Genomic DNA, 55518 nt, shown 5'->3' on the forward strand with positions numbered 1-55518 from the left:
GAATCAATCCCCCACATTTTTACTAGTTATTTGTTTCTTAATTCACATTAGTACCTATTCTACACCTGTAGATTATGCACCCAAACCAGTTATCTAAAATCAGTATTTTCGGAAAAATCAAGCTGCATCCCTATCCGTTTCAGCATTTATGAATTATTATAGTGGTATGACACAATAAAGGAGAGAATAATGACTACTATACAAAAGATAAATCAAATCGGAGTACCAGTTAAAGACATTAATAGAGCAGTAAAGTTTTACAAGGCTCTTGATCTTCCCTTACTTTTTTCAACAGATACAATGGCATTTTTCGATTGTAATGGAACAAGAATTCTACTCAGTTTACCTGAAAAAGAAGAGTTTGCTCATCCAAGTTCTGTCCTTTACTTTCAAGTAGAAAACATAAAGGAAACCTATGAAAAATTTACAAATGAGGGAATATCCTTTGTCGACGTACCACATATTGTGGCAAAGATGAGTGGAATGGAAACTTGGATGACTTTCTTTAAAGATACAGAAGGCAATACGCATGCATTTATTAGTGAAGTGGAAGCTAAATAAATTTTCTTCAATGGGTACCTTATGATTTGATGGTATCCATTATTCTTTTATAAAAAAGTTTTTTATTAGCTAAACTGTCCCTTTTGTGACATAGAGCAGTCCTCTCCTTGTTTAAGGAAAGGATGCAAAACTTTGTTGAATATATAAATTACTTCCAAGTTTCATCTAGTTTATCTGAATAGAAATTTATAGCTCTTTTATAACTTAGTAATTCAGTGTCATTTGTCGTATTAATTAAACACTTTAGTATCAGCTCCATCGCTTTACTATGTTCTTTTAAATTGTATAAGGTCATGGAATAAAATACTTGAATTGCATGATTATCTGGGAATAATTCCATTCCTTTTAAGAATACATCTTTTGAATTTTCATATTCTCCTAAAGCTCTATATGTACTCCCTAATCCCAATATTGCACCTTCCATATCCTCAGAAGGTAATCCTATTTTTATAGCATTTTCGTAATATGGCACTGCCTTTTCTTCTTCTCCCAATATATCAAAGCTCCAGGCATATTGATAATTATATATAGCATCCTCTGGGAAATCCCTTACCAATTCACCAATCAGTTCGTTAGATTCTTTGAGCTTTCCATTTTTCCGTAGATCTATAGCTTTATTAAGTTTGATATTCATTACATACAACTCCAATGTTTTTTCCTCTACGTCTTTTATCCTAACGCAGTTCTATTAGTAATTCTATTTGAATCAGAAAATTCCTTCCTTCGGCTACACCATTTGTTCTATGAAGAAAAATAAACTAAAATAGAGTATTCAACAAGAAAAATCATTCTAAGGAGTACTTGAAATGACCTTTATTGAAAGAGAAAAATGGATATTGCTTGATGGTAATTCTAGTATTAAGAGAACTAGGTCTCAAATAGATCCACTTCCCACCTTTAAGAAGGATTAATGAGAAGAAATATTGATCTAATTTATGTGGGTTAGAAGAATGTACTACGGATGTGTTTAGACCTGGAAAAGGAAAAAATATCATTACATTCGTTTATGATATAGAAAATCTACTAAAATTCGGAAAATAGAACTTTTTCCTAATGGAATGTTATTTATATTTAACTAAACAAAATTTCAAGTTATATACAACAAAAATTTTAACTTGCATAGAAACTTTTACACCAATAATCATATAGTTTAAGAGCAGATTTTATTTTTTTAAAATGATGTAGATCGTGCTCCATTAATCCTTTTAAGTACTCATAAAGTGTTAGTTTAGATTGATTAATCTGTAATTCAATTAACCAATTATCATCAGATATGTTGCTTAATTGATTGATTAACTCGTATCGAATATGTATGCATTTTTTAAAGGTACTCTCTATATCTTCGGTTCTAGCAATTAATGCAGATTGAGAGTTTAAATCATCAGCTTTAGGACCTTTGGGCAAATCTTTAGCTGATAATAAATATGGAATTCTGTATTGTAAAACAAATTCATCCTAAGCATAAAAGTGACCTATGATTTCTATAACAGACCATTTTCCTTCTCCAATTGGTTTTCTAAGCAAATTTTCATTAAAATTTGCTAATTTTTGTATAAATCTATAAATTTCTGTTGATGCTCTAAAATTCCTAATTTCTGTTTTAGCAATTGTACCACCCATATATTTATTCGCATTTATTTGCGAGAACCTCGAATAAATATTTCAAAGTCCCAAAATCTTCTTTTGGTAACATTTCATAAAAGAATGCTATTCAAAATAAGGCTCGATTATTGAATAACCGATAAAAATCCTTCTTGAACTTGCCCCTTTAGATGAATATCAACCTTGTTTAATAAATCAATGTTTCTTTAAGAAGTTTAGCATTTCATTGAAAGCTTGTTGGGATGATTTCTCATTAAATTTTATAGAGTATGGGTCGCTAAATCCGTGATGTCCAAAATATTTATGTACTTCTATATTCTTTTTATCTAAATTTAAAATTAACTCATCCACATTAAATGATTGCTCCTCTTGAGGAAAGAATAAAATTATAGGACATATTAGTGGTACTATTTTCGTGAAATTCCTTATTCTCGAACCATAGTACCCCACAACCCCATCAAGACAATCTTCCTCGCTGCACTACCAAGCAATCGTTGCCCCTACACTAAATCCAATAATATATATTTTTTGATATTTATTTTTAACACCTGCTAATAAATTCTTTATTTTATCTGCAGCATCGGAGAATCCTACAGTCTCCATAAAATTGTGATAGGCAATTTTCTCCTCAGAATAATTAAATGGTTGTTCCCGTTCTAATAAGTTTGGGCAGATTATATCAAAATCCTGATTTGATAAAATATCACAAAAATTCTTTATATGTTGATTAATGCCATAGATTTCATGTATGACAATAATTAAATTATCTGATTTTCTCAGTATTTGAAGCATCTTTATTCCTCCTCAAAGGTAATCTACAATTATATAACCAATAGAGATTAAATCATTTCTTATTCAACTATCCTCCCTCAATAAATAAACACTTATCTCTTAATGCGCAGCTATTCTCACTATTACTATATAACTGGGTTATTAAGGTTCTCGGAAACCATACAGAGCAACAAATGTTACAAATAGACTAGTTAATATCATTGAAATACTAAAAAGAAATAATAAAATTCTATACTTATTCCTTTCTGCGAAAATAGCAAACAAGAAACCTATAATATTGTATAGATTTAGTAAAATAATAAAGGGATATCCCTTAGTTCCAAAAGATAAAGCGGTAAGAAGCTTTTCATCATTTTGTAACAACGAAATAAACAGAAGTAATCCTAATAATGTGGAAATTACAGACAAAATCGAAAAGAATTTTCTCATTTTCCTCCTCCAAATATTTTCTCTTTATGACTAAAAGTAAATTTTTTACATAGGTTATATTTAGTATATCATACTGCCATTATTTCCAAAGACACTATGTTTGCTTCTATTTGATCTAACTCTGCGGTAAGTTCTTCCGCCAGTGGTTTTTAATGAAAAAATGATTGAAAGTCTGAGTTTTTCTTTTGTTGTAAATATAATTAGAATATATGCCAGTAAGATATTCAAACTCAACAGTTAACTATCTCTATCCCTCACATAAGTCTCGTCAAATGGTCTTTCTTAAATTTGTTCAAAAGTTTTGATGTGTTTTTCTAAATAAACATTCATTGGTTCCATTTTTAATTTAAATTTATCAAAGGCTCTGTCATCTGTTGATCAAACATCATTCTTCTTGCAGATTTAAGCAATTGCAGGGAGTGAATTAGCCAAATTGGTGAATTTATCAGCCAAAACTAGAAGCTTATCAGCCAAACTTCATTTTTATCAGCCAAAGCTAAGGGCTTATCAGCCAAACTTCATTTTTATCAGCCAAAGCTAGGGGCTTATCAGCCAAACTTCATTTTTATCAGCCAAAGCTAGGGGCTTATCAGCCAAACTTCATTTTTATCAGCCAAAGCTAGGGGCTTATCAGCCAAACTTCATTTTTATCAGCCAAAACTAGGAACTTATCAGCCAAACTTCATTTTTATCAGCCAAAGCTAGGGGCTTATCAGCCAAACTTCATTTTTATCAGCCAAAGCTAGGGGCTTATCAGCCAAACTACATATATCCTTAAACTTATTTCTTCCACACCTCGTTATTACTATATAAATCTCACTTCAGCTTTAGTGTTTACATAGTTTTACGCTAATAATCTATGTTGCCATTTACTAGTAAACACCATTAAAAGGAGATGATATAAGTATGTTTACTATTAGAGAAATGAATAGATCAGATATAGCTTCCATCCGGAAAATTGCTGTTGTCACTTGGAAAAATACATATAGTGAAATCATTCTAGAAGAAATACAAGCGAAAGTTTTAAATGATGCCTATTCAGATGTTGAAATGGAGAAACGTCTTAACTCTTCTTTAACGCTTGTTGCAGAAAATAACGATAAAATTACAGGATATGCATTTTTTCAGGAGAGTACTCTTTCGTTAATGGTTTATAAAGGAAATCCTAATTTATCATTTTATGAAAAGGAAGGATTTAGAGTTATCAAGGAAAATGCTGGAGATTTCTATGGCATTCAATGATTTTTACTGTAATGACGAAAGTTTTAAAAAATCATAGTGCTTAGTAGGTTAAGAGGAGAAAATTCCCGAGTATTCCTAAACTTTGGGCAAGACTTTCTAGTATTTTCACATATTTTCTTTCGTTTTTGCTTTAGATAAAAAAAATAATGCTACAACTGCCAAAATAGTTATAGAATTATACGCATCACCTGATTTAAAAAGCTAGTATTAGCTATCCAGAAAATGGTAATAAACCCCATCTTCATTTGATTATATTGTATAATACAATTACTACGACAAATGAATGGAGTGCTTTAAATGACTAAAAATGGATGGTTGTCGCTACTTATGGTAGGTATTTGTATTATATTATCCTTATTTCTCAGCACCAAAAACGCAGGAATTTTCTTCTTGCTATTCCCTATTTTATCTCTTTCGGGCATTGTCTTTGCTGTTTTTTCGAAAAAATGGAGCAATATTATTCTTGGAGTGCTTTTAAATGGGGCAGCAGGTGTGTTTTTTACATTATTAGCATTCGCAGTAGGATTTGGTGAGGCTTAAAATCCACATCTCATGTTGGCTCCAATATTCTTTGGTTCGATGGAGCAAAAATCATTATCGTGCATTTAATGGGATATGCATGATAATGTTTTTTTGCAATAATTTCCCCTCCTTTCTTATTTAACTGGAAACCCCCTTCCAAAAAACTTCCCACAAAGCTTCTAGCTTATCATCTACTCTTTTTTCCGAATGAAAATAAACTATTTCTACCATAATAGCCATGATGATCCCTGTGAATGCTAGGTTAAAAGTGTTTGTATCTTTTACATGAATTTGGCTATGTTTGATCCATTTGCTGCTTTTTTGGCCAATTAGTTCTTCTTGAAATTGCTCTGCTTCAAAAACCTCTCTTTGGATGACATCATATAAATGTAAGGGTGGGAAAAATCCCATTCTTAGCCAAAACTTCAACATTTCATTTTCTTGGAACAATTCTTTTGTGTATAGTAAATATTCGTAAAGAAAAGTTTCGGGATTATGACTGTCTTTTTTTTCAAAAAAATACGCTTTGCGTTTTATCTCTTCTGCTTTTGCTTCCCTTAATACTTCAAGAAATAATTCATCTTTCCCTTTAAAATGAGAATAAATAGAAGCTTTCTTTATCCCAGCTTCCTCAGCAATTTCTGAAAGAGAGGCTCCTTCAAAGCCATTTTGCAAAAAGAACTTAATTGCCGCTTTTTTTATTTCTTCTTTTTTCATCGGACTCTCTCCTTTACGAGATTAGTTTTAAACCTACAGCTGCAACAAGTATCATCGATATAAATAAAATTCTTTTGCCATCCTTTGGTTCTCCATATACAAACATCCCTAATAGAGCAGAACCAACTGTACCAATTCCTGTCCATACACCATATGCCGTTCCCATTGATATAGTTTTCATTGCATAAGATAACAAGGCAAAGCTGCACATAAACCCAATGATTAAATAAAGGAACGCATCCCACTTTTTCATCGTTAATCTTTTAATATTTATAACGCCAATTATCTCACAACAACCTGCTGCAATTAAAGCTAACCATGCCATCTATTCAAGCCTCCTCTTGATTTGCTGCTTCATCTGTTACTATTTTCAAACCAATTACCCCAATTAGTAATACAAGCATCAATATTATTTTTGCTATGTTAATTGGTTCATTAAATAAAACTATTTCTGCGATCACTGTTCCAGCAGTTCCCAATCCTGTAAATACAGCGTAAACTGTTCCAATTGGCAAATATCTTGTCGTATATATCATTAGATAAAAACTAATAGCAATTGCGAAAATGGTTCCACTCCATTCCCAAAGATTTGATGCATGTTTTAAGCCTGAAACCCATGCCACCTCGACGATTCCAGCACTAAAAACCATCATCCAATATTTATTCAAATTAATTACCTCCCCTATATAACTACCAACCGTTCGGTAGTTTATTTTGTCACACAATAGCATCCACGTCAAGAAAGAAACTTGTCTTTAGGGAAGATTTTGTTGAATGATAAATTGCGAAAGTGGATTAACATAAAAGGAAGATCATTGGAAGATAACGCTAAAATGGGTTTTAGATTATATCTCAATCATAAATTCAAGTGGAAAGATCTATTTGTTATTCCAAACAAAAAAGAGAAATTATGTGTGCTAATTTCTCTTTGCAGGTTTTCGTTTTTAGTATGACGTCATTATCTTATCTAATTCACTTACTAATAATTTTTTCATTGCAGATAGTTCTTCAGCATTTGGTTTCACATTCTCAGCATACATTTGGTCTCTAGGTGTCCACCATACTGGGTGAGTTGGATTAGGTTCTTGTTCGCTCCTTGGGAATATGTGCCAGTGCATGTGAGAATCACCATTTCCTAAAAGCTCATAATTTAATTTGATAGGCTTAAATGCTTTATATACTGCTTCTGATACCCTACTCATTTCGACAAGAAACTTTTCTTTAAAATCACTATCCAACTCATGCAACTCATTTTTATGTTCTTTACAAAGGAATAATGTATAGCCCTTAAAATATTGATGATCACCAATAACGATATAACCTGTTTCCAGTTCTTTGACGAAATACTTATTGGTTCCTTTTTTAATCATTTCTATCCGATTGCATATTAAACAATCTTCCACTAAAGTTACCTCCGTTAATTTACAAATATTCAATAGTTATCTAAGAATTGATGAGAAAACTTATTTCTAATTGGAATAATTGCTTTCTCTTCCAGTGAATATAAATTTTATTTAGCTACGCCCTTTTTTAATGGTATATAATAAGGTACCTACCAGCATTCCTAAAGCTGCTCCTGCTCCGTAGCTGCCTATTGCTATAAATACATGCCCTGAAATCATTGCAAATGTACCTAATAAAGAACCAGCTAATAATCCAAAAATCATTCCATATATTAAATAGTTTTCCAATTTGGGATGTTTATTCCCTTTGTTAGTAGGCATATTTGTCCCCTTTGTCAATCGGCATTTTCTTCTGGAATTGAGGTATCTGGCTATTTTTTTGTATTTATTAGGAAGTATGAGCTCCCGCCCGTCATAATGCCTCCTACAACAGTGAGTGCTGTACCAATCATTACCCAATTTGCGGATAGAAAAGCAGATACGTAAATTCCTGTCATAAGTAGTAGTATGCCAACGATTATCAAGATTGCAACTTTATTCATTTTATCCCCCTATCAGCTAACTTAGTTTCGTTGTTTGAATACCGTTCAAACGTTATTTATATATATTTATACATACGTTTATGGGAGCATTTAGTTTCACTAAGTTTGGATAAATTTTTATTAAATAGGAATGTTTCCTTCCCTTAAATTTCTATTTAAAGTATCATAATCCTTCTTTTTAAAAGAAACAGCTATACTAGCCACTCTCCTCGAGTTCGGAAAGAGCATTAATTGTTGATGAAACTTTATTCCTAGTGCTCCTATTATTTGGTATACCAAATTCAATAGGAAAAAACAGTCGGAATCTACGCCATCTTTTAAGTGGTTTTTAATATTTATCACAACTAAGTTGTCTATGAGTTCAAATCTCGGTTTCCTTGGAGAAATATTATTAAGTTTGCAGAGCTTCTTTATTGCTAAATTAAAAATATCTGTTTGTTCTTCATTTTCTATCATAAGATATTCTCCTTATGTTAATTGACAATATGAAAGATTTTACTACCTATAACCTTCTTGCAGCTTAACACTGTAATACCGCATAGCTTTAGGAACCCCTTCTAGTTCAAATATCCCTTTTAATACTAATCGGATTAATCGATATTCGAAGTAAATATCTCCGATCCTTTGATTGAGATTTCCAATAATCTCTCCTATTAGCCGCGCAGATTTTATAAAATCTGCATTATTCTGTTCTTTATGTAATAATTTAGCTGTTTTTATTATATAATTATCGTAATAGTCTTCGCCAACACTATCAATTTTCTTATCCGCCCAGATTCTTAAATTTTTATTCTGTTGGGATATCTTCTTCCACTCATTGATGTACTTTAATCGTGCACTCTTTGTAAGTGGCTGTTTCCAGTTATTTTTTTGATAAATGACTTGTAACTCCTCAGATGTAAACTCGCCAGTATGTATTGCATGGTCCTCTGCATCCGATTTGGAAGCTATCTCTTTATTGTATTCCAAGGGGTTAATTAAGAAAATATCATTCGTTTTATGTTGTAATAAAGAAAGAACAAAGCGTTGTGCCGTTTGTTCATTAGCATTTTCACCTGCCCAAATGATGATATGCGCCTGTTCTTTGATATTCTTTACTTCTAAAATTGTTTTATGGAATTTTCTCTTATAGCTAAATAAATACTCATCATCATAATTAATATGGTTTATTAACCATTTATGCCTAAGTGCGAATCCTATTTCCTCCTCTATCTTCCATAATGGTCCAAAGGAAAAATCATCTGAAAAATAGATAACCTTTTCCTCTTCTTGCACTCCCATTTCTTTAAGTGCCATTCTTAAACTGCCAGCAGCAGATTCACCAAAAACAATATGTACGACCTTATAATCACTTTTATTTTCAATCTTTGGTTGAATTGTTTTAGCTTGTAAATAATTTTGATAAGTTCTTCTTAAACTTTTCGCAAGTTCCTCATCTGGCTGTTCTTCCACACTTATTTGTAGCAGAATAAGAAATAACAATGACCTTACTTCTTCTTCACTTGCATTCTCTACGTATTCTTTTAATTTATGAATCATAATTTTTCACCCTTTTGACTTGTTAAAAAATTTTGTATTTTCAGTTACTTCTATTTCTAGCTTCCCTTTTTCATCAACAGATAAGATATTAATTTTAGCTTCTCCATAATACCCCTTTTCAAAATAACCAATGATATACTCTGTTTGTTGATTCCCTTCATTGTCTTCATAGATTAGTTTTAATGCTGCTTCTTCAAAGTTATCGGAAGAATTATCTTTTACACTCACCTGAAATTCTTCTTTTTCTCCTGCCCTAATGGTTGGAATTTCAATATCCTTTTTAATATTTTCATAGGTCAAATACAAACCGGATATATCCTTGTTTGCTTGATTTTCGATTTCTATATCAAAACCCTCTCGTGGCAGAAAAAGAACGAGAATTCCGATTACTCCTAGTATAAAAACAGTTGGAACTATTATCCTTTTCATTTATTGGATCCTTTCATTTGGCATCTTTAAACGAGGAACTCATTCCTCGGCATCATTTTGAGTCTGTTTGAATGTACTTTCTATGAAACTTTGTTCATCCTCTGCAGTCATAATGCCAGTTGCTTCCCCAACGTTTCCACCTTGATATTTCCAAAAATAATTATGATCTTTATCAACCGTGCTAAAGTCTCCAACCTTCCATTTTTCCAGAATCCCTAAGAGGTTATCTTTATTGGAAAAACTACTGTTTTTTACAATTTCATAAAGCCGATTTACTCTATCATTTGTCATTTGCACTGCGCCCCACTTATCGGATGCGTACACTTTTTGGTGTGTCATTTTATGCAGAGTTGATATTGCCCGATCTTCGTTCCAATAAGAATAATCAATGCTCTCCTTCCCTGTTTCATCAAGAATCTCTCCTTCTTTAGTTTCTGCCACAAAGGAATCATTATTTGTTTTTACTATAAAATGCTTATATATAACAAGAGATCCCCCCATAATTGCTAGTAATACAACAACTCCGATTGAATAATTCACCCATTTACTACGTTTCTTTTTTCGCTTTTCTGATTCCACTACTTTGACCACCCCCATTGATTCATCAACCTATACTTTTACCTAACAACCTCTTTAGTTTCTATCCGAAATAGACTTTATTATTATCTTTCTATATCAATAATAACATAATATTCCAACTATTGAATTATTTATAAACAAAAGATACATCTAGCTAGAGATAATCATATATTTATCATGTCACTATGCAAAGGAGGAAAAAGGGATGATACTTGCTTAATGTAGCTTATTAAAATCAATGGAAAATTATCAAAATGTACACTATGAGGATCTATTTATTTAACTTTGACTGCAAACTAGGGGTGCATGGACGTTGCAGAAAAACTAGAGGTAACTGTCATTCCCCCACTTGAGCTTACTTTCCTTTCAATTTCTATTGTTTCGTTGCATGATTATTTCAATTTGTCACAAACAAAAATGTAAAAACAATTTGACATATATTAAACTCATGATAAAATTAATATGTAAAATGCTTTTTACATTTTAATAAAGGAGATGGAATGATGAATTGGATAGTTGCTTTATTACTTATTATTTTAGCGATATGTATTCTATTAATTGTAACGAATCTTGTGTCATTACCAAAATTAGGAGATGAAAGAGCAAATTACATTAAAATGAGAGCACAATCATACACCTTTGTAGTTGTAATCGGGATTTTATTGTTAGAGATTATGGAGTCTATCTATGTAACAACTTGGACGAACAGCCATTATGAGGGGATGAAACCATTTAGTTTTCTTGTTACAATTTCAGTTATATATTTAATTTCATTATTATTATCTAAGAGGAAATATGGTGGATAAATGAAAAATCGTATTAGAGAATTAAGAAAATCGGCAAAATTATCTCAAGAAGAATTAGCAAAACTATGTAATGTGACAAGACAAACGATAAATGCAATTGAAAATGATAAATATGATCCCACTTTACAATTAGCATTTAGCTTAGCCGTTGCATTGGCTACAACGGTAGACGACCTTTTTATATACGACACTGTTATAAAATAATGAGGCAGTTAAAAAGAATAAAAACCCAATTCGGGTTTTTATTCTTCTTATGAAAGAAGATAAGTAGAAGTTATGCGCAGACTGATTAAATGTCTTTATTTTCTTCTAAAAAAATTGATAATAACCTTTTACGCAAAGAGATTTTCAACATTATTATATAATTTAAATACCATCACTCGTTCACCTGTGCGAGAGCTTAAGTCTGTATGAAAGCTTTTTACTTCCTCTCCCGTAATGGTTAATATACATTTTTTTAGTTCTTCAACACCTGATTCCACTAATTCGGAGCGTGTTTTCTTAATGGTTAATAGTCCTTCTTTTGTTTCACACACCGTATATTCCGCTGGGGTTAGAATGCCCTGCAAATTCACTATGATCATGTCGCGTAATATATCTGTTTTAACAGATAAGGATCCCCGACCAAGGAAATCCTTTTCCCATTGTGTTATTGCTTTACTTATTTCCGCTTCACAAGCACCTTTTGTTAATTTCATTTTATTATGCATCCCCTATTAAACAGATAAAAACTAATTTTTCTATATTTGCCATCTAAGATGATTTAACACTTGAACATCCTTTATTATTAAAATTAATACAAATCGATTAAAACCTCTTATATAGAAATGAATATATACCATTCTGATTTGCAACACCATCAGCATTAGCATATTTCAACATTTTTAAGCTGTTTTATTTGTATTTATTTCCACAACAGAAGACTTTCCATCTTGATTATTAATCAGTAAACCTCGCACTTTTACCGTTGGTGGCACTAATGGATGATGACAAATCATCTTAACACAATTTTTGATATTGTCACCAGTATTTTGTTTTCCATTTAGCCATTCATTAATCGTTTCACCAGTAAATTCAGGCATGCTATTTTGAAACAGATAATCCAATGTCTGTATTCTTGACTTAAATTGTCCATCTATCGAAATAAAACGATCGGCCTCACTGCTTGTTCCGACAACAAAAATTTCTTCTACTTTTTCCTGAAAGACAGCAATAATAATTGACCTCATTATATCTCCAAAAGGATTGGAGATAACAGGACCAAAGCATTTTATAGTTAACATGTTTTCAGGCTGTATATTGGTTTCCTCTTTTATAATTGATTCCAATCCATCTCTAACATCCATCAAAAATAATACTTTTTTTGTCTTATCTAAAATCATCTCGAACCCTCCTTTACCAATTCTCCCAATCGCCTTCTGGGCTGACACTTGCTAAGCGAACCCAGCCATTTTGGACTTTTTCTTGAAACGCAGCATTAGTTTGCAATAATCGCTCTACATAATTTTTTGGTGCCTGAATTATAATCAGTAAGCGAAGTGGTGAATGAAATGCAGCTTCATCTGATTGCATAACAGATTGCCACGGTAAGCCCGTTAATAAGTCACTCGCATTCCCCTGCATAACACCAAGACCTGCTGTTACGGTTTGTGTTGCCTTATTGCCACTTCCATAATAATGTGGAGCTACTGTTGATGCGTAATATTCTAGATTTATCCATTGAGTAACCGTTCCTGGACCTGAAATAATATTATCTAAGATTTCTCCGCTTTCATCCTTCTGCCAATTATAGTTATGAAGAAAGACTCTTCCTTCCAAGTCACAGCCATTTGTTAAATCACGTTGACCAATTATAAAAGCTGCATTCCCAGCTAAGCCCCATTCGGGACGGATCACACTCCAATCCTCTGCCAAGCAATAGGCCTCAGACTGAGAATTTTTGCGTTGGGATGGGAAATGCGGTATTTTAGCTAAACGCTCTGTATTTGCCTGTTTGCTTACTTTTGGCAAAATGGCTTTAATCCGACGAAAAGCCTCTTGTGCTGATTTGGAAAGCTCTGGAACATAAATCCAGTCTAATTCATCAACGGTTGTATTATGCTCAGCAGCTGCGAAAACCGTTTCCTTAGGAATGTCTATTCCTTCTAAAGACAATGCTCTTCTTACTTCAGGCAGGTTGCACAAAGTTGCTAAGACTCGCGCGTTGAATCCACCTGAAGCCCCGCCACAGGCACCACAATCAAGAGAAGATGCATAAGGATTATTAGTACTGTGGCTTCCATGTCCACATATAACAACTAACGGGCTGAAATTCTCTGTTATCCCCATCATTTTTAATGCTTGGCGGGCATAATTAACTTTCTCTTCCTCGGTAAACCCAATTGGTATCCCGTTCTCTGTTTGATGAACATGATTAAGAACCAGTTTTGTATTTGGTTTACGCAGCCAATTTTTGCGTAGATTATGAATGAAGCGATCGGCACTTTTTGGGACAAAACTGCGTGCTGCCATTTGGAGACTTAGCCAAGGACCACTTAATTCTGGTAATAGTAAGTTTGCAAGTAAATTCTGTTTCATCGATTTGAAAGTATCGCTAAAGGAATGAACGGTCTGCTGACGTTGTTGAAAGGCTTTAAGTTCATTCTCATCCGTACTCTCCATGATTTTATGCAATGGCTTTTGCATAATTGGCAAGGATGGGTGACTGTGTTCGCTTCCTAATTTATTCGTAGCTATCGGTACTCCAAAGAAACCAGCCATTCCTATTGTTTCAAATGGTCCCTCTTTTTCAAGCTGACGGCGAAATGGCTCGGAGCGAACATCTATACAGAATACAAATTGTGCTAATGTTGTTGCCTTATCGTTTGTACTGAATTGTTTCGCACTAATTTTTTGACTTAATTGTTCAGCATGTGTTTGCTCCCAAGCTTCCAGCCAGAGTTTTCTGCAAAGCTTCTCATCAAATTTTGCTGCAAATAACAAGTATTCTTGTTGTTGTGCACTAGACAACTGAGACCATTCCTCTAATGACAGACTCCCCCAATGAATCAAAGCTGCTAAAAGACCATCTATGGACTGATTATTTTCGTAGCTTTTCGGAATAAAAGGGAGCTGCGGATTGATAAGCACCCATTCTAAGGAAATTCTTACTGCTAAATATTCGGTTAGCAGGTTATTTTCCTCACTCGATTGTTTAGAACGCCAGAGCATCATTCCTGCCCATCCAGGCAAAGATATTAAATGTGCTTCAAGATATTTCTGTTTTTCTGGTTCAGGAATAGAAAGAGCATTTAATCCTTTATTCAAGGCTATTTCTGCCTCTTCTGGCCACTTTTTTAAACTTTCACGTTGTTTTTTTGTAAGGGCAGGATCATAACAAATCAGCCGGCGCCAAGAACGATAAAAACCTTCCTCTCGATGTGGCATTGTCCAGGCAGCCTGCGACTCATCAAGATATAATTTACACCACTTAATAACATGGTAATCGAGTATATTGATTAATCTTTCCTTATCTTTACTTTGTAGATGTGAACTGATTGGCTGCACAGACGAATAATGGGCAAAATCTGTATGATGCTTCCTATATTCTTCTGCTTTTTTCTTTAATTCATAAGATGTGAGCAAGCTGGATGGAATGGGTTCCAAATTTAATGCCGCATGGCAAAAACGCTCTGCCACATCTTGTGGGATATTAAAGGGATTTGATGCAAGCCATTGTTTAAGACCTTGTTTAACAAATACCTCTTTAATCTCTCCCTTTTTTTTCGCTGAAAGGATCATAGAGGCACTAGGATAAATATCAACATCACGAGTCTGTTTTAACCAATCTGCCACTTGATCAAAGGTTTGTTTTTCAAGTCCCATCCACGGATGACGGGCTGCGAACGTAGAAATTGGCCAAAGCGGCGCAATTACTTTGCTGGCAGCTTCAATGTAACTACTAATATCGCTTTCTACAAAATTATCTGGTATATTTTTTTTATTTGAACTAGCTTTTGTTAATACAGATGTAATACTCATCACACATTACCTCCTTTTATGGTAATTGTTGTTTTAGATAGCTCGGATGACTTTCTACTGCTTTTGGCTTTGCTTCTCCTAATCGCACTAACCAAAGATATAGGACAGTAAAGAAGATGGACGAACGATTTCTAGCAGCGATCGCCCCTATTACAGTGCCAACTAATAAAAGACAACCAACGATAAGAACAACAGCTAATGGCGGCTGCGAACCTTGGAAAACAGCAGTCTGTAATATGTCATAGAAAAAATGATGAATAAAAGAATAAATAGCAGCGGTTCCTCCTACAAAAATTAAACCAGCAATCCGGCCAATGCTCCCTTCTCCAAAAGCAACAAGCTGTCGCCAAGAAATAGAAATAGACCAAACTAAAATTAACGCACTAATTATTTGATAGCCTTCTCTTGGTGCTTGAAGCCAAAAAACTAGCCCCACAGCAAAACTTAAAATCCACCCTGCGATCGTCCATAAAAAAGCGGGCTGTGTTTTTCTGTAACTAGACTCTTCCTTTCGTCGCACTGCTGAACCCGACTGTAAAAATAGCGTCGCTTTGAATAAACCATGTAGAATAAGGTGGATAATGGCAGCAACATAGGCACCTAAGGCACACTGAATGAGCATGAAACCCATTTGTCCAATCGTCGAGCCAACTAACTGACGTTTATAGTCAACTTGTACTAAACTAATTCCTGTACCAACCAAGACAGATATCCCGGCAAATATTAGTAATAAAATAGTGGAAGCTAAATCGCCATTAAATAGTGGAGAAAAACGAGTAAGCATGATTCCACCTGCATTGACAATTCCTGCATGCATTATCGCTGAAACAGGTGTTGGTGCCACAACAGACTCTACTAACCATCTTTGGAAAGGCCATTGGGCTGCTGGAATGATAACCGCTAGGACAATCAATAAATTAATTCCAGTTCTTTCCCATGCCGAAATTCCAGCTAGATTTTCAATCGATAGTGCGGTTGATAATTGCCAAGAATCAGTACTGTGAGATAACCAAACTGCTGCCAATAACAAGGACACCCAACCGATTAAAAAATGATAACCAGATAATTTAGAAGCCTCAGTAGCTACTTTCCAGCCATTATTTAATCTTATAAGTAAGGTTAATCCTGCTAGCGTTACTCCCCAGAATAGAACCAACCATCGCAGATCTCCACTTAGCCAAGCAATGGAAGCGGCAGTTGTGGTAAAAGTGAAAAGGGTAAAATACTTACGATAAGATCGATCTCCCATTAAATAGCGGATTGAAAAACGTTGAACAATTAAACCAATGACAAGAACAAAAAAAGTCATCAGCCAAGCCAAGGAATCCATATGAAAAGGACCTGCATTTTCTGCTCCATTCGGATTCGCAAGCGCGATTAAAGCGAACAAAGGCGGTAAAGACACAATCCAGATATGAATCCTTACATAGCTTAATGGCACTTTTTGATGCAAAAATAATAGTCCACTCAGCATCGAAACAATAATCATCATAAAAAACACTAACAGTAATGATGGCATACTGTGCAAAAGAAACATTTTAAAAACTCCTTTAACTAACTTACTTCAAAAAACCTTTCATTTTTCCAATAAAAAAGCCGACAATCTTTTAAATTCACCATGATCTGCAAATCATGAGAACTCAAAAAATTGTCGGCTTCTCTTCAACTAATTACATCGAATTGTTTGAAGAGCTACCTCTATTTGGTTTTATATTTTCATTTAATTAATAAAAGACATTCGTACAATAATTTAGGATACTTATTTATCAAATCACTTTTCCTTACTTTATTAAGTTACTTTTTCATTCAGTCAATATCATTATTAAAAGAATGCTAAAGTCTTAATTTTTAAGCGAAAATTAATTTATAACTAAGTATGAAACTAACTATAAGATATGTCAAATTTTTATATTTGTCAATAAGAAAGCCTAATCTGCGAAGAAAAATCAAATTAATTCATGGGAAAGGAGAGAAGGTAATTCATCCGATCATGCTAAAACTTGATTCACGTTCGGATACGACTTCTTTTTTATCTTCTACCAACTAAATAACACTTAACACTTTCATTCATTAGTAAATTGGTACATAATTAGTATAGTCTATCATACTCGAAGGGATCGGTATCATGCTCCGAATCGAACTTATTTGTAACGAAATCAAACGTTTAATGGCTGATTATTATAAATGTGAAGATGCACAACTTAAAAAGCAAATACATAGTGATATTAAACTTTTAAGCAACGTTCTCTACCTTAGTGATCTGCCAGACGAATATCACGAAGCAGAACAGGAAAAGAGAGAAACTATTTAGCCGATGCTTCCACATCTGAAACTCACTTTATACTGCTGGAAATAAACAAAGAAGCATCTTGATTCATAAAAATACGATTACCTTGATAAAATGTTTTCCTTTTTGATGAACGAAAACCTACTTCCGACAATATTTCATTTAATTCTTCCTCTGTAAAACCGTTATGCACTTTTGGATGGTTTATTTTATCATTTTTTTCAAAGTCGATGATAATTAATTTGCCATCCTGATTTAAAATTTGGAATAACGCTTGTAAAATCTTCTTAGTATTTGGGATATGAAGAAGAACTAATGACATTAAAATAACGTCTGCCTTATGTTTCGGAGTGTCTTGCGTAAAATCAGAATATAGGATATCTGCATTCATAATTCCTCTATTAGCTATTTTTGCTTGGGCAACCTCCAGCATCTGTTCGGATGAATCTACTAACAAAATCGAAGCTACCAAATCCGATAATTCTAAACTAACGAGACCAGTTCCGCTCCCATAGTCCATTAAAGATAGAGATGTACTGTTTTCAAGTTCTCTTCTTACTTCCTTCACAATCACATTAGCTAATTCTCTTCTATCTTCTGTATCATATCTTTTGGCCAGCTGTTCAAAAACATTCGTTTCCATTTTCCAGTCTCCCTACTTTATCGATTATTCATTATATCAATATAACAAAGTATTATTTGAGGTTGCACTTTTTATATAATTCCCAATAGCATAATCGTTATTTATTACCACAATATATTCCTTCCACCTATAATCCACCATAGCGTCTTTTTCGTTTACAGAAATCTTCCAACGCATATAGAAATTCCTTCTCCGAAAAATCTGGCCATAATACATCAGTAAACCAAAATTCTGTGTACGCCAGCTGCCATAGGAGGAAATTACTTATTCGCTTTTCTCCACCTGTTCGAATAAGGAGGTCTGGTTCCTTCATACCAGCTGTATATAGATAGTCTGAAAACTTCTGTTCATCCAATTCCTGTAGCGAAAATTCATCATTGTTAATATCCAAAAATATCTCTTTCATCGCATGTAAAATCTCTTGTCTGCTTCCATAGTTAAGCGCAAAATTCAGCAAAAGTCCGTCATTACCACGCGTACGTTCGATTGCGTCCTCAACAGCTTCACGGGTATGAGCTGGAAGCTTTTCGATATCTCCTATTAATTCTATGCGAACATTACTAGCTATCAGATCTGGTAGATATATAGATAGAAACTCTTTAGGAAGCCTCAATATGAACTCAACCTCTGTCTTTGGTCGTTTCCAATTTTCTGTAGAAAATGTATATAGCGTAAGAACCTTTACCTTCCATTTAACGGCGGTCTTTACAATTTTCACTACAGTTGATATCCCTTCTTTATGACCAGCAATTCTAGGCATTCCTCTTTTCTTTGCCCAGCGTCCGTTTCCATCCATAATGATGGCAACATGTTCCGGTATCGTTTCGTTCAGAAAAAGGTCGGATACTGCTGCTTGTTTCTTGCTGAAAAAAGGTAGTTTCATTCCTTTCCCTCCTTCCGAAATGTTTTTAATTTCTCTATGTTAGAAAATACGTCACAATACTTTTCAAATAGCCTTTGCAATTTTACTTATTCATTTTCTTGGCTCTTACGATATTCTAAAATATCTCCTGGTTGACATTCTAGAGCTTTGCATATCCCCTCTAGTGTTGAAAGTCGAATAGCCTTTGCTTTTCCATTTTTTAAAATAGATAGATTCGCCATTGTGATTCCAACCTTCTCTGAAAGTTCAGTTACACTCATTTTCCTTTTTGCTAACATCACATCAATATTAATTACAATTGCCATTTCATTCACCTCAGACTGTTAACTCATTTTCTGATTTTATATCAATCGCTTGTTGTAAAAGCTTTTGAAGAACAGCTGCAAAAACCGCAATTACAATGGAAGCAAAAATCGGAATCATTCCAAATAGGATAAGACCTGGAGCATCGTCTGTCTGAGCTAAGAGAAAAATAAAAGGCGTCATTAGAACGTATAAGATACTAATGCTGATTGCATCTTTCTTTATATGGCTTAATGCCTTAACAGACATCTCAGAGAATGCTTCATTCCTATCAATATTCCCCAAAAGTCTAAAAGCCTGATAAAGTGCCATATAAAATGGGATTGCAGATAGATAGATTCCCAATACAAGCGGATATAGTATATGTGCATAATCTGGATTTACTGGGTTTTTAGCCAAGCCATACATTCCCCATAATCCTAAAGCAAGAACTGGAATTCCAATAAGAACAACAGCAACCCTTAAAAAAAGGGTAGTTCCTCTTTTCATAAAAAAACACCTCTTCTATTTATTATCTTATTGAAATTTACCACATGTTTTATCGTTTTACAATAAATTTTTATTCATTTTTATACTTTTTTTATTGATAAACAGGTTGAACATATATTTATAAAGGTATATATACTCCTAAATACGATTCGGTTCTTTTTAATAAAATTGTTCCTATCAAAAAAAACAGTCCAATCAATTACTAAATGGACTGCAATGTAGTTTGCTAAATTTTTTATTCGGTTATATAACTTTACCTAATTTCAATCCAATACCGCTGAACAATCTCCTTCCCATCTGTGGAAATTACTTCATTCTCTAACACTCCCCCAACTTTTTGAATCGTTTTAGCAGAAGCGGTATTTTCTTTATCGCAGGTTACTAGCACTTTATTTAAACCAAGCTTTTTTGCTTCTAGTAAACTAAGTCGCAGTTGTTCTGTCGCATACCCTTTCCTTCGTTTGGCTGGATGGATACTATAGCCAACATGCCCACTCTCCATCAATAGTTCTGGTGTTAATCGATGGCGGATATTAATAAGTCCCATTAATTCCCCATTCTTTATGCTTAAAAATTGAGTGGCAGGAACCCGATTAGGTGGGAGGTTTTCACCTTTTTCCTGGCTGTTTACTTTATTAAGCCATTCATGAAAATCTGTATAATTTTGCAAAGAGCTTCCACCATATGGCTGTTCTTCTATTTGTAAAAAAGCTGATCTATATTCCATTAATTGTTTGCTATATTTCTTTGATGGTCTTACTAATTCCATTAAAATCCCCCGCCTCCATGCTATTTCCTTTTACTGATTGAGAAGAATCAGATTTCTTAGTCACTGTTATCAGAAGATAATACAGAAAAATTTCCAATTAAAAGGAAATAACGATATAATTAAGTCATAATAATCCATACAAGTTTGAAGTAATGACAAAAAGATAAAATAGGAACGAAAAGTGGTGAGGACAATAAAAACACATGAAACACAGAAGAATGACGCTGATTTCTCAAATGACGATGAAATTTTTGTACCTAAAGAATTTGCTCATTTGCAAAAGCAACAGGCGACCAAATAGGAGTTACAAACTATAACATTAACTCTTTTCCAAAGTTTGTAAAAATATCGGCCTATTTATTTGTTGGATTATTATGTTTATTTGTTTTAACATCTATCATAGTGATGTTTGCTTTTTAAATAGAAAGAAATAGGGATAAATTAATTCACCCTATTTCTTTCTATTTAATGTACAGATTACTGATGGGCAATACATTTTAAAATGACTTTATAAACACATTCAAAAACATAATAAGTAGAAAGAGCAAACTAAAAACAATTGCAATCTTTTCCGTAATATTATCTTTTTTATTATCTTCATTTTGTAATTCTCTATATTTAGCTTGTATTTTTCTTTGTTTCCCATTATCTATTTTCATGGCATTTTGTCCTTATAAATCTTTCTGATCCACATTCAGTTCAATCAAATTACCATCTGGGTCTGCACAGAATATTTGGGCAAATCCGCTTATTCCATAAGGCTTTTCTAAAAATTCCACGTTATGCTTCTTTAACCAACTACGCGTATCATAATAATTTTCAACTCGGAGAGCAAAGTGCCCTTCCCGACTGTTTATCGATTTATCTTTGCGAATTGTCTGGGAATTTGGATAGACAATTAAATGAAGTTGCTGATCCTGTATTTGGTACCAGGCACCAGGAAAATCAAAATTAGGGCGGGGAAGTTCTTTTAGGCATAATATTTTCTCATAAAAGTGTTTAGCCTTTTTTAAATCGGTTACAGTAAGACTTACATGATGAAGGGATTCGTATTTAATCAAGCGATTCACTTCCTTTTTATTATTATAAAACGAAATGATGGTTCATTCTTATCTAATGCTTTGTTCATAAATAATTCCATTTATAATGGTATATCAACTTAAAAAGTACTGCGACACTATTCCTCTAAATAAGTATATACCGAAAAGAATAAAAGTTAGAATAGAAATTACTAAATTATTTTAACTATATAAATTTAATGTTCAACACATTAAAACAATAGAATAATGATTCCTAACGATAGCATCAAGAAATACATAACCATTAACTAATCCCTCACTTTATATCCTTATATGAAAATAGAGAGGTTAGTTTCATCGCGCTAAACAAAAAAGATCAGACCCAATGTGAGGACCTGATCGGTTTTCAACCTTATTTCGCTTTTTGCTTTACTTCCAAATGGAAAGAATAAATTTCACTTGGTCCAATTAAACGAAAGCCTTTTCCCTGCACATAGTCGAACTTTAAATCTTCATTAATATGCTTAATCGTTAATGGATCTAAATAAATCGTTAAACCATTATCCTCAAATGCCTTATCCTCTTCTTGTGGAAAATCAACCGCTAAATCAAAATTGTAAACATAGCTGCAGCCGCCACTAAAAATGGTACTTAATCGATAAACTGCACCCTCAGGAACTTCATAGCTACGGAATTTCTCAACAGCTGCATCGGTGATTGTAACCTTCATCATGCCATCTCCTGCCTTTGTAACATTCTTATATATATAAGAATGGAAATAAACTTACTTTCAGCTTAACGGATGACATGGTTTCTTGCAAAAATTCTGCTTTCAGTAGCTAGAAAGAGTGGAAACCATTGTTTTAATGTTACTTTTCTTTTTTTCACAATCCGCAAACGATATGATACCTGTGCAGACACTATTCTGCACAGGTTAATGGCTAATTACGATCGATATTATCTACACAAATCGTACAAATTAGCCAATTGTCATTACATATGAAGTGATAGACCATCTACTGCCAAAGCAGCTTCTCCTAATACTTCTGATAAGGTTGGATGGGCATGAACGGTATGGGCAATTTCCCAAGGAGTTGCTTCGAGCATTTGACCTAATGCAGCTTCGCCAATTAAATCTGTAGCATGTGGCCCAATAATCGTTATCCCAAGAATGTCATCTGTATTCTTATCGGCAATTATCTTGGTAAACCCCTCTTTCTCTCCATGAACAAGTGCTTTTCCAATTGCTTGGAACGGAAAATATCCAACTTTGACTTCATATCCTCTTTCTTTAGCTGTTGCTTCAGATATCCCTACACTTGCAATTTCCGGTGCGGTATAAATACAACGGGGTATTTGTTCATACGGAATCAAATATGTTTCTTCCCCGACAATTGTATCCACTGCGAGAATACCCTCATGCATGGCAACATGGGCTAATTGAAGTGTTGGGATACAATCTCCAATTGCAAATATTTTATGATCATGTGTACGACAATTTTCATCTACAACGATTGCGCCTTTTTCCAGTTTAATTGCGGTATTTTCTAAACCAATTCCCTCCACTACAGGACTTCTTCCAACGGAGACAAGCAGTTTTTCTGCGGAAAAGATGTCTTTTTTTCCATTTACTTCGGCGCTAATTTGCACCCCTTTTTCTGTTAATCTACAACTCTTTGCATCAACTAAAGCATTGGTTACAATCTGTACTTTTTTCTTTGTATAAATTTTTTGTAATTCTTGTGAAATGTCCTCATCTTCTGTCGGGACAATTCGCGGACTATATTCTAAAACTGTAACTTTTACACCGAAATCATTAAGTAAAGAGGCCCATTCCATGCCAATAACCCCTCCACCAATAATGATGATGCTTTTAGGTAATTCTTTAAGTGACAGCGCCCCATCTGATGAAAGAACTTGCTTTTCATCTAATGTTAGGCCTGGCAAGGATCTTGGTTTGGAACCTGTCGCAATAATTGTATTTTTTGCTTCAATACTTGTTTCTTTTCCTGCTCGATCAGTGATTTTTAAAATGGAATTAGAGTGAAAGAAACCGGTCCCTTCATAGACATCAATTTTCCCTTTCGCCATCAATCCTTTTATTCCAGCTTCTAATTGGCGCACAATCATTTCTTTTCTTTTTTGCGCTTTTTGAAAATTCACTGCTATATTTCCACTTACTTCTACCCCAAAGCTTGCAGCATTTTTAAATGTAGTAAATACTTCTGCTGTACGCAATAATGCTTTACTTGGAATACAGCCACGGTGAAGACAAGTTCCACCGAGCTTATCCTTTTCTATTACTGCAACTGTCTTTCCTTTTTGAGAGGCACGTATTGCTGCTACATACCCTCCCGTACCTCCACCTAGGACTACGACATCATATTTTTTCATTCTTGATTCCCTTCCTTCTACAGAGAGGCAACAGAAAAATGGTGAGCTATTGCCGACAATTAGTATCCATGCTTCGAACCAAAGCAATCATATTGAATTTGTCTTTTAAGTTAGCAGCACGATCACAGAGAAAAATCGCACTGCTCCGCTTCTTAAATTTTCTCAAACACTCAATAAATATTGCTTCCTAACAGGTATAGAGCTGCAATCATTTTTCATTTGCGTGCCTATCTACTTTTTACACTCTTTTTATCTATAACACTAGTAAATATGGATGTTCTAGATAATAAACAACTCGGTTCAAGAAATCTCCTGCTGGTGCTCCATCAAGCACTTGGTGATCAAACGTTAAGCTTAAAGGTAATTTTTTCACTGTTTTTACTGTTCCATTTTCTAGTTTTAATTCGTCGATAAATGTTCCTACACCAAGAATTCCTGTTTCAGGGGTATTTAGGACTGGGGTAAAATATTCAATTCCCTGTTGGCCTAAATTAGAAATAGTAAAAGTTGATCCCGTTAGTTCATTTCCTGGTAATTGTCCATTTCTTGCTTTTTCCGTTACAGACGATATAGCTTTTGCTAATTCCCCGAGCGGAAGCCGTTCTGCATTTTTTACTACCGGGACGACTAATCCGGCATCTAAAGATGTGGCAATTCCTAAATGCACCTCATCAAATAAATATAATTGGTCATCAATTAAATGAGTATTCATAAAGGACTTATCACGCAAGCTTAATGTAACGGCTCTGGCAATAAGCACCGTTAAAGTTAATCGGACATCAAGTTCACTTTCCATTACTTGTTTCTTAATATCCTTTTGAAAATCTAGCAGGGCATTAATTTCTGCTTTTCGATGCAATGTTAATTGTGCAGTTGTAAACAGGCTTTGCTGCATTCGTTTTGCAATGGTTTGACGCATAACAGATAATTTTTCACCGTTTACGCCTGTTGGTTGTACAACAGTTGCAGTTTCTTGCTCCACTTTTGGTTTTGTTGGTACTTTTTCTTCTCCACGCTTGTCAGCAAATGCTTGAATATCTCTTCGCGTGATTCGATTATTTGGTCCTGTTCCTGTAACTTTTTGTGTATCCACTTGCAATTGTTGGGCAAGTTTTCTTGCAGCAGGAGAGATCCGAATTCGCTTATTTGTATCTTTCACTTTCACTTCCGCCTCTTGTTGTGCCGGCTCTTTTTCCTCTAACGTTGAATCTTTTCCTTCCTTAACATCATGATTACTTTCACTTTCCGCTTCCTTTTCATTACCTATTATTCCAATTGGCTTTCCAACTTCTACTTCATTATCGACGTCTTCGATAATTTTAAGAAGTACTCCATCTGATGGTGCCTCTACTTCACTTGTAAGTTTTTCTGAGCTAATAACAGCCACTCCTTCCCCTTCCGTGACGGATTCTCCAGGCTGTTTTAACCACTCCACAATGGTGCCTTCTTTCATGGTCATTCCTAATTTCGGCATCACAATAGCAGTTGACATATTTTCACCTCCACTTATCGAGCTAAAGTTAATTCATTAATTAATTCATATGCCGTATTGACAACTTTTTCTGCGTTTGGTATATATAATTGCTCTAAATTAGTTGCAAATGGAACTGGAGTATGTGGCGCCGTTATTGTTTTAATTGGAGCATCTAAATAATCAAATCCTTTATTAGCGACAAGTGCTGCAATATCGGTTGCTACACTACAGCGTGGATTTGCTTCATCGACAATAATTAGCCTTCCAGTTTTTTCGACAGAATCTAAAATTGGTTCTTCTTCCAGTGGAGATAATGAACGTGGATCGATTACTTCCACTTCCACTCCTTTACTTGCTAAAATATCTGCTGCTTCCATCGCAACATGGACCATTTTTCCAATTGCCACAATGGTAAGATCACTACCTGCTCTCTTCACTTCTGCTTTTCCAAGCGGAATGGTATAGTATCCCTCCGGCACTTCCCCTTTCATGCTATAAAGGGTTTTATCTTCAAAGAATACAACTAAATCATCGTCTTCAATTGCTGAAAGTAATAAACCTTTTGCATCATATGGATTAGATGGCACAACTACCTTCAAACCTGGAATAGCGGTAAACATACCATATAAAGTCTGGGAATGCTGTGCGGCCGCACTTGCACCAGCGCCATGGTTTGTACGAATAGTTAAAGGCACTCTTGCTTTTCCACCAAACATATAACGCATTTTCGCTCCCTGATTAAGCACTTCATCTAAACAGCTTCCAATAAAGTCGTTAAACATTAATTCTGAAATCGGACGTAAACCAGTAACTGCTGATGCTACAGCTGCTCCCATATATCCAGCTTCCGCAATCGGCATATCGATAACTCTTTTACGGCCATATTTATTTGCTAATCCCTTGGTAACACCAAAAACGCCACCCCATGCTTCTTCGTCTTGTAAGTGGTCAACAGTTGCACCACCCGCAACATCTTCTCCAATTAAGATAACTTTATTATCTCTCTCCATAGCAATATCCATTGCTTCATTGATAGCTTGTGAAAATGTAATCTTTCTTCCCATTCTTCCTTCACCTCATTCTTTTATTATTTGTAGTTGACATACACATCTTCTAATAACATGGATGGGTCAGGCTGTTTACTATTTTTTGCAAATTCTACTGCATTGTCCACTGCCTTTTCCACTTCGTTCTCAATCTGTTCCACTTCTTTTTCCGTTAACAAGTCATTCGCAAAAGCATACGATTTAAAGATTTCGATACAGTCTTTATCTACTGGCCACTTCTCACGATCTGTTTCCGATTTATACTTTTGGGCATCTCCTTCAAAGTGACCATAATTTCGATACGTAACCGCTTCAATAAGAGTAGGACCTTCTCCATTTCTAGCTCGTTCCACTGCATCTTTAGCAGCATTATAAACAGCTACTAAGTCTTTTCCATCAACTCTTACTCCTGGAATACTATAGCCAGTTGCACGATCAATAATTTGTTTACAGGAAGTAGAATAATGATATGGAGTGGCTTCCCCGAAACCGTTATTTTCTACTACAAAAACAACAGGCAGCTTTAAGATAGAAGCGATGTTTATTGCTTCATGAAATGTTCCATGATTATTAGAACCATCTCCAGAAAAGCAGACAGTTACGCTATCTGTTCCCTCAACATAGGCTGTTAAAGCGGCACCAGCTGCAAGGGGGAATCCTCCACCAACAATGCCATTAGCCCCTAACATGCCAACGTCAAGGTCAGCAATATGCATAGAACCTCCTTTGCCTTTGCATATCCCTGTTTCTTTTCCAAAAATCTCTGCCATCATACTATTTAAATCACAGCCTTTAGCCAAACAATGACCATGACCTCTATGTGTACTCGTTATATAATCTTTATTCGTTAAATGTGCACATACACCAACAGCAATTGCTTCTTCTCCTGCATACAAGTGAACAAAACCTGGGATAGCCCCGGTTGAAAAGATCTTATGAACTTGATCTTCAAACTTTCTAATTTCATTCATTTTCGTATAGGCCCAATAAGCAGTTTCTTTCTTCATTTTCTTTCCTCCATTCTATATTCCAGTATTAACACACTTCGATGATACAACATATTTTTATTTTTTGAAAGCGCTTAAAACCTTGATAATTCAACATCCAACACCTTTTCCGCCTACTAAAATGAGACGAATTTTCTCATTATTTCTCACTTTTCTCACCATCATTTTATATAAAAAAAGACGCACATTTTCTTAGTCAATAATTACTTTGCAAAAACCTGTTTATCATTAAACAAAAAAAAGATTGGAGAATGTGAAAGACCACCATTTCGGTTGTCTTATTTATTCTCCAATCATGTAATTTTGTCTCACTTTTGTCTCACTATTTCCCAAACTGAGAATGTGAACATTTATAAAAAATTTTTTAGTTGATATTTTTTTATTTTTCTATATAGTGTTGCACGAGACATATTTAGTTCTTTTATTGCCTCTGATACATTTCCATGATGTTTTTTTAATGCGTTTGTAATTGCCTGAATTTCAAATTTAGTCTTCGGATCCTTTCTATAGTACGATTTTTGCATATGTTTTTCCGCGATCATTACTTGCTCATACAACTGTTCTTCAGTTGGCGCAACCTCTTTATATAAAATTCTGCATCGATCGAGAGCATTATATAATTCGCGAACATTTCCATACCATTGTCCCTTTGAAAATAGTAATTTCCAATTTATCCTCCACTCCGGATGCCAATTGTTTTTGTCACAATAGTAATCAATCAAAGCATTTATATCTTCGTTTCGTTCACGCAAAGGAGTAAGATAAATGGGATAGGCATAAATATAGTAGAATAAATCCTGATCTATTATCCCCTGCTCTACTAGATCACGGATATCTTTCGTGGAAGATGTGATAAAACGATAAGATTTATGATGTTCCCTTTCCTTTTCCTGTAAGATGGTTAACAGCATTTGCTGAGAGGAAATCGACAGTTCTCCTATCTCTTCCAAAAAAATCGTTGCTTCCTCAACCACTTGATGCTTTTTCTTAGTCAAACGTTGCAAATCTGTAGAAAGAAATCTTTGAAGAATATCCTTAGTTAGCATCGAACAGTGTAATTTATAAAAAGGGGACGTGGATTTTGGGCTATTTTCATGAATACAACTCGCAAGAAATTTTTTGCCAACTCCTGTTTCTCCTATTAAATGCACCGTAGTATCTGTGGGTGCGACATTTTTAATAGATTCCATCACTTGCTTATAACTTTCGCTTACTCCTCTACTTCCATTTAAAACAAAGCTTGTTTCCGCACGGAGAGGTATTCGATATCCAATGAGTCGATGTTGGTGCATAATTGGGATATGTACAGCAGATACTGCGCCAGTCTCTTGCGCGAATCGACTTAATGATGTGCCAATCCACTTTTGATATTTTTGCTGAAGATTTTTTGGAAGGGCACAAATGTATTTATCAATGGTACAAACAATGTATTGTCCAGTGCTTTGGAAAGTTGTTCGCAGCAAAAACTCCATATCCTCGTGCATCTTTTTTTTCCAATCAAGTGAAATGGAATCCGCAATAAGCTTAACACATGCTAACACATATGGCTGGTTAATAGATTGATAGAGACTAGATACATTCAAAACTCCTATCATTTCTTTATGCTGGTTAAAAATTGGTGCGGCGGAACAATTCCATTGTTGGGATGCTTTCGAAAAATGTTCATACCCTCTAACCATCATGGGTTTTTTATATCTTGCCGCGAGACCAATTGCATTTGTTCCTACTTCTATTTCTCCCCATTTTGCTCCTTCTTTGAATCGGATCGTTTCTGCTGCAATGTTAATTGAACTTTCCCCTTCTTTATATAATATGTACCCATCTCTATCCGTTAAAATAATAACAAAACGCCAGCCTCGCAGAAACTTTTGTAAACGCTTAACATTTTGCTTAGCTAAAGTAATCAATAATTCATTTTCTACCAATCTTTCTTCGAATTCCTCTGGGGTCAAGATACAATCAGTTATTCCATCATGTGGGTTCAAGCCTTTTTGCCGACAAAGATGCCAAGATTCTTCAATCTCTGGTGTTAAATTTGCTGGTTCTAAAGATCCTTCTTGAATAAACCGAGTCCACACTTCCTTTGTATCTATTTTACCAGTCATAAGTATCCCCCTTATTCTAGTTATTACATAGAATCTTTATTTGTATTATAACAGGAGTACTTTTTTAGTAAAAGGTTTCCGTTCTTACTCTTGGTAACTTCTTTACATTTTAAAAAGGGATTTGTCTTACCCAAAAAATTTTCTTATTTCAAGAGTGATCTCTGATCCAATTGATTATTAATATCGCAATTTCCTTTCAAGCTTCTAATGGACATTTTGGAACCTTACAAAACATTAGCTTGTAGGTATAGAGCAATCTATATTGAAAAAAAGAGAGAAATTCCCATCAATGGAGACTTTCGTTTCCCCCACTGATGGATAACTTCTCTTTCACTTACTGGCTTCTCCAGTTTTTCAGTCTGTTATAGTGCTGTACCTACATTTTTGTTGGATATTGAAGGGATTTATATTAAAACACTTTTCGCTGGTAAATCACTGTCGCCACTCCCCATGAGGCTAAATAGACAACAAGAATAAAAATGGTCGCTCCTGTATATAAAGTTGGAAGGGATAAATTGATAATAAAACCTGTTATGCTGGTTAAATGTTCCCCTAGAAAGGTAACGATTCTAGGGCCTATGGCTGATAATACAAGAAAACTGATAATAACCACTGTTGTAATATAGCCAGGCTTAAGCATATAGAACAATGGAAAGGTGAAAGCAGCAAACAGCAAGAAAAAACCACTCCCAACGACAATATCTGTAAGTGTAAATGGTTTATTAAAAAGAAACAAGGCTGCACTTGTTAGTAGAATAGATGCTAACATATACACAATTGCCCCAATATAGCGTGATGCAATGATTTCCTTTCGTGTATAAGGTAAGGAATTTAATAATATATTTGTCTCTGCTTTTTCATCATATGCATATGCATTAAACGGGATAAAAATACTAGCGACGAGAAAAATGTAAACAGAGTCTAAATTCATCACAATAAAAAATATGATAAAAGGGATAAATACTAAGAGTTGCCTTTTCTGAAGGATTGCATCACGTCTTATTAAATTAAACATATTGCATTCCTCCTTTTGTGTAGTACATAATATCTTCTAATGTCGCATGTTCGATCACAACACTCTCACCAAATACCTGTTCCACTTCTTTTCGATCATCTGTTAATGCCACAAACCCCGTTGGACCACGATTTAGATGAACAAAGCTTTTTTCTGTGTCTCTATCCAGTAAATCCAGCCCTCCCTTAACAACTGCATAGTTCTCTGTGATATCCAGTGTTGATTGATTAAAAATCAATTCTCCTCTTTGTATGAAGGCAATATAATCGGCAATACGATCTAAATCTGTAGTAATATGAGTGGAGAAAAACAGAGTACGATTGCCATCGACCATTAACTCTTGTAACAGATTCAACAGTTCTCTCCTAAAGATAGGATCCAAGCCTGCTGTAGGTTCGTCCATAATGATTAATTCGGCATGATGGGATAAAGCGATTGCTAAAGATGCCTTCATCTGCATTCCTTTTGAAAAAGTCTTAATAGCTTTTTTTAGTGGTAACTCAAATTTTTCTACATAATGATAAAATAATCTATCATCCCACTGCTTGTATGCAGGTCCCACAATGCGTTTTATATCGATTAAGTTCAGTCCTTCAAAAAATACATTGCCATCATATACAAAGCCAATCCGTTCCTTGATTGCCTTTTCATGTGTTTGATAATCTAATCCAAAGAGTTTCACTTGGCCAGCATCTGGCTTTAATAAATTCATCATCATCTTAATCGTAGTTGATTTCCCAGCTCCATTTTCGCCAATAAAACCCGTTATAAAGCCTTTTTTCACTTCTAAATTTATATTATTGACAGAAAAACCCTTGAATTTCTTCGTGGCATTCCTTAGCTCTACCACATTTTCCATTCTTCTCACTCCTCATACAAAATATTGAATAACTGCAGTAAATCCTCATACGGCAAGCCGATTTCTTTACTATTGGCGATAACAGCACTTAGCTGTTCTTCAATAACCTTCAATTTCTTCTCCCTGATTACATCTAAATTCTGCTCAGCCACAAACGACCCTTTACCAACAATCGAGTAAATAAAACCAGCTTTCTCCAATTCTTCATATGCTCGTTTTGTTGTAATCACACTTATCTGCAAGTCTTTAGCTAAGTTGCGTATGGAAGGCAGCGCTGTTCCTTCCTTTAGTTCCCCTGCTAAGATAGACGACTTAATTTGATTGGTAATTTGTTCATAAATCGGCTCCTTTGAACTGTTTGAAATAATTATTTGCATGCTTATCCCTCTTCTTTTATCTTTCACACTTAATATAATGTATATATACTATATACACATTATATACAAAGTTACTATATAGTGCAACCACCATTTACATTATTTATGTTATAAGATTATTTACTAAGGATTAGCGAATTTTTAAACATCTATATTTAGGCTATTCCAAAAATGAATTTTCTTGTTATCTAAGTGAATAAAGGAAAAAAAGAGCTTATGCGATAATTAGATTATCAACATAAGCTCTTTGTAAAAAATTGCTCGGCCGTAGTTCCCGTTCATTTTTTAGTTTCCGGCAAATATTTTGTGCAATAAGCTGCCAGCAATAACAAAACTACATTAATGAGCCAAACAGCAAGTCCCATATACTTAAACCAAATGGCTAATAAGCAGTTTATACTTATAAGAAAAAAGGAAATTGGTGTCAACATACTTTTAAATCCAGTTACACCTGCTTTTTTTCTTTGTTTAATCACGCTAATTACTGAAATAACAAGTATGATTACAGCTACTATTGATAAAACTATCTCCATCATACTCTCACTCCTGTCTTCCCATTGTTATCTATATATACGATTCAGAATGGTATTAGTTTCACTCAACAGGACAAGAAAACTCTGTTAATACTAAGTGGATTCCCAGCAAATAAATAATATTTTAGACAAGACACATACTACAAACGGAGGTGAAATACATGAAAACTAAGGATAATTTTCTAGAAGGTGCCAAAATTACGGATGATGCTCATACATATGGGCCGCCAAATGGTGGAAGTGAAAAACATCATTCCCCTCAATCTGTTCCAAATAGAGAAGCAGCTAAAACCGGCAAAAAACAGAAATAGGATAAGGAAGTTTCAATTTTTAACAGAGAAATTATATCCAAATGACAGACCAAATAACACAGCTTGGTCTGTCATTTGCTGTTAAAGGAAGAGTTATTTCCTTTCCTGTTGTTTATTCCTTTTAAGAAAAGGCTATATATTAGTAACTAATAAATAACTTTTCATTGTCTTTACTGTTATGATAATAATTATTTGAGGAGGTGCAGGATGATTAATCACATAAAATATCAGTGGCGTGTGACAAAATACAATCCAGCGTTTCGGGATGAAAATGGCTACTTTACCTTAACGGAGGAATGGACTTCCCCTACCCAGATTGGAGAGATCATTAACGGTAAAAAATTCACTTTAGATGAATATCTTCAAGTCGAGAATGCTTATGTTGAGGCTGTTATGAAATTCTTGGAAGAAAGCGGGATTCATTCATTAAGAATTTTAAACCTAACAAAACAGGAAGTCTCAGAAAGAGATTTAACCGCTTCCTTATATGAAGCTGCATTCGATCAGTTAGTGCTACAAGAAGACATGCTTATAGAGAGGAATGAAATACGCCTTATTTGCAAAATGGTATTGCGAAATTTCCTAGAATGTCAGTTATATGCTAAAGATAAATTCTTTGTGCATTTTGGATGGGATTACTATATGTACATAGGTTCTTACGTTAATTGCCCATCTGCTATCGATTATGCGACAAGGAACGGACTTTATGTGGAAGCATTTCAATCACCATACTATTTTTCCGAGGAAGAAACGATCAGGCAAGTACAATGGTATGAAATCAACGATCCCTCCATGATAATTGTAGGAGAAGAACAACTTCCAGCTATTCCACTTGCTGAGTATCGAAGCATTTTTAATTTATCAAGCGAACATCCCATTGTTGGAACTTTTGATATCAACGAAGGACAATTGGATTTTTTCCAAAAACATTTGCAACACACCATGAACATAAACAAATATGCCTATAGTCTTTGGGCTGGCTATTAAGCCATAAGAAGAGGAATTCGACGTTTTCCTCTTTTTAATGCCCGTTTCTTTTCTTATAATTTATCTCCTTTTCAGTCACCGTTATTCTATTCTAAATCCATCGCCATTTTCAACTTGGAAAAACATCATCAAAAGTACATCCATATTAGCTTCCCTATTCATAACTTTCGTTGTTAAATACTTATTTTATAATTCCCTTTATCCCTTTTTTCCATTATAATTCTACTTACAAATATATACATAAGGAGAGTGGGAGAATGGGAAGCTATCAAAGTGAAACCGATAATTGGAATGCAAGTTTATATGATAATAAACATTCCTTTGTTTCAAAATTCGGAAATAATTTAGTCGAGCTATTAGCTCCAAAGCAAGGAGAGAAAATTCTTGACCTTGGCTGTGGGACAGGAGATTTAACAAATACCATCCACAAATATGGGGTAGAAATATTAGGTATTGATAAATCAGAAAATATGATAAACCAAGCTCTTAATAAATACCCTAGTCTAACTTTTATGGTTCGTGATGCTACAAGCTTGGATTATCTAAATGAGTTTGATGCTGTATTCTCTAATGCCACTCTCCATTGGGTACACCCTCCAATCCAAGCATTAAAAGGTATTTACCAATGTTTAAAACAAGGTGGAAGATTTGTTGCTGAATTTGGCGGAAAAGGCAATGTAGAAACAATAACAAATGAAGTGATACAGCAAATAAAGCAAGCAGGATTCCCGTTCAGCGCAGAGCATTTCCCTTGGTTTTACCCAAGTGTCGGGGAGTATTCAAATTTAATGGAAAAAGTCGGATTCCGGGTTACCTTTGCACAACACTTTGATCGACCAACTCCCTTAATTGGGGAAAATGGCTTAAGAAATTGGATTAACATGTTTGGAAGCCAACTGTTTCATAATATTCCAACAGAAGCTAAGAACGAAATCATTGCAAAGGTTGAAAGAAATGTAAAGGATACTTTATATATTGATGGAAAATGGATGGCTGACTATAAAAGGATTCGAATAATTGGCGTGAAAGAATAATAGAGTCTAGCGAGGAAACAGAAGGTTTTCCTCGCTCTCTTTGAATAGCTGGCTGGCAAAACTCTATTATGTGTAGAAATATTATTTTCACAACTATGCTTTTATATAAATAGCGTATTTTTTAGGATTGGTAAACCCAAATTTATTAGCTAAATATGCGGATGCACGATTATCAACATCACAATCCCATCGCGGATGAATATTGATAGAAAGACAATAATCTATAAATCGTTGCGAAACAAGACTTGCAACCCCTTTTCCTCTGTACGCTGGTTCTGTTATTATATCTATTTCTGCATAGTTATTAGATTTAAAAATAGAAACCGCTTCCCCAATTATCCGATTTTTATCTTTCACACAAAAACCAATTCCGTTTTGAAGAAAATTCTCTTTAGAATCCCAATACTCCTCATAATATTTTTCATTGAATTCTAAACTATTTTCAATTAAGCAAGAATTAATTCGATAGACATCATACGGACTAGCTATTGTTGTTCTATTAATATATGTTGGTAAATCAAAGGAATAAGCAATACGTTCGATTCTTCTTACTCGCTTATTTAGAAACTTCTCTATTGCCTGCTCCCATACGATTTCATTGGAAAATAACGTAAATCTATTACCCTTTAAAACTGTTTTCTCAAAAATATCAATTAAATGCTCCATAAATAGCTCGTTCGAAGGACTACCTGTCACAAAAAACAAGCCTGAAGCTGCTTGAAAAAGCAATGAATTATAATTCGTACAATCACTGTATACAGTACCCTCTATCATGAAATCTAATATACTATGGGCAAATGTTGGAGCTTCCCTAATCTCTTTTTTTATTATAGAATACTGATCTATTGGTACCTTAATCATATTACAACACCTTTTGCAAAATAATTATCTCTATGTCATCATAATGATGAATTCTTTAATCAATACCTGAAATCTATATCTTCCTTCCTATCATTTCTTTCATTTAAGAAAGAGGTTTTGCTAAATCCATCATATTATGAAACCCTAGCTGTTCATAAACAGATCGGCCAGATGAACTGGACCATAATCTTGCTCGTTTAGCCCCTTTTTGTTTTAGCCATAAACAGATTTCCTCAACTAATTGAGAAGCTAACCCATTCTTACGGTGGTTTTTCACCGTATATACAGCTATGATCCACCCAAAAAGACTTTGTTCTTCCGCAAGTGGAAAAGCATACTCTGTTCTAATTAACCCTCCAGCACAAGCAACAATACTTTCATCACTATCTAAAGCAACTTGAAACATTAAATTTCCTAATTCAAATTCTTTCCGAAATAGATTTTTCACTTCTTCCAGCCGTTGAAGACTTGGTTTTGGAATTCTGTCGATTTCTCCCATTTCACAAGCCATTTTATACCAGCATTCTGCCACAATATTCAGTTCGTTGTAAGTTGCCCATCTAGTTTCATACATTTTTAAGTCTCCTAATTAGCAATTTATTAAAAAATTAATGATTATATAACGGTAATGACGAAAAACACCCAATCCCATTCCATTTGTCTTTGCTTAAAATTGCTTAGTATTAAAGCAAGCTTCACAAATTAATTTTCCTTCATTTTGGATAAAAGCCTTTATTTCGGTCATCCCTTTTCGCTCTGGATAGCGCATTTTGACAAAAACTACTTCATTTCTTTCAATATGTTTACCGCAATTAGAACATTGGGGTTTTACTTTAAACATAGTTCCCCTCCATAAATACATATTTAATATAATCTACGAATGAATACTATATTAAGTTCCTTACTACTTCCTGTTAAAAGGTTCAATGCAAAGTCACATTTAAAATCCGCGTATTCTTTCACTACTAAATTTCTATTTCCAATAACTAATTGTTGGAGTAATAAGCTTTAACAGACGGAAGGAGGGTTAGCAGTTGGATGACCATAGCTAAGAAGAGGTAAAAGATGTGAATAACAGCTACTTCTTGGATAATAAACAATTGTACAGTTATCCAAATAAATAAGATAAAACCAATGGTATAAAGAACTATTCTAGGGCCAATGAACTTCTTTATAATAGCTAAGCTTCTCTTCCATTCTCAATGGTTTTTCAGTGATAAGAAATATTGCCGTCATTATGGGTATAATACCTAATCCAACAAAATAAGTACCACCGGTGAGAACGGGTGGTTTTCTCTATGGCTAAAAGCCTTTGTTACTGACCAAATCCTAAAGGACTACTGAAAGGTTCGCCAATTGTTCTACTTCTACTGGCCCGATTTCAAAGGCACTCTCCCCTTAATTTTTTCGTTTCTTTTTCTTTTCTTCTTCACCTATAAATGGATCGATATATTCCATCATCGTTAATTGTTCTGCAACTAGATCATCATGTATTTGATTATGTATATATTCTTCTATTACCTTCTTATTTCTTCCCTACCGTGTCTACATAATATCGTGTACACCTAAATTTTGGATTTCCATACTTATATTTTAGTTGCGCATGTCGATCGAATATCATCAAACTATTTTTTCCTTTTAGATAGCCTACGAAGCAGATACACTTAATTTTTGCGGGATGCTCACTAACCGTGATCCTTACACGCAGTTCCTTCTATTATCTCCATGCCTTTTCTCTCACACAATGTGCGCAAGATTTGTCTAATATCTTTCTTTATTTTCCCATAAATAACTTGTCTTCTATATTTTGGTACGAATACTATGTGATACTTACAATTACAAGTTGTGTGTACTAAACTATTATTTTCTTTTGACATAAGGACTTCCTCCTGGCTACTTATTTTCGGTTGGCGAACCAAAAATATTTAAGCACCAAGAGGAAGTTTTTTTAATAGCACGTTGTAATAATCTCGAATTACTTTTTATCCTCAATATATTCTAATATCTCTTCTCTGAATAGTTTAAATACTGGATTTGTACTTTCCCCAAATATTCTTGCTATTTCATTTATGAATTGTTTATCATCTGTTAACTCATAGGTTATTAAATACCATGCAGATCTCCCTGCTTCATTTGAAATAATTTCATTTTCACTTTTTATTAAAACTAATAAATTCTGAAGTTGTTCTTTAAGAACTTTTCCATCTTCCCCATATAATTTTTCATAAGCACTGATACCATTTAAAACGTCCGTAGTATCACTACTTTTTACTAGTTTTCTAGCTTCTTCTAAGGTAAAAACAATAGCACCCTCTTCTTCTTCCTGCTCTTCCTCATATATGTACAAATTATCTAACATTTCATCAAATGAATCGAATAAATGGATAAATTTATTTTCCTCTGAAAATATGTAGATTACACTTGGCTTTGAAGAAGACTCATTATAATCTAATGCAAGCCACTCATGACCATCTCCACTAAGTATTATTATATTTTCCCGTTCAATTTTCCATTCTTCCACAAAGTATTTTGTTTGTAGTATTCCCTCTCCCCGCTTAATTCCAAATAAATATTCTATTATAAGATAATTGTCATCTTCCTGATGCTTCTGTTTTATTGGCAGTGCATTATATTGTAGTGTTCCACCATTTTTAATTTTTAATAAATCAATATATGCTTTAGGTAATTTTACATTAAAATGTTTTTCTGCAAGTATAATATCATCTTGAACTAAGTCATCCAAAGTATAATCATCGATCTCAATATTCCAAACATTCATAATTATTCTCCTTTTTAAATATGTTTGATTTTTCCTATTATCACTATTATTCAAGCTTGTATTATAAATATACTACCTTTAAAAAGCAGTTTACTCAACGGGAGATAAGTGATATAAATAAAGGAATTAAACCTGCAAATTTTAGAATACACCACCATCAAAATACAGGAGAAATTCAACTAGTACATAAAAATTCACATGATAAAACTGGGCATACTGATGGAAAAACAATTTGGTCTAGTTTTATCATTTGGGATTGTTTTGCTTTAGTACCAGTAAAAAAAGTTAATGGTCTCTTTTGAGAGCATTTTTATTATTAATAAGAAAATCATGACAATGCACATATTGCTATTCATTATCCTACAAGTTATCAAGTTTCGGAAACCAATAAAGTTTTTTCACCTAGGAACTATAAAGTTGATTCATTCGAATATGAAATAGATCAGGATAAAGAAGCAGCTCGAGTTGCTAAAATTGCTTGTGATAAATTGATTAGAGATAACGTCAATAAAGTTACTCTAAGATAAGTAATTTACAATGAAACAAATGATATTTCTGAATTGGTTAAGAGTTATATATCGGCAGGAAATGATTCTAAGAATGTATCGATTAGATGTTTAAATCTGTGGAGTCTTCCGCGGATTCATACTGTTCATTAAGCTGCAACAATATTTCAAAGTCGGTCATTTTATCCCTCCTTTCTATAGGAGATTTCTTTATTATGGGAATAAACCCCTTTTCTCTCACAAAAATACCCTACTCGATTGTAAGCTTTAATGACCTATCTCACCTGTGTCGATTTGGCAACTATTATTTACTAATCTCGGAATATTATTTCCTTTCCTAGTAAGATTATTTCCATTCACGAAATTTATAAAAATATACACTTATAACCACTTAATAAAAAGTATGTAATGAAAATATAAAAAACTACAAAAGTAATCCCTTCTCATAATGATAAGATGGGATTACTTACTATAGTAACTATTCTTGATGTAACCTCTTTAATTTTTCCTTAGAGTAATTTTCTACATTCGGTTTCTCTTCTGTATATTTCAATAACTCGGTATAAGCAGTATATGGTTTATCATCAAGCATATCTATCCATTCATCCAAGTCATCTCTAATTATGACAGAGAAAATACAATCAACTTTTTCTTTAAATTCAACCAAACTAATTCCTATATGCTCTAAAACACTTTCATCCTGTTCATCTATTGGCTCTGAAAGGATCGCTTTAACTTTGAAAATATTATCCCCACCCTCAAACTTGGATGGATTATTTTTGTATACGTCGATTAAGAAAGGATAATCACTTAATTCTGTCTTTCTATTACAATCTTCAATTAAAAGGAAACCAATAGAGTAATTTAAACCATCATTCTTACTGTGCATTATACGATAAATTTCATGATTTTTTAATCTAAGTTCTCCAACTAAATATACTTCTGGTAATCTCATAATATCTATCCTTTCTATTATACTATGGCAAAAACACAGCTGCCCATGCACCTATTACAATTGGTGCAAATAGCATTACTCCCACCACGGCAACAAATATATCAATAGCAATAACAACATGCGTTACTTTCTTAAAATCCAGATGTTTAGCTTTCATTTTATCCCCTGCTTTTTCCGCTTTTGCCTCTTCTTCTTTGGCCTTTTAATCGTTCATTGTATTACCTTTACCATGAGTAGAATGTCCGTCAAGAGATTCTTTAGCCTCAACCACTTTCTTACCAACCTTTCCTTTTACATGTGTGTGATATGTAGTTGCAGAAGATCCATAAGGTCTCTCAAATCTCATCTTCCATCCACTTCCAAGTTCTTTCCACTCACCAAAACCCATTTTATTATACATACCAGCATCTGCATATAGAACATCTTCACCTATAACGCTTGTATCAATCCCAATTCATTCAGGATTTCTTCCAATTTATTAACAGATTCATCAGAAGCTTCTCCCTTATCATCTAATTGACTATAAATGATATCCAACTGTTTATTTAGTTCTACCATTTTAGCATCATTCTCACTAGCAAAAGTAAAACTCGGTGTTATTGATCCAAAGCAAATACAATAATAATAGCTAAAACAACTCTACTAACTCTCAATCTAAAAAAATTCTCTTTTTTGTAATTTATTAACATAAAAAACATTTTACTCCAAAAATCAACCATTTTACTACCTTTTTTTAACGGTAATATTACACTTTTCTATTAACATGTAAATCAGACATATAGTTTATATTAACAAAATAAAAAAGTCCCCACTCCAAAGAGCAGGGAAAATACTAATTACTTTAATCTAATTTTTTGTATTGGATAATTAAATTAATTGTAAATAGCTTATCAAACCTTCTACTTCTTTATTAATCCTAACTACTAAAAGAAAATCAAACTCTACTTTTTACAGTTTGTTCCATGAAACCATTAACTCCTTCCGTTCATGGATGTAAATTAAATGTCTTTTTCCATCAATACATTTGTGGTCTCATATCCTAGTTTTTCATATAATCCTCTGGCTACTTTATTATGACCAAAAACATGGAGACCTATTTTTTTCAATCCTAGTTTCTGACCAACATTCTCTATACTCTTTAAAGCTTCCTTAGCATATCCATTTCCTTGGTATTTTTCTAGTATATAAATGTCATAAATAAACCCTAGTTCTTCAGACTTTTGTGCAAGCCATATAATGCCGACTGCCTCATCCCCCTTTCGAATGGTGTATAAAAAATTACTCTCTGTCTTCTCGCCTTGGGGCAAAAGTCTTGTATATTCCTCCTCTGCCTTCTTAAGTGCCTCTTCTTCTTTCCAATTTCCTGCTAAAACCTTTTCTTCCGCATACGTTTTAATTGCACTAGACAGATATCCTTGATATTCACCTGCATTCATTAAAGTTAAATTAATCACTGTTAATACTCCTCTTTTCGCTTAAATCTCTATTCTTACAGTTGATTCTAGCTTTCACTATTTTGTTTCCCAAAGCTTATATAGAATAGTGCGGTCTCTCATTAAATGCCAGACAGCTTTATTGAAAGAGGGCAGCATAAATGATTACCCCCACAATTATGATAAGAATGAGTATTCCAGTACCTTTCCATCCTAATCCGCCCACTAAGTCAGCAAGATTGCTGCCGTGCATACTACTAGATGGATGTTTCAATTCTTCTTGCCTCATTTTTTCTCTTCTTATTTCAGGAGCATCTTTTTCTTTTTTCATTTCAAGCCCTCCTATAAAATTAGCATATAAGCAATTAGATTATCCCATTAATAGATGGTAATGTATTTATTGCAAACAATAGATTTTCCCTTTATGAAACCCTCGCTATTTATTCCTTTCATACGTTTGCCGCCCACGAGGGTTTCTAAAACATTCTTCTATCGAATTTTCACGACTTACTTTCATCTAAATATTCATGAATAATCTCCATTACTTCTATTCTTCCATTTATCAAAAGCTCTGGAAGTTCATTTTTTGCATTCCCCTTCCAATACTCTCTCGCTTGTTCCATTTTTTTATGGAAAGGAACAGCCTCTAAATTAGGCAGAAGCTCTCCGTCTCCTTCAAAATAATTTCCAGACACATGAAGTTTCACAATTTGTAATACTTTGCGATTATAGGAATCAAAAAGTGCTTTCCATTTTAAGACATCCTCATAGCTTTTCGCAGCATACAGGCAAGACAATCTAGACGGATGATTAGGAAAATCCTGGAGTCTCACCATTTCAGCTATTACTTCTCTAATTGCTCTCATGGTGTGCCCTGCATACTGAACAACCACTTCGGCATTCTCTTTATCTAAGTGTAAACTTGTTTCCGAAAATGATTATTAAGTATTTGCATAAAGTCTTCATTTTGATTGTTTAATTGTTCTTTTTCAAAAAAGAAATGGTGTAAAGTATTTTTTTGATGCTCATCAAAGTTAATGATCTGACCAAGCTTCATTTTTTTATTTGTGACAATATGGTAGGCAGTAAATTCTTTTGTCATAGCTCTTTCTCCTAATAGTTAACTAAACTAATTTTCTTATTTCATGCGAAATACTTATGCATCTAGGTTAAAGTTTCACCTTTTTAAAATGTTCAACCGTAGGAAACGGATCATAAAAATGATGTAGCTGCTTTTTCCATTCCTGATATTCATTCGATTGTCTAAAGCCAATTGTATGATCTTCTAATGTTTCCCATTGAACAAGCAGCAAATATTTTCCCTTTACTTCTAAGCACTGCTGTAACTCATGAGAAATATACCCATTCATAGAAGAAATAATTTTCGATGCTTCGCGAAATGCTTCTTCATATTTTGCTTCCATTCCTTCCTTAACTTGTAACAGCACAGCTTCTAATATCATATAACGCTTCCTTCTTTCTTTATTTTCATTCATTGATGTGTCTTACAAATGATCCAATCAAAAGGACTTTAATAAGAGCGAACCGGTGAAATCAAATGCAAATATGAATTGTTTCCAACTGGTTCCATTAATATCGGTCTCATGGAACCTCCAAAACTGATTTTTATCTCTTCTTCCTTTATTGCTTTTAATGCATCCATAAGGAAGCTTCCATCTAAAGAGATGCTTAAATCTGTTTCTCCAGCAAGCTTATTGATCGGTTGTATTTCTTCTATTTTTCCAATTTCCGAGGAATTAGAGGTGATTTTTAATTTCGAACCATCTTTTATTTCCATGTGGATATTGTTATTCTTCCATTCACTTGCAAAAAGACAAGCTCGATCTACTCCTTTTAACAGCTGTTTTGTATTAACTGTAATCTTTGTCCTTGCGTTATTGGGGAATAATCCAGCGACATTAGGATAATTCCCTTCGATTAATCGAGAATAAAGAGTAGTTGAATTCGTTTTAAATACAATATAGCGATCTGTAGCAAATATTTTAATCATTCCCGTTGTTTTCTGCATTAACTTGGTCAGCTCATGGAGGCTTGTACTTGGCACGATGAATGCACCTCTTACACCAGATTCAATTGGAAGCTCTCTCCATGCTAGTCGATGAGAATTAGTAGCTACACATGTAAGTTTTGTATCTTCGAATAACATATTAACGCCAGTCAAAACGGCTCTCGCTTCACTTTTTGATACAGCAAAAGCTGTCTGGTTGATCATCTCGATTAAATCGGTGCTTTCTATTCTAATATGCGTTGTTTCTTCCATACTTGGAAGCGTTGGATATTCTTCTGCATGAAAACCATTAAGTGTTGTCACGATTTCATCCGCTTTAAGCGTAGCTATTTGCTTTTCGTTTACTGTTAGATGAATTTTACCCGGCAATTTTCTCACAAGCTCACTTACATATTTTGCTGATAGTACAACACTGCCTACCTCCTTTACTTCTAGCACTTGTACTCCATCTATTTCCATCGGAATTACTTGTTCAATTATGATATCAGCATTACTTCCTATAACAATTAATGATTCTTTAGTAGCCATTATTTTGATACCTGAAAGAATAGGAAATGGCGTTTTCTGGGATACTGCTTTGCTCACATCTGTTATCGCTCTATTAAAGTACTCACTGTCAACAAGAAATTCCATTATATGCAACACTCCAAAATAAAATTATATGTATTAAATTCGACATTTTTTGCCAATTTCCTTGTCATTATTGTTTAATATATTTTTTTTCAAAAAATGCATAAAAAAACTACTAAACTGGCAGCAGAAAATGCTTAGCCTTTTAGTAGCTTTTTATAAATTTGTAAAAATATATTTTATTTTTTAGTTAAAACATCTAGTTGAAGTGGATAGGTGCTATATGCAACCATTTTATTTTTGTACTTTTTCACAATATCTACATGGTCTTGATAACTATTCAAAAATAAGTTTATGTTCTTATTCCCTTTTTTTGTATGAATAACAAGAGAATACTCCGCATTTTTAGCGTTAAGATATGTTTCTTCACTTCCTGGATATAAACTATACTTTTCTCTAACAATCGCTTCGTTGAATATCTTAATAATTGCTTCTTTATTCTCTCCATCTATTTTCATTTCATTGTAGATTATTTCTGTTTCCATATTATTAAGTTTTAAATGCAATCTATATTTATCCAACAGCCAATCCACTACTCCTGTTGGCAAACACGTCATTAAAATTTTTATTATACAAAAGAACACTAATGCTATAATAGTAATCCAGGTCATTTCCATTCACTCCATTACTTATTCAATTAATATTTCTACGTTATTAATAGTACTAAATTTCCTCTCTAAATAGACCATCCAATTCCCATATAAGTTGACCATCCACTTTTTTCTCATGGGATAAAAATAAGATGCAAGTTTTATCCTTGCATCTTTCCCCCATTATTCTCTACTGGATTTAAGCGCTGCAGCAAATCTCCTTATCCCCTCATCAATATTGCTTTCTGTCTCTTTCGCATACGTAAAACGAACATAGTTAGCGTTTGACCCCATTGTAGATCCAGGCGCATAAATAACACCATTTTTTAACGACTCTTCTAATAAGCGATTTTCATTGACTGCGTTTTTTATTTTACACCACAGGTGAATCCCACCATTAGGTGTTAGAAATTCCACTTCTTCTTTTAAGTAAGTATCCAAGCTTTCGATGATTTGATTTCTTCTGTTTTCAAGTTGTTTAACTAAATTATCTAAATGGACTGCAAAGGAAGGTGATTCTAAGAAGTCGTTTGCTACCCATTGAGAATAACTAGAATGGCCAAAATCAATCTGCTGCTTTGCGTCGGATAACCTTTCTATCACTGGCTTAGGTCCAATAATCCAGCCAATTCGCAGACCAGAGGCGACAATTTTGGAGAGAGAGCTAATATATAATACATTGCCATTTTGATCCATCGATTTTAGCGGAAGCAATGGCTTTCCGCTAAAAGAAGTTAAACTATATGGATCATCCTCTACCACGGGAATACCATATTGAGAAGAAATTTCTAAAATCTCTCTTCTTCTTTTTTGACCGAGAGATACGCCAGTTGGATTTTGAAAAGCTGGGTTTAGAAATATCATCTTAATTCGGTGTTTTCTGTGTAATAAGATTAAATCCTCAGGTTTTATACCATTTTCATCTGCAGTCAAATAATAAGGTTTAACTCCGGCTGATTCAAATAGCGGAAGACTATAATGGTAAGATGGGTCCTCCATTGCTACCGCATCGCCAGGTTTCAGCAAGCATTGAATAACCAAATGTAAAGCCTGCTGGGCTCCAGATGTAATCAATATAGAAGAAGGCGTTGTTTGTAAACCACGATATTTCTCCATATGATTGGTAATGGTCTTTCTTAGCACTTCACTTCCTTGTGGATGATCGTACCCCAATGATCCTATGTAAGCTCGATCAGAAGTAATTTTTCGCAATGAATTTAAAGGGAAAAGATCTTCAGAAAGTTCCCCACTAGCTAAATTAATTAAATCATGTTCTGCCATTTCTTTTCGTATCCGCTGCATGACAGGTACATTAGGAAGAAAAGATCCCGCTTCTATATATCGGTTCCAGCTAGGAACACGTTTCTTGGTTATTCCCCATATATCTTTACTTATCATTGTTCCGCTGCCGCGTTTTCTTTCAATTAATCCATTCGACTCTAACTCATCATATGCAGCAACTACCGTACTTCTATTTAATTCTAGCAGTTTTGCTAGCTTTCTTTCCGATGGCAGCGGTTTATCTAAGGGAAAGGATCCATCTGCGATACCATTTTCAATATAGTCTGCCAGCTGCTTATATATTGCTTTTTTTACTTGTCGATCAGGTTTCCACTCCATTGTATCCACACTTCTTTTCCTTATTTTGTCTCCATATAAGACAGCTATCTCGTTTTTATGTTGTTTCATTATAGCTTAATTTCTCCTCATTAAACAACACTGAGTTCTTTCGATACAACATACCTTTTTTATCTTAAGTTCATTACTCCAACCATATTTACTTATAAATTTGAGATTATTTTATAGGCTTGGATAGTTTGTCAGCTAATCTTAATCTAGTTCCGCTAATACAATTGACAGCAACCTTTTCGTAACTTTGTTATTTTTCAGGAAGGGATTTACCATGTTACAATGTAATTATTGATCCATATAAACAAGGAGGACTCTCGTATGAAAAATAATATATGCCCAAAATGCAATAGTGAAGAAATAAAAAAAGGAGTAATGGCAGCAACTGTTGGTCAAGTTCATATGTATCCCGAAAAAAACCGTAGGAAGAATTCCTCTACAATATCAGCAAAGTATTGTGGTCACTGCGGTTATATTGTAGCCTTATATGTGGACAATCCTGAAAATTTAGGATGATTCATTTACTTAAACTAGACTAGCATACTCTACCTGTAGTTCTTGCGTCAATCAATAGTATGACAAAAAACAAACAAGCTACAAATGTGCAGCTTGTTTCTTATGGTTGATATTTTGAATGGAGTTTAGGAACACTCTTAAAGTTTTTCACGTTGATTTCAATGTCATCAATATCTAGCGTCGGAAACTCATCTTCTTCAGATGATTTCCATATATCCCAATGATATCGATAAAGGTAGTTCTCAAATTGATAAATATCTGCACCAATCTCTTTGCTTTTTTCATAAGAAGTGTATATTTCTTCGACAAGTTGTTTCTTTAACTGCTTTTTCATTTTATTAGCATTTGTTCTTTCATTCGAACTCAGAACAGTTGCATCTATTCTTATTTTAAGCCCAAAAGAATATTTCTTTTTATCTTTATTTACTACTTGTCTTAATTTCGGTTTAATCAATTCTATCTCCATTTCGTTATCATCATTATTGATATTTAACTTAGTACGTTCGGTTTCATTGTTTACCCGGATATATCCAGATAAGTCATCGGTGTTTAAAAAGCCTTTCCATTCTTTCTCTTTAAATAGATGCGCTCCATTAATGGATGGAACAACATAATCTTTCTGGTCTTCTTTTATAATTTCCTTATTAACCTCTAGTGATGGCAAAAGAATGGTATTAATTTTTTCGTTAAATTGATACATGAATTTTTGTAAAGTTAAAGGAGGAACCGTAGAGCTTTGATGCTGCATGGCGTCTGGATAACTTATTTGCGACTCATTAAATGGATAATAAAAAGGAATCTTTGCCGTGAATATATCCTCAATAGCCTGGTTTGTTCCATAAACCTTCCCGGTCAATCTAATATTATAGCTAGAATCAAGGGCATTTAATGTTGGTTTTAATTTGCTTTTCAACAGAGATTTTCCGAATACAATAACTTTCACTTGGTCGAAATTCAAAGGTAATTGAATTCCTTTATTTATTTGGTCGATAGCATCTTCAATCGACTTGGCAGTCCCATTTCCTAACCACACCTTACTAGGTTGATCCCCTTTTCCCTGTTCTGATTTGGCAACATTTAAAAAATCCAAAAACTGAACGGTTACGATATATTGGTTATCTTTATAGTCAATCCCTAAACCAACCGCATATGCTTGATATTGAACTTCCTTAATATTTGTACACCCTGCAAGGAAGAAAAGAGAAACGAAAGCAATAACTATTTTTTTCATTTAGTCACCTTTTCTTTTTTCATCTTTAATGGACAAACCAGCATTTCTTTTCTTTAGAAGATTATTAGGTATCCGGAGAAACGTAAACAAAATATCTTTTCCATAAGGCGTCGTTATATTGGAGAACATTGGAACACCAAAGGATTCTAACCTTGCTATATACAAGATGATGAAAATAAAACTTAAGAAAAAACCGTAAATGCCCAAAAAATAACTTATTAATAAGACAAAAACACGAAAATAAAATAAATTTCCTGCCAAAGAGCGATTTACTAATGTAAAGCTTGTTAGCGCGGTTATTCCTATTATTACAAGCATAGATGGAGAAGTGATTCCCCCTCTTATCGCAGCATCACCGATGATTAAGCCACCAAGGACAGAAACTGTTTGTCCGATCCCTTTTGGCAATCGAGAGCCGGCTTCAAAAAACAATTCAAACATTACAACCATAAGAAGCGATTCAATTAAAGGGGAAAAAGGCAATCCTAATCTAGATACAGAGATTGTTGCTAGGATTGGTAATGGCAATTGTCCTACATGATGGGTAATAATTGCTGTATAAAAACCGGGAAGCAAAATGGTTGTAAAAATTCCAATAATCCTTAGGGTTCTCTGCAGGGAAGTATAATAAAAACTTGAATTTTCATCCTCTGCCGATTTAAATAAAAGGGATAAATCAACAGGCGCAATTAATGCTGTGGGTGAACCATCCACCACAATGGCAAATCTACCTTGATTTAGGGCCTGGACAATAAAATCCGCTCTTCCAGAATAGTGGATAGTTGGGATTAAAGAAAACTTCCGCGGTTCCAGATATTCCGTTAAAATATTAGAACTAGTTAAAACATCGATATCTACCTGAGAAAGGCGATCCTTAATATCAGCGAGAATTTCATTATTCACAATATCATTCATATAAAGAAGTCCTACTTTTGTATTTGTTCTTTTTCCAATTGTATATTCCTTTATAATGAGAGAAGAGGTACGTAGTCTTTTACGAATTAAGCCTATATTTGTATTTATATCTTCTACAAAGCCATCTTTTGGGCCGATCGCTGATACCTCTACGACAGATTCATCAGGTTGTCGACTGGGAAACTTCTTTATATCATAAAGATAAAGTTTTTCTCCTGGGGGAATAACTAGTAGCTTTCCGGAAAAAACTTCTTCTTGAATTTTTTCTCGATTAAATTCCTTTTTATTAAAGCTTTCCATCTGAACATATTGATAGATATTCGACTCTTCCGCCCCTAATACTGGAAAATGTATGGTTTTAATCATGCTTGTATCTGTTAGTGGCACACAGTAGACCATGATAATCTGTAATTCTCCCTTATCCTCTTTCACCATAATATCAGAGGATTCATTAAATAATTGTTTTAACGCTTCTGACGTAAAAAGAGGATAATCCACAAACTCAACTCCTAGTCACTTTTTTTCTTTTCCCTATAAATAGAGTTAAAGATACTATCTGGATGATCAATAATACTAAGGATACTGGTCTAAAATAAAGGAAAACAACCTCGGAAAATATACTTTGATCCACTGGAATAAGCAGTGCAATAAATAAAAAAATATAAAGAAAAGTTAACAGCTTGCTATTCTTTTCATCCTTTGTAAATATAAGGCTTGTTAGTAAAACAAATAAACTGATCCGAACCACGCCACCCGATAACCATTGATAAATCGCAAAAAAATCGGTGTGTGAAATATATTTTCCAATAGCTATTAACCGCCATTGCTCATATGCTGGATAGCGATATTGGGAAGCAAGCTCTGGTCCAAATTCGACAATCGCCCCTATTGTCGGTCCAATCATTAAACCAATAATCAAAACATTTAACACAAAGAGCTGCTTTTTTGTGATTGATTTTTTTACTATGGATGAAAGAAAAAGAATGACAAAAAGCTCTATTATTGGTAATAGCGTATATATGAGCCCTTTTGAAACAGGCATAAATCCGTTTTCTAGTACGGGCAATAATAATTCATAGTTTTTATTCTCCGTATTTGCAAAAGAAATAAAAAAACCTAAGAAAATCACTATCGGACATAAAATAGTGCTCAATATCCCCATAGAAAATAGCCCTAAATTGCTGCACAGCAAACATAAAAACAGTAAAGTGCCTCCAAGCAAAAAAATATTATAGTCTTTCATATAAGTTAATTGTGACCAGAAAACAATATCTTTCGCTGTTATAAAAGCACTAATATACATATATAAACCTAATGGTAATAAGAAATAATAGTATTGTATGGTGCTGGTATACCGTTTTACTATTTTAATAAAAGAATCTGTATGTACGATTCCATTAATTCTGTGAAGTAATAATACCCACAGCGGCACAACAATCAGCGCTATAACCACACTAATCCACGCATCTCTTTTGACTATTGTTAAAACACCTGGAATTATTTCCACATGGGCAAATAGGCCAACTGATAGAAGAACTAGATATACAATGGATATATATCGTAATGTATTTTGCATAATCATTCCTTTTTCTATTTAGTATGTATTTATTATGTGGAATACAATATTTTTTATTACTACTCGAACCAATATGGTCAATTCCCTGCCGATGTCCTTAAATTCTCAAAAAAAAGTCCATTCCTTGAAGTTAAACTTCTCTTAAGGAATGAACTCTTTAACTAGTTCTTATTTTTTTCTTATAAAAATTATTACAATTGCAGCTAATGATAAAACAATAGCGATAATCGATAATATCGTATTTACATTTGTACCTTCATTTGCATGCTCGGCATCTTTGTCTTTCTGTTGATCATCTGCTGCATCATCCGTTTTTGTGCTGTGTCCATGACTATCAACCGTTTCATTAGATTGAGCAATATTTGTGATAGAATGAGGCAGCTCAGCATCACTGTCTCCAGTCCATTCCACAATGCTGCCATCTGCATAGTACTGGAATGCATCCCATGCTATATCGCCAGGCTCTTTTGGATTCTGTGCTCTAAAAGTAAAATCGCGATATTGACCAGCCTTAATAGCAGTCTCTTCTGATTCTGCTTCCCAAGTTACAGTTGCCACTTTATCATTATCATCTTTTGTTGTAGTCGTTTTCCAGCCATCGACAGGTTCATACATTTTATACTCCACATTTTCGGGAATTTTAATCGTTACCTTTGTTGTATCCACATCTTTTTCAACTGGAATTCTTACAGTATACGTTTCCCACGCCTCTGTAGTAGATTGGGATGGATTCACGGTAACATGAGCGCTAACTGGTAATGCTATAAAGAAGACAGCTGCTAATGCTACTAATCCAGATATAAATTTCTTTTTATGTATCATTTCAAATCTCCTTTCCTTATTTCTGCAGTTTTGCAAAAAGAGAGGTTAACACTACTTTGAATGTGTTAACCTCTTTCATCATATCAAATAGGGGTACTTCGTTCAAAGAAAAAACAGCTTAGATTATGTCTATTCTGTGAACATTTTATGACAAATGTACTTTAACTGAGCTATTCCTCATTTTAGCCAAGATGATTCATCTTTAATCAAGGGATTTTCTTTCTATTACATTGCCTCTGGTGCAGCAATTCCAAGTAATCTTAAGCCTTCTTTTAAAACAACTGTTACCGCATATACGAGAGAAAGTCTCGCTGTTTTCCCACTATTTTCCTCTAAAATTTGAATATGCGCATAATACTTATTAAATGTTTTCGCTAAATCGATAACGTACTTTGCCACTTCAGAAGGATCATAATGCTCATTCGCTTTTTCCAAGGTCGTCGGAAAATCCATTAATAGCTTGACGATCGGAAAACTTACCTCATCCCACTGTAAGTTGTCTAAGTTAGCTGGTGGGACGAAATTTCCTTTCCGCAATAAAGAACAGGCTCTTGCATGTGTATATTGGATATATGGTCCTGTTTCTCCTTCAAACTTCAACATGTCTTCTAGAGAAAACTCAATATCGGTTAGGCGATAATGCTTTAAGTCATGAAAGATAATTGCTCCTGTTCCTACTTGATTTGCCACTTCTTCTTTATTTTCAAGAGAAGGGTTTTTTTCTTCGATATTTTTCTCCGCTAATTGAATAGCTGCTTGAAGCACTTCTTCCAATAAAACAACTTTCCCTTTTCTCGTTGACATCTTCTTGCCGTCTTTCAGCATCATACCAAATGGAATATGAGCCATTCCTTTTGCCCAATCATAGCCCATTTTCTCTAACACTTGAAATAACTGCTTAAAATGGAGAGTTTGTTCATTTCCAACTACGTATAAACTTTTCACAAAATGGTAGTTTTCTTGACGATAGATCGCTGCAGCTAGATCCCGTGTAGCATAAAGTGTCGCACCGTCGCTTTTTTTAATTAAACACGGTGGGAAGTCTTCAAGCTCTACTACTTGTGCCCCTTCTGATTCTATTAAAAGCTGCTTCTCCTTTAATAACTCGACAACTCTTTCCATCTTGTCGTTAAAAAAAGCTTCGCCATCATTGGAATCAAATGTAATTCCTAATAGTTTGTAGATTTTATTAAACTCTTCTAACGATTCTTTTCGAAACCATTTCCAAAGATTAATGGCTTCTTCATTTCCCTGTTCTAGATAGTTAAACCACTTTCTCCCTTCCTCATTTAGCGAGGGATCTTCTTCTGCTTTTTCATGAAACTTCACGTACAACTTTAATAATTCTTTAATAGGATTCTTCCGCACTTCCTCTTCATTTCCCCATCTTTTATAGGCGACGATTAATTTACCAAATTGCGTTCCCCAATCACCAAGATGATTTATGCGAATCGGTGTGTAACCATTTTTCTCGGCAATAAGGCCAAGAGCATTTCCGATAACGGTAGAACGCAAATGCCCCATTGAAAATGGCTTTGCAATATTAGGTGAAGACAAATCAATTGTCATTACACCCTTATTCTTAGGTAAATCTCCATAATGCTCCTTTTGTTCGAGAACTTCCTTGATTACTTTAGAGGCAATTAATTGCTGATTTAAGAAAATATTAATATAAGCTCCTACTACTTCAACATGATCAATCAGCGGAGATTCTATCTTATGAGAAAGTTCTTCCGCAATTAACGCAGGTGCTTTCCGCAACTTTTTGGCAAGTGTAAAACAAGGAAAAGCAAGATCTCCTAAATGAGCATATTTCGGTTTTTCCAATAACTGTTCAATCGCTTCTGGTGATAATTCTACATGTAATTTTGATGCTAATACGTTTGCTAATTCTGATTTGATGTTCATCTATATTCTCCTTTTCTATATTAGATATTTTAATAAAATAAAAAAACTCCCGCCCCTTCATACGAAGAGGCGAGAGCATATAATTCCCGCGGTACCACTCTAATTGTTATTTTCATAACCACTTAAATCAGTTAACGGCCTGTTACCGATCATGCCTACTCCCTTTTCAGCATGATATCTCCAAAGTGCGTTTCACTGCTTGCTCCACATTAGGCTTCCACCGTCCCTAATTCGCTATTGCTTTACAACCAGCTACTCTCTTTTTCTACGATTTCCTATATTTTTTTCTTATTATACACACACTTTTAGGAAGAATCCAATACTTTTTTATTTTTATAAAAGAAAGGCAAGCGCCAATCATTTCCGTCTACATATAGTATTGGAGGAGGTGAAACAATAATGAATTCTCAAAATCGAGCTTTTGGTGGACATATTGGTGCTGTTGGTCCAATTGGAGCCGGTGGTTTTGCAGGAGTGGGACATGGTGCAGTGGGTGTCGGGGCTATTCCTCTTGGTGCAGTTACTCCAACTGCTGGCTTTACTGCAGGTAATCCTCTAATTATTACGCCATTCCACCATGTACCAACGACTCAACAACAACATTGGAATTATGGCCAAACTTACCCTTCATACACACAACCATATGGCTATAATCCTGTTTATTCTACTTACGGATATTATCCCTTTTATTGACAACTGAAAAAAGGCAACAACTAGATTCCATCCATTTAGAGATATTCTGGTTGCTGCCATTTCATCTATTGCTATTATTCTGGCTATGCATATTTGTTTATTTTTTCGCTAATTTATGAAGATGACTGATAATCTACCATGGGAAAGAATTTTATAGAGAAGCTCCTACAGAGAAAATGAATATGCTAGGACAAACCATTAATAATGGCGGTGCATCAGCAAATACAGATGCTTGCGGCAATAATAATAGTTTTACAATAGAGAACGAGAACTGCATGGAGACAAGAGGATATGCACTGTCGGAGAACAATGGCGAAACATCCAGGTTTTGTAGGCTGAACTCCTGGGATTTTGAACACTACTTTTCCATCGGTTCCTCTGATTATTGGCGTTCATCTCCTTTTTGAACTCCACTTTTCCCTCAGTTCCTCTGAATAGTGGCTTTCATCTCCTTTTTGAACTCTACTTTTCCTTCGGTTACCCTGAATAATGGCTTTCATTCCCGTTATGATCACCACTTTTCCCTTGGCTCCTCTGAATAGTGGCTTTCATCTCCTTTTTGAACTCCACTTTTCCCTCGGTTCCTCTGATTATTGGCTTTCATCTTCTTTTTGAACTCCACTTTTCCTTCGGTTCTTCTATAAAATGGTTTTCATTCGTATATTAAAATACTGAATCTCCCTCCAATACTCCAAATTTAGCATCCCTCTCTCTTAAACTCACATATTCTAAATCTATAACAATCACCATTTATGAAAAAAGCGATGGTATCTGACCTATGCCCGCATAGTCATTCCATCGCTTTTTGTTATTTAACGGGAATCCATATTTCAGAGTAGCAATTTTCGCTTGACGGATCATCATCTGTATAGCGTTCAAAGGAAATAAATCCTGCTTGTTGATAACCACTGGACGGCATCCATTCTGAATATATTTGCTTCCAAACTTTCTGCATACTTTCCGGCATTGGTCCATTCACTTCAAAAACTGCCCACTTTGATGCTGGAATAACGAGCTGATCATATTTTTCAGATTTATCCTCTGTTGCAACCGCTATCCAGTAATCCATATCCTTACCCGCTGCTTCTGACTCCTCTACACAAACGCCAAGAACGCCTGGAATTTCTCCCCTAGTCAGCATCAAAAGCTCGTTCACTGTTCCATTCTTATTAACTTCATCCCACAGTTTTGGAATCTCACGGAGATTTTCATCTTCCTTAAAAGTATAAGATTTTTTCATTCCGACAATCGTAAATGCCTCTTTCTCCACTACTTTTACTTTCATTGGTTCTGCCCCTTTCAGCTGTACTTGAATGACTAGTGGATTGTATATTTTTAGACTACCAATTCCTCGTCTCGTTTCACTTGGTGTTACGCCATGTTGTCTGCGATATGCTTTCGTAAATGCTTCTGGTGTATCATATCCATATCTTAAAGCAATATCGATTATCTTTTCGCTCGAATGAAGCAAACTTTGTCCAGCCATCGATAATCGGCGTCGTCTAATATACTCTCCCACTGGTATATCCGTAAGAATTGTAAATGTGCGTTGAAAGTGAAATAATGAAACATTTGCGATACGCGCAATCGCTTCTATTTCAAGTCTTTCTTCCAGATTATTTTCAATATATGTTAATGCTTTTTGTAATCCTTCCAACCATGTCACATTCATCACATCCTTAAAAATAGCATACAGGGATTACTGCAGGATTTCCTGTTCATTTATG

At 34.3% G+C, this 55518-nt stretch carries 69 protein-coding genes, 3 pseudogenes and 1 other annotated feature (1 of these 73 running past the window's edge); of the genes and pseudogenes, 12 read left to right on the forward strand and 60 right to left on the reverse strand.

What is annotated here, in order from left to right:
* Positions 1-189: 189 nt before the first annotated feature.
* A complete protein-coding gene (locus NiCM35_RS21595) occupies positions 190-561 on the forward strand; it encodes a VOC family protein (RefSeq protein ID WP_433780745.1) in 372 nt (123 codons plus the stop codon).
* Positions 562-709: 148 nt separating this feature from the next.
* Here the strand turns inward: NiCM35_RS21595 and NiCM35_RS21600 are convergent, their stop codons facing one another.
* The 5 genes and pseudogenes from NiCM35_RS21600 to NiCM35_RS21620 form a co-directional block, all read right to left on the reverse strand.
* Entirely contained in the window at positions 710-1195 is a 486-nt protein-coding gene (locus tag NiCM35_RS21600; protein ID WP_433780746.1) for a tetratricopeptide repeat protein, read from the reverse strand.
* 476 nt (positions 1196-1671) lie between these two features.
* A complete protein-coding gene (locus tag NiCM35_RS21605; protein ID WP_433780747.1) occupies positions 1672-1965 on the reverse strand; it encodes a hypothetical protein in 294 nt (97 codons plus the stop codon).
* Positions 1966-2016: 51 nt separating this feature from the next.
* Positions 2017-2181, reverse strand: a complete 165-nt coding sequence (locus NiCM35_RS21610) for a hypothetical protein (protein ID WP_163188531.1) — start codon at positions 2179-2181, stop codon at positions 2017-2019.
* Positions 2182-2358: 177 nt separating this feature from the next.
* Positions 2359-2955: pseudogene (locus NiCM35_RS21615) on the reverse strand (dienelactone hydrolase family protein).
* Between the two features lie 141 nt (positions 2956-3096).
* A complete protein-coding gene (locus NiCM35_RS21620) occupies positions 3097-3384 on the reverse strand; it encodes a hypothetical protein (protein ID WP_095328424.1) in 288 nt (95 codons plus the stop codon).
* A 906-nt stretch (positions 3385-4290) separates the two neighbouring features.
* Between NiCM35_RS21620 and NiCM35_RS21625 the strand changes: the two genes are divergently transcribed.
* Together NiCM35_RS21625 and NiCM35_RS21630 are read left to right on the forward strand one after the other, a co-directional pair.
* Positions 4291-4626 carry a GNAT family N-acetyltransferase gene (locus NiCM35_RS21625; RefSeq protein ID WP_095328423.1) on the forward strand — a complete coding sequence of 112 codons (336 nt, stop codon included), beginning with the start codon at positions 4291-4293 and terminating at the stop codon, positions 4624-4626.
* A gap of 297 nt (positions 4627-4923) precedes the next feature.
* A complete protein-coding gene (locus NiCM35_RS21630) occupies positions 4924-5166 on the forward strand; it encodes a hypothetical protein (RefSeq protein WP_123259497.1) in 243 nt (80 codons plus the stop codon).
* A 120-nt stretch (positions 5167-5286) separates the two neighbouring features.
* Here the strand turns inward: NiCM35_RS21630 and NiCM35_RS21635 are convergent, their stop codons facing one another.
* The 10 genes from NiCM35_RS21635 to NiCM35_RS21680 all read right to left on the reverse strand — a co-directional run bounded on the left by NiCM35_RS21635 (position 5287) and on the right by NiCM35_RS21680 (position 10357).
* Positions 5287-5865, reverse strand: a complete 579-nt coding sequence (locus NiCM35_RS21635; protein WP_095328421.1) for a TetR/AcrR family transcriptional regulator — start codon at positions 5863-5865, stop codon at positions 5287-5289.
* Positions 5866-5878: 13 nt separating this feature from the next.
* Positions 5879-6190: a DMT family transporter gene (locus tag NiCM35_RS21640; RefSeq protein WP_095328420.1), complete on the reverse strand. Its 312-nt coding sequence runs from the start codon at positions 6188-6190 to the stop codon at positions 5879-5881.
* A gap of 4 nt (positions 6191-6194) precedes the next feature.
* Entirely contained in the window at positions 6195-6533 is a 339-nt protein-coding gene (locus NiCM35_RS21645) for a DMT family transporter (protein ID WP_095328419.1), read from the reverse strand.
* A 276-nt stretch (positions 6534-6809) separates the two neighbouring features.
* Entirely contained in the window at positions 6810-7268 is a 459-nt protein-coding gene (locus NiCM35_RS21650) for an HIT family protein (RefSeq protein ID WP_235850188.1), read from the reverse strand.
* A 111-nt stretch (positions 7269-7379) separates the two neighbouring features.
* A complete protein-coding gene (locus NiCM35_RS21655) occupies positions 7380-7589 on the reverse strand; it encodes a hypothetical protein (protein ID WP_095328417.1) in 210 nt (69 codons plus the stop codon).
* 50 nt (positions 7590-7639) lie between these two features.
* Entirely contained in the window at positions 7640-7810 is a 171-nt protein-coding gene (locus NiCM35_RS21660; RefSeq protein WP_164463628.1) for a hypothetical protein, read from the reverse strand.
* Positions 7811-7930: 120 nt separating this feature from the next.
* Positions 7931-8266 (reverse strand): hypothetical protein, encoded by a 336-nt coding sequence (locus tag NiCM35_RS21665; RefSeq protein WP_433780748.1) that lies wholly within the window; start codon positions 8264-8266, stop codon positions 7931-7933.
* Positions 8267-8308: 42 nt separating this feature from the next.
* The gene (locus NiCM35_RS21670) at positions 8309-9349 is read right to left on the reverse strand and encodes a DUF1835 domain-containing protein (RefSeq protein WP_433780749.1); all 1041 of its coding nucleotides are present in this window, start codon (positions 9347-9349) and stop codon (positions 8309-8311) included.
* Positions 9350-9355: 6 nt separating this feature from the next.
* Positions 9356-9778 (reverse strand): hypothetical protein, encoded by a 423-nt coding sequence (locus NiCM35_RS21675; RefSeq protein WP_433780750.1) that lies wholly within the window; start codon positions 9776-9778, stop codon positions 9356-9358.
* A gap of 39 nt (positions 9779-9817) precedes the next feature.
* On the reverse strand, positions 9818-10357 hold the full coding sequence (locus NiCM35_RS21680) for a DUF6241 domain-containing protein (RefSeq protein ID WP_171509586.1): 540 nt from the start codon (positions 10355-10357) through the stop codon (positions 9818-9820).
* 500 nt (positions 10358-10857) lie between these two features.
* Here NiCM35_RS21680 and NiCM35_RS21685 point away from each other — a divergent pair, with 500 nt between their 5' ends.
* Positions 10858-11163: a DUF2178 domain-containing protein gene (locus NiCM35_RS21685; protein ID WP_123257586.1), complete on the forward strand. Its 306-nt coding sequence runs from the start codon at positions 10858-10860 to the stop codon at positions 11161-11163.
* Entirely contained in the window at positions 11164-11367 is a 204-nt protein-coding gene (locus NiCM35_RS21690) for a helix-turn-helix transcriptional regulator (RefSeq protein WP_095328412.1), read from the forward strand.
* Positions 11368-11495: 128 nt separating this feature from the next.
* On the opposite strand, the gene NiCM35_RS21695 is transcribed toward NiCM35_RS21690, so the two are convergent.
* From NiCM35_RS21695 to NiCM35_RS21710, 4 genes are all read right to left on the reverse strand, one after another.
* Positions 11496-11861, reverse strand: a complete 366-nt coding sequence (locus NiCM35_RS21695; protein ID WP_047940244.1) for a Na-translocating system protein MpsC family protein — start codon at positions 11859-11861, stop codon at positions 11496-11498.
* Between the two features lie 186 nt (positions 11862-12047).
* Positions 12048-12545, reverse strand: coding sequence for a carbonic anhydrase (locus NiCM35_RS21700; RefSeq protein WP_095328411.1), 498 nt, complete (start codon positions 12543-12545; stop codon positions 12048-12050).
* 13 nt (positions 12546-12558) lie between these two features.
* Entirely contained in the window at positions 12559-15183 is a 2625-nt protein-coding gene (locus NiCM35_RS21705; protein ID WP_433780751.1) for a DUF2309 domain-containing protein, read from the reverse strand.
* A 16-nt stretch (positions 15184-15199) separates the two neighbouring features.
* Positions 15200-16720: an NADH dehydrogenase subunit 5 gene (locus NiCM35_RS21710; RefSeq protein ID WP_095328409.1), complete on the reverse strand. Its 1521-nt coding sequence runs from the start codon at positions 16718-16720 to the stop codon at positions 15200-15202.
* A gap of 588 nt (positions 16721-17308) precedes the next feature.
* On the opposite strand from NiCM35_RS21710, the gene NiCM35_RS21715 reads away from it, so the two are divergent.
* Entirely contained in the window at positions 17309-17494 is a 186-nt protein-coding gene (locus tag NiCM35_RS21715) for a hypothetical protein (RefSeq protein WP_095328408.1), read from the forward strand.
* A 22-nt stretch (positions 17495-17516) separates the two neighbouring features.
* Here the strand turns inward: NiCM35_RS21715 and NiCM35_RS21720 are convergent, their stop codons facing one another.
* From NiCM35_RS21720 to NiCM35_RS21800, 17 genes are all read right to left on the reverse strand, one after another.
* Entirely contained in the window at positions 17517-18113 is a 597-nt protein-coding gene (locus tag NiCM35_RS21720) for a class I SAM-dependent DNA methyltransferase (protein ID WP_095328407.1), read from the reverse strand.
* A 127-nt stretch (positions 18114-18240) separates the two neighbouring features.
* The gene (uppS, locus tag NiCM35_RS21725; protein WP_123259501.1) at positions 18241-18996 is read right to left on the reverse strand and encodes an undecaprenyl pyrophosphate synthase; all 756 of its coding nucleotides are present in this window, start codon (positions 18994-18996) and stop codon (positions 18241-18243) included.
* Positions 18997-19082: 86 nt separating this feature from the next.
* Complete coding sequence (locus NiCM35_RS21730) at positions 19083-19301, reverse strand: helix-turn-helix domain-containing protein (RefSeq protein ID WP_095328405.1); 219 nt, start codon at positions 19299-19301, stop codon at positions 19083-19085.
* A 10-nt stretch (positions 19302-19311) separates the two neighbouring features.
* Entirely contained in the window at positions 19312-19788 is a 477-nt protein-coding gene (locus NiCM35_RS21735; protein WP_095328404.1) for a DUF2975 domain-containing protein, read from the reverse strand.
* 253 nt (positions 19789-20041) lie between these two features.
* Positions 20042-20557, reverse strand: a complete 516-nt coding sequence (locus tag NiCM35_RS21740) for a GNAT family N-acetyltransferase (protein WP_171509583.1) — start codon at positions 20555-20557, stop codon at positions 20042-20044.
* Positions 20558-21054: 497 nt separating this feature from the next.
* Positions 21055-21216 carry a hypothetical protein gene (locus NiCM35_RS21745; RefSeq protein WP_164463627.1) on the reverse strand — a complete coding sequence of 54 codons (162 nt, stop codon included), beginning with the start codon at positions 21214-21216 and terminating at the stop codon, positions 21055-21057.
* A 12-nt stretch (positions 21217-21228) separates the two neighbouring features.
* Complete coding sequence (locus tag NiCM35_RS21750) at positions 21229-21618, reverse strand: VOC family protein (protein WP_095328401.1); 390 nt, start codon at positions 21616-21618, stop codon at positions 21229-21231.
* A gap of 370 nt (positions 21619-21988) precedes the next feature.
* Positions 21989-22309 carry a HesB/IscA family protein gene (locus tag NiCM35_RS21755; protein WP_095328400.1) on the reverse strand — a complete coding sequence of 107 codons (321 nt, stop codon included), beginning with the start codon at positions 22307-22309 and terminating at the stop codon, positions 21989-21991.
* Between the two features lie 260 nt (positions 22310-22569).
* Positions 22570-23970 (reverse strand): dihydrolipoyl dehydrogenase, encoded by a 1401-nt coding sequence (lpdA, locus tag NiCM35_RS21760; protein WP_163185544.1) that lies wholly within the window; start codon positions 23968-23970, stop codon positions 22570-22572.
* Between the two features lie 253 nt (positions 23971-24223).
* Positions 24224-25462 carry a dihydrolipoamide acetyltransferase family protein gene (locus NiCM35_RS21765; RefSeq protein ID WP_163185548.1) on the reverse strand — a complete coding sequence of 413 codons (1239 nt, stop codon included), beginning with the start codon at positions 25460-25462 and terminating at the stop codon, positions 24224-24226.
* A gap of 14 nt (positions 25463-25476) precedes the next feature.
* Positions 25477-26508 carry an alpha-ketoacid dehydrogenase subunit beta gene (locus tag NiCM35_RS21770; RefSeq protein ID WP_095328397.1) on the reverse strand — a complete coding sequence of 344 codons (1032 nt, stop codon included), beginning with the start codon at positions 26506-26508 and terminating at the stop codon, positions 25477-25479.
* 23 nt (positions 26509-26531) lie between these two features.
* The gene (locus tag NiCM35_RS21775; RefSeq protein ID WP_433780752.1) at positions 26532-27497 is read right to left on the reverse strand and encodes a thiamine pyrophosphate-dependent dehydrogenase E1 component subunit alpha; all 966 of its coding nucleotides are present in this window, start codon (positions 27495-27497) and stop codon (positions 26532-26534) included.
* A gap of 350 nt (positions 27498-27847) precedes the next feature.
* Entirely contained in the window at positions 27848-29602 is a 1755-nt protein-coding gene (locus tag NiCM35_RS21780) for a sigma-54-dependent Fis family transcriptional regulator (protein WP_341122840.1), read from the reverse strand.
* Positions 29603-30011: 409 nt separating this feature from the next.
* Positions 30012-30617 carry an ABC-2 transporter permease gene (locus tag NiCM35_RS21785; RefSeq protein ID WP_123257576.1) on the reverse strand — a complete coding sequence of 202 codons (606 nt, stop codon included), beginning with the start codon at positions 30615-30617 and terminating at the stop codon, positions 30012-30014.
* Complete coding sequence (locus NiCM35_RS21790) at positions 30610-31476, reverse strand: ABC transporter ATP-binding protein (protein ID WP_095328393.1); 867 nt, start codon at positions 31474-31476, stop codon at positions 30610-30612. The genes NiCM35_RS21785 and NiCM35_RS21790 overlap by 8 nt, the downstream gene beginning before the upstream one ends.
* Positions 31477-31481: 5 nt before the next feature.
* Positions 31482-31853 (reverse strand): GntR family transcriptional regulator, encoded by a 372-nt coding sequence (locus NiCM35_RS21795; protein WP_047940229.1) that lies wholly within the window; start codon positions 31851-31853, stop codon positions 31482-31484.
* A 278-nt stretch (positions 31854-32131) separates the two neighbouring features.
* A complete protein-coding gene (locus tag NiCM35_RS21800) occupies positions 32132-32389 on the reverse strand; it encodes a hypothetical protein (protein ID WP_235850186.1) in 258 nt (85 codons plus the stop codon).
* 158 nt (positions 32390-32547) lie between these two features.
* On the opposite strand from NiCM35_RS21800, the gene NiCM35_RS21805 reads away from it, so the two are divergent.
* From NiCM35_RS21805 to NiCM35_RS21815, 3 genes are all read left to right on the forward strand, one after another.
* Positions 32548-32697, forward strand: a complete 150-nt coding sequence (locus tag NiCM35_RS21805) for a hypothetical protein (protein ID WP_163185526.1) — start codon at positions 32548-32550, stop codon at positions 32695-32697.
* Between the two features lie 207 nt (positions 32698-32904).
* A complete protein-coding gene (locus NiCM35_RS21810) occupies positions 32905-33684 on the forward strand; it encodes a DUF7683 domain-containing protein (RefSeq protein WP_123257575.1) in 780 nt (259 codons plus the stop codon).
* A gap of 257 nt (positions 33685-33941) precedes the next feature.
* Positions 33942-34718: a class I SAM-dependent methyltransferase gene (locus tag NiCM35_RS21815; RefSeq protein WP_433780753.1), complete on the forward strand. Its 777-nt coding sequence runs from the start codon at positions 33942-33944 to the stop codon at positions 34716-34718.
* Between the two features lie 93 nt (positions 34719-34811).
* Here the strand turns inward: NiCM35_RS21815 and NiCM35_RS21820 are convergent, their stop codons facing one another.
* The 5 genes and pseudogenes from NiCM35_RS21820 to NiCM35_RS21840 form a co-directional block, all read right to left on the reverse strand.
* Positions 34812-35579, reverse strand: coding sequence for a GNAT family N-acetyltransferase (locus NiCM35_RS21820; protein ID WP_123257573.1), 768 nt, complete (start codon positions 35577-35579; stop codon positions 34812-34814).
* A gap of 103 nt (positions 35580-35682) precedes the next feature.
* A complete protein-coding gene (locus NiCM35_RS21825) occupies positions 35683-36153 on the reverse strand; it encodes a GNAT family N-acetyltransferase (protein WP_303983182.1) in 471 nt (156 codons plus the stop codon).
* Between the two features lie 93 nt (positions 36154-36246).
* Positions 36247-36420, reverse strand: coding sequence for a Fe3+ hydroxamate ABC transporter substrate-binding protein (locus tag NiCM35_RS21830; protein ID WP_123257571.1), 174 nt, complete (start codon positions 36418-36420; stop codon positions 36247-36249).
* A gap of 557 nt (positions 36421-36977) precedes the next feature.
* A pseudogene (gene tnpA / locus NiCM35_RS21835) lies at positions 36978-37456 on the reverse strand (IS200/IS605 family transposase).
* A 98-nt stretch (positions 37457-37554) separates the two neighbouring features.
* Positions 37555-38358: an SMI1/KNR4 family protein gene (locus NiCM35_RS21840; RefSeq protein ID WP_433780754.1), complete on the reverse strand. Its 804-nt coding sequence runs from the start codon at positions 38356-38358 to the stop codon at positions 37555-37557.
* 20 nt (positions 38359-38378) lie between these two features.
* Here NiCM35_RS21840 and NiCM35_RS21845 point away from each other — a divergent pair, with 20 nt between their 5' ends.
* On the forward strand, positions 38379-38660 hold the full coding sequence (locus NiCM35_RS21845) for an HNH endonuclease (protein WP_163185567.1): 282 nt from the start codon (positions 38379-38381) through the stop codon (positions 38658-38660).
* Positions 38661-39342: 682 nt separating this feature from the next.
* Here the strand turns inward: NiCM35_RS21845 and NiCM35_RS21850 are convergent.
* The 11 genes and pseudogenes from NiCM35_RS21850 to pdxR all read right to left on the reverse strand — a co-directional run bounded on the left by NiCM35_RS21850 (position 39343) and on the right by pdxR (position 46121).
* On the reverse strand, positions 39343-39819 hold the full coding sequence (locus NiCM35_RS21850; protein WP_163185570.1) for a hypothetical protein: 477 nt from the start codon (positions 39817-39819) through the stop codon (positions 39343-39345).
* A 22-nt stretch (positions 39820-39841) separates the two neighbouring features.
* Positions 39842-39976, reverse strand: coding sequence for a hypothetical protein (locus NiCM35_RS21855; protein WP_433780755.1), 135 nt, complete (start codon positions 39974-39976; stop codon positions 39842-39844).
* A 45-nt stretch (positions 39977-40021) separates the two neighbouring features.
* Positions 40022-40219 carry a hypothetical protein gene (locus NiCM35_RS21860; RefSeq protein WP_433780756.1) on the reverse strand — a complete coding sequence of 66 codons (198 nt, stop codon included), beginning with the start codon at positions 40217-40219 and terminating at the stop codon, positions 40022-40024.
* A 29-nt stretch (positions 40220-40248) separates the two neighbouring features.
* Positions 40249-40377 carry a hypothetical protein gene (locus tag NiCM35_RS21865; protein ID WP_283959619.1) on the reverse strand — a complete coding sequence of 43 codons (129 nt, stop codon included), beginning with the start codon at positions 40375-40377 and terminating at the stop codon, positions 40249-40251.
* Positions 40378-40817: 440 nt separating this feature from the next.
* Positions 40818-41273: a GNAT family N-acetyltransferase gene (locus NiCM35_RS21870; RefSeq protein WP_371471088.1), complete on the reverse strand. Its 456-nt coding sequence runs from the start codon at positions 41271-41273 to the stop codon at positions 40818-40820.
* A gap of 118 nt (positions 41274-41391) precedes the next feature.
* Positions 41392-41583, reverse strand: a complete 192-nt coding sequence (locus tag NiCM35_RS21875) for a DUF6366 family protein (protein ID WP_095328385.1) — start codon at positions 41581-41583, stop codon at positions 41392-41394.
* Between the two features lie 169 nt (positions 41584-41752).
* Positions 41753-42354, reverse strand: a pseudogene (locus tag NiCM35_RS21880) (DUF2441 domain-containing protein).
* Positions 42355-42421: 67 nt separating this feature from the next.
* Positions 42422-42715, reverse strand: coding sequence for an antibiotic biosynthesis monooxygenase family protein (locus NiCM35_RS21885; RefSeq protein WP_433780765.1), 294 nt, complete (start codon positions 42713-42715; stop codon positions 42422-42424).
* A 68-nt stretch (positions 42716-42783) separates the two neighbouring features.
* Entirely contained in the window at positions 42784-43914 is a 1131-nt protein-coding gene (dnaN, locus tag NiCM35_RS21890; RefSeq protein ID WP_433780757.1) for a DNA polymerase III subunit beta, read from the reverse strand.
* Positions 43915-44090: 176 nt separating this feature from the next.
* Positions 44091-44522 carry a YfmQ family protein gene (locus tag NiCM35_RS21895; RefSeq protein WP_095328382.1) on the reverse strand — a complete coding sequence of 144 codons (432 nt, stop codon included), beginning with the start codon at positions 44520-44522 and terminating at the stop codon, positions 44091-44093.
* A gap of 162 nt (positions 44523-44684) precedes the next feature.
* Positions 44685-46121: a MocR-like pyridoxine biosynthesis transcription factor PdxR gene (pdxR, locus tag NiCM35_RS21900; RefSeq protein ID WP_123260883.1), complete on the reverse strand. Its 1437-nt coding sequence runs from the start codon at positions 46119-46121 to the stop codon at positions 44685-44687.
* A 330-nt stretch (positions 46122-46451) separates the two neighbouring features.
* On the opposite strand from pdxR, the gene NiCM35_RS21905 reads away from it, so the two are divergent.
* On the forward strand, positions 46452-46646 hold the full coding sequence (locus tag NiCM35_RS21905) for a PF20097 family protein (protein ID WP_095328381.1): 195 nt from the start codon (positions 46452-46454) through the stop codon (positions 46644-46646).
* 100 nt (positions 46647-46746) lie between these two features.
* Here the strand turns inward: NiCM35_RS21905 and NiCM35_RS21910 are convergent, their stop codons facing one another.
* From NiCM35_RS21910 to argS, 5 genes are all read right to left on the reverse strand, one after another.
* Positions 46747-47877, reverse strand: coding sequence for a Ger(x)C family spore germination protein (locus tag NiCM35_RS21910; protein ID WP_095328380.1), 1131 nt, complete (start codon positions 47875-47877; stop codon positions 46747-46749).
* Positions 47878-49290 (reverse strand): spore germination protein, encoded by a 1413-nt coding sequence (locus NiCM35_RS21915; protein WP_249928281.1) that lies wholly within the window; start codon positions 49288-49290, stop codon positions 47878-47880.
* A gap of 4 nt (positions 49291-49294) precedes the next feature.
* Positions 49295-50368 (reverse strand): GerAB/ArcD/ProY family transporter, encoded by a 1074-nt coding sequence (locus NiCM35_RS21920; RefSeq protein WP_433780758.1) that lies wholly within the window; start codon positions 50366-50368, stop codon positions 49295-49297.
* Between the two features lie 168 nt (positions 50369-50536).
* Entirely contained in the window at positions 50537-51190 is a 654-nt protein-coding gene (locus NiCM35_RS21925) for a YcnI family copper-binding membrane protein (protein WP_095328376.1), read from the reverse strand.
* Positions 51191-51415: 225 nt separating this feature from the next.
* Positions 51416-53098: an arginine--tRNA ligase gene (gene argS / locus NiCM35_RS21930; protein WP_123257565.1), complete on the reverse strand. Its 1683-nt coding sequence runs from the start codon at positions 53096-53098 to the stop codon at positions 51416-51418.
* Positions 53099-53160: 62 nt separating this feature from the next.
* Positions 53161-53375: a binding site (T-box leader), on the reverse strand.
* Between the two features lie 122 nt (positions 53376-53497).
* On the opposite strand from argS, the gene NiCM35_RS21935 reads away from it, so the two are divergent.
* Positions 53498-53791, forward strand: coding sequence for a hypothetical protein (locus NiCM35_RS21935; RefSeq protein ID WP_433780759.1), 294 nt, complete (start codon positions 53498-53500; stop codon positions 53789-53791).
* Between the two features lie 151 nt (positions 53792-53942).
* Here the strand turns inward: NiCM35_RS21935 and NiCM35_RS21940 are convergent, their stop codons facing one another.
* The 3 genes from NiCM35_RS21940 to NiCM35_RS21950 form a co-directional block, all read right to left on the reverse strand.
* Positions 53943-54101 (reverse strand): hypothetical protein, encoded by a 159-nt coding sequence (locus tag NiCM35_RS21940; RefSeq protein WP_163185588.1) that lies wholly within the window; start codon positions 54099-54101, stop codon positions 53943-53945.
* Between the two features lie 498 nt (positions 54102-54599).
* Complete coding sequence (locus NiCM35_RS21945; RefSeq protein WP_433780760.1) at positions 54600-55457, reverse strand: AraC family transcriptional regulator; 858 nt, start codon at positions 55455-55457, stop codon at positions 54600-54602.
* A gap of 52 nt (positions 55458-55509) precedes the next feature.
* On the reverse strand, positions 55510-55518 hold the 3' portion of the coding sequence (locus NiCM35_RS21950; RefSeq protein WP_433780761.1) for a hypothetical protein. Its footprint extends 204 nt past the window's final position; 9 of the gene's 213 nt are visible here — the last part of the coding sequence; the start codon falls outside the window, past its right edge; the stop codon is at positions 55510-55512.

It is taken from the genome of Niallia sp. M35, from assembly GCF_050971705.1.
Lineage (GTDB): Bacteria > Bacillota > Bacilli > Bacillales > Cytobacillaceae > Niallia > Niallia circulans_A.

What these genes read in the sequence shown, in the direction of transcription:
- NiCM35_RS21595 (WP_433780745.1), top strand. Translation starts at nt 190, where the DNA reads ATGACTACTATACAAAAGATAAATCAAATCGGAGTACCAGTTAAAGAC.
- NiCM35_RS21600 (WP_433780746.1), bottom strand. Translation starts at nt 1,195, where the DNA reads ATGAATATCAAACTTAATAAAGCTATAGATCTACGGAAAAATGGAAAG.
- NiCM35_RS21610 (WP_163188531.1), bottom strand. Translation starts at nt 2,181, where the DNA reads ATGGGTGGTACAATTGCTAAAACAGAAATTAGGAATTTTAGAGCATCA.
- NiCM35_RS21620 (WP_095328424.1), bottom strand. Translation starts at nt 3,384, where the DNA reads ATGAGAAAATTCTTTTCGATTTTGTCTGTAATTTCCACATTATTAGGA.
- NiCM35_RS21625 (WP_095328423.1), top strand. Translation starts at nt 4,291, where the DNA reads ATGTTTACTATTAGAGAAATGAATAGATCAGATATAGCTTCCATCCGG.
- NiCM35_RS21630 (WP_123259497.1), top strand. Translation starts at nt 4,924, where the DNA reads ATGACTAAAAATGGATGGTTGTCGCTACTTATGGTAGGTATTTGTATT.
- NiCM35_RS21635 (WP_095328421.1), bottom strand. Translation starts at nt 5,865, where the DNA reads ATGAAAAAAGAAGAAATAAAAAAAGCGGCAATTAAGTTCTTTTTGCAA.
- NiCM35_RS21640 (WP_095328420.1), bottom strand. Translation starts at nt 6,190, where the DNA reads ATGGCATGGTTAGCTTTAATTGCAGCAGGTTGTTGTGAGATAATTGGC.
- NiCM35_RS21655 (WP_095328417.1), bottom strand. Translation starts at nt 7,589, where the DNA reads ATGCCTACTAACAAAGGGAATAAACATCCCAAATTGGAAAACTATTTA.
- NiCM35_RS21660 (WP_164463628.1), bottom strand. Translation starts at nt 7,810, where the DNA reads ATGAATAAAGTTGCAATCTTGATAATCGTTGGCATACTACTACTTATG.
- NiCM35_RS21665 (WP_433780748.1), bottom strand. Translation starts at nt 8,266, where the DNA reads ATGATAGAAAATGAAGAACAAACAGATATTTTTAATTTAGCAATAAAG.
- NiCM35_RS21670 (WP_433780749.1), bottom strand. Translation starts at nt 9,349, where the DNA reads ATGATTCATAAATTAAAAGAATACGTAGAGAATGCAAGTGAAGAAGAA.
- NiCM35_RS21675 (WP_433780750.1), bottom strand. Translation starts at nt 9,778, where the DNA reads ATGAAAAGGATAATAGTTCCAACTGTTTTTATACTAGGAGTAATCGGA.
- NiCM35_RS21685 (WP_123257586.1), top strand. Translation starts at nt 10,858, where the DNA reads ATGATGAATTGGATAGTTGCTTTATTACTTATTATTTTAGCGATATGT.
- NiCM35_RS21690 (WP_095328412.1), top strand. Translation starts at nt 11,164, where the DNA reads ATGAAAAATCGTATTAGAGAATTAAGAAAATCGGCAAAATTATCTCAA.
- NiCM35_RS21695 (WP_047940244.1), bottom strand. Translation starts at nt 11,861, where the DNA reads ATGAAATTAACAAAAGGTGCTTGTGAAGCGGAAATAAGTAAAGCAATA.
- NiCM35_RS21700 (WP_095328411.1), bottom strand. Translation starts at nt 12,545, where the DNA reads ATGATTTTAGATAAGACAAAAAAAGTATTATTTTTGATGGATGTTAGA.
- NiCM35_RS21705 (WP_433780751.1), bottom strand. Translation starts at nt 15,183, where the DNA reads ATGAGTATTACATCTGTATTAACAAAAGCTAGTTCAAATAAAAAAAAT.
- NiCM35_RS21710 (WP_095328409.1), bottom strand. Translation starts at nt 16,720, where the DNA reads ATGTTTCTTTTGCACAGTATGCCATCATTACTGTTAGTGTTTTTTATG.
- NiCM35_RS21715 (WP_095328408.1), top strand. Translation starts at nt 17,309, where the DNA reads ATGCTCCGAATCGAACTTATTTGTAACGAAATCAAACGTTTAATGGCT.
- NiCM35_RS21720 (WP_095328407.1), bottom strand. Translation starts at nt 18,113, where the DNA reads ATGGAAACGAATGTTTTTGAACAGCTGGCCAAAAGATATGATACAGAA.
- uppS (WP_123259501.1), bottom strand. Translation starts at nt 18,996, where the DNA reads ATGAAACTACCTTTTTTCAGCAAGAAACAAGCAGCAGTATCCGACCTT.
- NiCM35_RS21730 (WP_095328405.1), bottom strand. Translation starts at nt 19,301, where the DNA reads ATGGCAATTGTAATTAATATTGATGTGATGTTAGCAAAAAGGAAAATG.
- NiCM35_RS21735 (WP_095328404.1), bottom strand. Translation starts at nt 19,788, where the DNA reads ATGAAAAGAGGAACTACCCTTTTTTTAAGGGTTGCTGTTGTTCTTATT.
- NiCM35_RS21740 (WP_171509583.1), bottom strand. Translation starts at nt 20,557, where the DNA reads ATGGAATTAGTAAGACCATCAAAGAAATATAGCAAACAATTAATGGAA.
- NiCM35_RS21745 (WP_164463627.1), bottom strand. Translation starts at nt 21,216, where the DNA reads ATGAAAATAGATAATGGGAAACAAAGAAAAATACAAGCTAAATATAGA.
- NiCM35_RS21755 (WP_095328400.1), bottom strand. Translation starts at nt 22,309, where the DNA reads ATGATGAAGGTTACAATCACCGATGCAGCTGTTGAGAAATTCCGTAGC.
- lpdA (WP_163185544.1), bottom strand. Translation starts at nt 23,970, where the DNA reads ATGAAAAAATATGATGTCGTAGTCCTAGGTGGAGGTACGGGAGGGTAT.
- NiCM35_RS21765 (WP_163185548.1), bottom strand. Translation starts at nt 25,462, where the DNA reads ATGTCAACTGCTATTGTGATGCCGAAATTAGGAATGACCATGAAAGAA.
- NiCM35_RS21770 (WP_095328397.1), bottom strand. Translation starts at nt 26,508, where the DNA reads ATGGGAAGAAAGATTACATTTTCACAAGCTATCAATGAAGCAATGGAT.
- NiCM35_RS21775 (WP_433780752.1), bottom strand. Translation starts at nt 27,497, where the DNA reads ATGAAGAAAGAAACTGCTTATTGGGCCTATACGAAAATGAATGAAATT.
- NiCM35_RS21780 (WP_341122840.1), bottom strand. Translation starts at nt 29,602, where the DNA reads ATGACTGGTAAAATAGATACAAAGGAAGTGTGGACTCGGTTTATTCAA.
- NiCM35_RS21785 (WP_123257576.1), bottom strand. Translation starts at nt 30,617, where the DNA reads ATGTTTAATTTAATAAGACGTGATGCAATCCTTCAGAAAAGGCAACTC.
- NiCM35_RS21790 (WP_095328393.1), bottom strand. Translation starts at nt 31,476, where the DNA reads ATGGAAAATGTGGTAGAGCTAAGGAATGCCACGAAGAAATTCAAGGGT.
- NiCM35_RS21795 (WP_047940229.1), bottom strand. Translation starts at nt 31,853, where the DNA reads ATGCAAATAATTATTTCAAACAGTTCAAAGGAGCCGATTTATGAACAA.
- NiCM35_RS21800 (WP_235850186.1), bottom strand. Translation starts at nt 32,389, where the DNA reads ATGATGGAGATAGTTTTATCAATAGTAGCTGTAATCATACTTGTTATT.
- NiCM35_RS21805 (WP_163185526.1), top strand. Translation starts at nt 32,548, where the DNA reads ATGAAAACTAAGGATAATTTTCTAGAAGGTGCCAAAATTACGGATGAT.
- NiCM35_RS21810 (WP_123257575.1), top strand. Translation starts at nt 32,905, where the DNA reads ATGATTAATCACATAAAATATCAGTGGCGTGTGACAAAATACAATCCA.
- NiCM35_RS21815 (WP_433780753.1), top strand. Translation starts at nt 33,942, where the DNA reads ATGGGAAGCTATCAAAGTGAAACCGATAATTGGAATGCAAGTTTATAT.
- NiCM35_RS21820 (WP_123257573.1), bottom strand. Translation starts at nt 35,579, where the DNA reads ATGATTAAGGTACCAATAGATCAGTATTCTATAATAAAAAAAGAGATT.
- NiCM35_RS21825 (WP_303983182.1), bottom strand. Translation starts at nt 36,153, where the DNA reads ATGTATGAAACTAGATGGGCAACTTACAACGAACTGAATATTGTGGCA.
- NiCM35_RS21830 (WP_123257571.1), bottom strand. Translation starts at nt 36,420, where the DNA reads ATGTTTAAAGTAAAACCCCAATGTTCTAATTGCGGTAAACATATTGAA.
- NiCM35_RS21840 (WP_433780754.1), bottom strand. Translation starts at nt 38,358, where the DNA reads ATGAATGTTTGGAATATTGAGATCGATGATTATACTTTGGATGACTTA.
- NiCM35_RS21845 (WP_163185567.1), top strand. Translation starts at nt 38,379, where the DNA reads ATGTTTGATTTTTCCTATTATCACTATTATTCAAGCTTGTATTATAAA.
- NiCM35_RS21850 (WP_163185570.1), bottom strand. Translation starts at nt 39,819, where the DNA reads ATGAGATTACCAGAAGTATATTTAGTTGGAGAACTTAGATTAAAAAAT.
- NiCM35_RS21855 (WP_433780755.1), bottom strand. Translation starts at nt 39,976, where the DNA reads ATGAAAGCTAAACATCTGGATTTTAAGAAAGTAACGCATGTTGTTATT.
- NiCM35_RS21860 (WP_433780756.1), bottom strand. Translation starts at nt 40,219, where the DNA reads ATGTATAATAAAATGGGTTTTGGTGAGTGGAAAGAACTTGGAAGTGGA.
- NiCM35_RS21865 (WP_283959619.1), bottom strand. Translation starts at nt 40,377, where the DNA reads ATGGTAGAACTAAATAAACAGTTGGATATCATTTATAGTCAATTAGAT.
- NiCM35_RS21875 (WP_095328385.1), bottom strand. Translation starts at nt 41,583, where the DNA reads ATGAAAAAAGAAAAAGATGCTCCTGAAATAAGAAGAGAAAAAATGAGG.
- NiCM35_RS21885 (WP_433780765.1), bottom strand. Translation starts at nt 42,715, where the DNA reads ATGATATTAGAAGCTGTGCTGTTACAAGTTAAGGAAGGAATGGAAGCA.
- dnaN (WP_433780757.1), bottom strand. Translation starts at nt 43,914, where the DNA reads ATGGAATTTCTTGTTGACAGTGAGTACTTTAATAGAGCGATAACAGAT.
- NiCM35_RS21895 (WP_095328382.1), bottom strand. Translation starts at nt 44,522, where the DNA reads ATGACCTGGATTACTATTATAGCATTAGTGTTCTTTTGTATAATAAAA.
- pdxR (WP_123260883.1), bottom strand. Translation starts at nt 46,121, where the DNA reads ATGGAGTGGAAACCTGATCGACAAGTAAAAAAAGCAATATATAAGCAG.
- NiCM35_RS21905 (WP_095328381.1), top strand. Translation starts at nt 46,452, where the DNA reads ATGAAAAATAATATATGCCCAAAATGCAATAGTGAAGAAATAAAAAAA.
- NiCM35_RS21910 (WP_095328380.1), bottom strand. Translation starts at nt 47,877, where the DNA reads ATGAAAAAAATAGTTATTGCTTTCGTTTCTCTTTTCTTCCTTGCAGGG.
- NiCM35_RS21920 (WP_433780758.1), bottom strand. Translation starts at nt 50,368, where the DNA reads ATGCAAAATACATTACGATATATATCCATTGTATATCTAGTTCTTCTA.
- NiCM35_RS21925 (WP_095328376.1), bottom strand. Translation starts at nt 51,190, where the DNA reads ATGATACATAAAAAGAAATTTATATCTGGATTAGTAGCATTAGCAGCT.
- argS (WP_123257565.1), bottom strand. Translation starts at nt 53,098, where the DNA reads ATGAACATCAAATCAGAATTAGCAAACGTATTAGCATCAAAATTACAT.
- NiCM35_RS21935 (WP_433780759.1), top strand. Translation starts at nt 53,498, where the DNA reads ATGAATTCTCAAAATCGAGCTTTTGGTGGACATATTGGTGCTGTTGGT.